Here is a 57671-nt window from a genome sequence, read left to right on the forward strand (position 1 = left end):
TTAATTGCTAATAATCATAAGATGAGCATTAATGAATTGAAACAGTTAAATAATTTAACATCAAATTTTATTTATCCAGGTCAAGTTCTTAAAATTGTGGAAACACAGGCGAAACCAATTCCAAAACCACAACCTAAACCAACGCCTAAACCAGCGCGTCCAAGTCGTCCGACAACTGGTGGATATACAGTTAAATCAGGTGATAGTATTTGGAAAATTGCAAATGATCATCATATGAGTATGTCAGAATTGAAGTCATTGAATAATTTAACTTCAAACTTTATCTATCCAGGCCAAGTCTTAAAAGTTAAAGGATCAACAACTAAACCAGTACGTCCAAGTCGTCCGACAACGGGAGGGTATACAGTTAAATCAGGTGATAGTATTTGGAAGATTGCGCATGATCATCATATGAGTATGTCAGAATTGAAGTCATTAAATAATTTGAGTTCTGATTTTATCTATCCAGGCCAAATCTTGAAAGTGAAGGGTTCAACTAGTTCGCATTCGGTGACACCAGCACGTCCAAGTCGTCCTAGCCGTCCAAGTCAACCAAGTCGTTCAACGGGTGGATATACAGTTAAATCAGGTGATAGTATTTGGAAGATTGCGCATGATCATCATATGAGTATGTCAGAATTGAAGTCATTAAATAATTTGAGTTCTGATTTTATCTATCCAGGCCAAGTCTTGAAAGTGAAAGGTTCAACTGCTTCTCGTTCAACTAGTCATACAAATACTAGTTCTAGTCGATCGACATCACGTTCAACTAGTGCAACTTATCAAGTTAAAGCTGGCGATAGTTTATGGTTAATTGCAAATAAATACGGGATTACTATCTCAAGTTTGAAGAGCTATAATAACTTACCAAACAATTTTATTTATCCAGGCCAAACGTTGAAGATTCCTGGGAAATATGTTTCTGTTAATAAACGTTCAGCTCGCTCAACTAGCTATGCTAAACGGACATATAATGTTGTGTCAGGTGATAGTTTGTGGAAAATCGCCCAAGCTAATGGTATGACAGTTAATCAATTGAAGACATTGAATCATTTAACATCTGATTCAATTTATGTTGGTCAAAAACTCCGCTTGAATTAAAGCTAGTCTTGTATTTTAAAAGTTGATTTGCTAAAATTAAAGAAATAAAATAAATAACAACATTAATAAGGAATAGTAGGAATTGATTTATTTCAGCGAGTATGTGGTTGGTGCGAACATACAATAAAGAAATTTTGAACTCGCCTTAGTGTTTTCCTATTGAACTCATAGTAGGTAGGAACGGTATTTCCCGTTATGAAAAGAGTGTTAATAGATTAAATTCTATTAAAATATAGGTGGTACCGCGATAATTACGTTAACTATTCGTCCTATATAAAGTCTGTAGTGGGCTTTATATAGGACTTTTTTTATTTAAGAAAGGAAGTTATATATGGGATACAATCATCAAGAAATAGAACAAAAATGGCAAAAATATTGGGATGTTAACGAAACATTCAAAACAACAGAAGATCCAAATAAAGATAACTTTTATGCATTAGATATGTTCCCTTATCCATCTGGTCAAGGTCTTCACGTGGGACACCCAGAAGGTTATACAGCAACAGATATCTTATCCCGGATGAAACGTGCTCAAGGTTATAACGTGCTTCACCCAATGGGTTGGGATGCATTTGGTTTACCTGCTGAACAATATGCTTTAAACACAGGTAATACACCACATGAGTTTACTAAGAAAAATATTGATAATTTCCGTCGTCAAATCAAGGCTTTAGGTCTTTCATATGATTGGAAACGTGAAATTAATACAACAGATCCTGATTATTACAAATGGACACAATGGATTTTTGAACAACTTTATAAAAAAGGTTTAGCTTATGAAGCTGAAATTCCGGTTAACTGGTGTCAAGAATTAGGAACAGTTGTGGCTAACGAAGAAGTAATCGATGGTAAAACAGAACGTGGTGGTTTCCCAGTTGTGAGAAAACCAATGCGTCAATGGGTTTTAAAAATTACAGCTTATGCTGATCGTTTAATCGATGATTTAGATGATTTAGACTGGCCAGAAGCTATTAAAGAACAACAAAGAAATTGGATTGGTCGTTCTGTTGGTGCGAAAGTTAACTTTACTGTTGCTAACGAAGATCAAGATCAAATCGAAGTCTTTACAACACGTCCAGATACAATTTTTGGGGCATCATGTATTGTTTTAGCGCCAGAACATGAATTAGTTGCTAAATTAACAACAGCTGATCACAAAGACGTTGTGGAAAAATATGTGGATGAAGTTTCTCATAAATCTGATTTAGAAAGAACAGATTTAGCTAAGAATAAAACAGGTGTCTTCACTGGTAGTTATGTTATCAATCCTGTTAATGGTGAAGAAGTAGCTATTTGGGTAGCTGATTATGTACTTGCAAGTTATGGAACAGGTGCTATTATGGTTGTTCCAGCACATGATGAACGTGATTATGAATTCGCTAAGAAATTTGCTTTACCAATCGTCCCAGTTATTGCAGGTGGCGATATTGAAAAAGAAGCATACACAGGTGATGGCGAACATATTAACTCTGATTTCTTAAATGGTTTAGGTAAAGAAGAAGCAATTGAAAAAATGATCACTTGGTTACAAGAAAATCATGTTGGTGATAAGAAAGTTAATTATCGTTTACGTGATTGGTTGTTCTCTCGTCAACGTTATTGGGGTGAACCAATTCCTGTTATTCATTGGGAAGATGGTGAAACAACACTCGTTCCTGAAGAAGAATTACCATTACGCTTACCAGTTACAAATAATATTGCACCATCCGGAACAGGTGAAAGCCCATTAGCTAACTTAACTGATTGGGTAAATGTTGTGGATGAAAATGGCCGTAAAGGTAAACGTGAAACAAATACAATGCCACAATGGGCAGGTAGTTCATGGTACTTTATCCGTTATATTGATCCAGAAAATTCAGCAATGTTTGCTGATCCAGAAAAATTAAAACAATGGTTACCAGTTGATATCTATGTTGGTGGGGCTGAACATGCGGTCTTGCACTTGTTGTATGCTCGTTTCTGGCATAAATTCTTATACGATTTAGGCGTAGTTCCAACTAAAGAACCTTTCCAAAAATTAGTTAACCAAGGTATGATTCTTGGGGATAATCATGAAAAAATGTCTAAATCTAAAGGTAATGTTGTTAACCCAGATGATATTGTTGAAAAATTTGGTGCTGATACATTAAGAATGTATGAAATGTTTATGGGTCCATTGGATGCTTCAATCGCTTGGAGTGAAGATGGCTTGAATGGTGCTAATAAATTTATCCATCGGATTTGGAACTTAATGATTGATGATGAAGGTAAATTACGTGATCGAGTAACAACAATTAATGACGGTAAATTAGATAAGGTTTACCATCAAACAGTTAAAAAAGTTACTGAAGATTATGAAAAATTACACTTCAATACAGGTATTTCTCAATTAATGGTCTTTGTGAACGCTGCACATAAAGCAGATGCTTTACCAGTAGAATATATGGCAGGCTTCGTTCAATTAATTGCCCCAATTATGCCACACATGGCAGAAGAATTATGGCAAAAACTTGGTCATACAGAAAGCATTGCTTATGCAAAATGGCCAACATTTGATGAAAGTAAGTTAGTTGAAGATAACGTAGAAATCGTTGTCCAAGTTAACGGTAAGATTCGTCAACGTTTAACAGTTGCAAAAGATATCACAAAAGAAGATTTAGAAAAAGCAGCTTTAGCAGACACTAAAATTCAAGAAGAAATTGCTGGTAAAACAATCCGTAAAGTGATTGCAATTCCAGGAAAAATTGTTAATATCGTTGCAAACTAAAATAGATGTGAAAGATATGGCCTTTTTGGCCATATCTTTTTCTTTTTGTTGCTTTCAGAAGGAAAAATTATTACAATAAAAACTATTAAAAACTTGCGTAACAACAAAGGAAAAAGGTAGGTAGTGAGTTCAAATGCAAAAAGGGTTATCAAGAGAGTTAACGAATCGTCATGTGCAAATGATTGCTATTGGTGGTGCGATTGGAACAGGGCTCTTTTTAGGATCAGGGATGGCTATCCAAAAATCTGGTCCAGCAATTATTTTAGCTTATTTATTAGCAGGGATTTTTTGTTTTTTTATGATGCGTGCTATCGGAGAGTTAATTTTATCTGATTTAAATAAAAGTTCATTTATCGAATTTGTTAGTGAATATTTAGGTGAAAAATGGGAATTTCTCGTAGGGTGGACGTATTGGCTATGCTGGGAAAGTTTAGCGATGGCTGATTTAACAGCGAGTGGGATTTATATTAAGTATTGGTTTCCACAAATTCCCCAATGGTTAACGGCTTTAGTGATTATTATTGTCTTATTATTATTTAATTTATTAAGTGTTGGAGCCTTTGGTGAATTGGAAACATGGTTTTCTAGTATCAAAATTTTAGCAATTGTAGCTTTAATTGTTACGGGGATTATTTTGTTATTAACTTCCGCTAAAATTGGTGGTGAAGTTGTTAGCTTGCATAACTTGGTGAAAAACGGTGGCTTTTTCCCTAAAGGGATGAAAGGTTTTGTTTTAGCGATGCCTATGGTTTTATTTGCTTTTACCGGTATTGAAATGGTGGGATTAACATCAGGTGAAACAGCTAATCCGAAAAAGGATTTACCCAAAGCGATTAATACTTTACCGTTACGAATCGGTTTATTTTATATTGGATCAATGTTTGTTTTGATGTGTATTCATCCTTGGAATGAAATAGCTGTGTCGACTAGTCCGTTTGTACAAGTCTTTAGTTCTTTAGGAATTAAAATTGCTGCTGGTGTAATCAATTTTGTAGTATTAACAGCTGCTTTATCAGCTTGCAACAGCGCTATTTTCAGTACAAGTCGGACTTTGTTTGTTTTATCACGGAACAAACATGCAGCAAAACGCTTTGGTGAAGTTAATAATCGTAGTATTCCAGTTGCGTCATTAGTTTTTTCATCATTAATTTTATTTGTGATTGTTATTTTAAATTATGTTTTACCACATCAAATTTTTGAAATTATTTCCGGAGTATCCACAGTTAGCTTTATTTTAGTGTGGATTATTCTGGTAGTTTGTCATTTGAAATATAAACAAGCTCATCCGAAAGTAAATGTTGGATTTCCGATGCCTTTTTATCCAGTGGCTAATATATTAACGATTATTTTCTTTAGTGGAGTCTTGTTATTATTATTACTTGATTTTAGTACTAGTTTAGCGTTGCTTTTTACAGCTTTGTGGTTAGGCGTGTTATTATTGATATATCATGGACTTGCGAAAAAACAAGGTGAGGTGTAGGATGCGACTCGATAAATATTTAGCTGATTTAAAAATTGGAACTCGTTCGGAAATCAAAAAAATGATTAAACAAAAAAGAATTACTGTTAATCAAGAAATTGTGAAGAATGGTAAACTGCAAATCGATGAAACAACTGCACAAGTTGTTGTTGATGGTGAAATGATGCAATATCAAACAATGTATTATTATATTTTAAACAAACCACAAGGTGTTTTATCAGCGACAAATGATGCGGTGCAAAAGACAGTTCTTGATTTGTTCAGTCCGGCTGATTATCGTGATGATTTATTTCCTGTTGGTCGCTTAGATAAGGATACAACGGGCTTGTTATTAATTTCCAATGATGGAGAGTTAGCTCATCAGTTGTTATCACCGAAAAAGCATGTTGCTAAAACATATCGTGCTGAAATTGCTGGTTTTGTAACTGAAGCTGAAGTTGATAAATTTGCGGCAGGAATGACTTTAAAAGATGGATCCGAATTAAAACCTGCCCAGTTAGTTATTTTAAAGCATGATCAAGCTGGCAATAAATCCCAAATTGAAGTTACTATTCATGAGGGAAAATATCATCAAATTAAAAGAATGTTTGGTGCAGTGGGGATGAAAGTTGAAACTTTACAGCGGCTTACAATGGGAAGTTTACGTTTGCCAAAAGATTTAGCTTTAGGAAAATATCGTCCATTAACTAGTGCAGAATTACAAGAGTTACAAAAAAATTAATAAAATCCGGCCGTCTCTTACTGAGATGACCGGATTTTTAATTATGAACTAAATTTTTGCATTATATTTGGTAAATGGTTGCTAATCTCACTTGGTAAAACAACATAATTATGTTGTGAGAGTTGTTGAGGAATATAACTATGCAAGAAAACGGCAGCGGCTAAGACTTCTTTAGGGTTCGGTTCTTTGAATTGAGCTAAGAACGCTGCGATAATTCCTGTTAAAGTATCTCCAGTACCACCAGTAGCCATATATGGACCACCAATATTGATCGTGGCAGTATGTCCATCTAAATAGTAAATTGTCGTTGTGGCACCTTTTAAAACCACGGTAGCTGAGAGCTTTTGTTGTGCTTTTTGATTATTTATAATGGATTGTTGATTTAAAGATAAATTAGTTATTCTTTCCCATTCTTTGAGATGGGGTGTTAGGATGATTTTTTGAGTGGCGCATGTTTGTAAACAAGATGGTGCTTGCGCTACAAATGTTAAAGCTGAACCATCAATCACTAAAGTAGCTTGGGAGTTGATTTGTTGACACGTTATTTTGAAAATATTGAATGCTTCAGCTGATAACCCAAGACCAGGACCAATTACTACGACATCAGCTTGTGAGAGTTGTTGTTTTAAAGCTGAAAAATCTAAATAGTTAATAAACATGGCTTCTGGGAGGGTAGTGTTTAGTGCTGTGCGATTGATTAAATCAGTGGCACAAGTGACTAATCCAGCTCCCGCCCGAACTGCAGCCTTAGTAGCTAAGAGGATGGCACCTCCATATTGTAAAGATCCACCAATTAATAAGACGCGTCCGAAAGTTCCTTTATGTGAATTAGTAGGTCGCTTTTTAATTACATTTGTTAAACATTGGGTTGTTAAAATCATCAAAATCACCTTTTTCTTATGATTCTTCGTAAGTAAGTGGGTCTTGGCTTTGACTTTGTGGTGTGTTTGTTTGGAAATTCCAAGGATCTTTGTTCAATTTGCGATCCGCATAGGGAATAAAAATGGCTAAAACACCAAAAATTGCTAATAAATAAATGTACCAAGTATATGGTAACACATGAAAGGGAGAGACTTGACCTTTAGCGAATCCAGTTAAAATTAACATTTGAGCACCATAAGGAATTAACCCTTGAAAGATACAAGAAAAAATATCGAGTAAGGCAGCACTTTTACGCGGATCAACGTGATATTCTTGGCAAATTTCTTTAGACACTTCACCGTCAATAATAATAGCAACTGTGTTATTGGCGACTGCAATATCTGTTAATGAAGCGAGTAAACCAATACCTAGTTGGGCTGATTTTTTCCCACGAATAATTTTTTGAATTTGATTTAATAAGAAATTAATCCCGCCAGCATGTTTAACCATTTCGGCTAAACCACCAGTTAATAAGGATAATAAGAAAATATCGGTCATGCCTTTAAAACCGTCATAAGATGCTGTCATCATTGACATAAATGTTAAATCACCATAAAAAATTCCAATCAAACCAGCTAAGACTGTTCCACCTAAAAGGACAGCGAAAACATTTAAGCCTGCAATGGCTGTAATTAAAACAAATAAATAAGGTAAGACTTTGATGATTTGGAAATTATGGGTTTGAAGAGGGATAACGGATTCTGGTTTTCCAAAAAACAATAATAAAATAATAGTTAACAGAGCTGGAATAAGTGTAATCCAAAAGTTAATCCGAAATTTATCTTTCATAGCGACACCTTGTGTTCTAGTTGCGGCAATTGTTGTATCGGAAATAATAGAAAGGTTGTCACCAAACATAGCCCCACATAAAACGCACCCCATCACTAAAGCGAGATTACTGCCAGACATTTGTGCAGCTGGGATAGCGATGGGACCGACCGCTACAATACTCCCAACAGAACTACCAGTCGCTAAGGAAATAAAAGCTGTAATGATAAAAATTCCGACTGCAATATATTTAGCTGGAATAAAGGTAAGGCCAAGATTAACAGTAGCATCAATTCCTCCCATTGCTTTGGAAACAGAAGAAAAGCCGCCAGCCATTAAATAAATAATACACATCATAATAATATTAGAATCACCACACCCTTTAATAAAGGTTGCGATTTTTTCGTTAAAAGAACCACGTAAAATAATAAATGCAGTTACAATTCCGATAACGGATGCTAAAGGTGCTGGAAATTGATAAAAGGCCATTTTGACACCTTTTAAATCTAAAATAATTCCACTTCCTAAATAAACGCCAATAAAAACTAAAAAAGGAATTAAGGCTACAGCACTAGCTTGTTTATTTGTGTGTGGGGGGTGAGTTGTTTTGTTCATGGACAGACCTCCTTAAAATTAAAAATAAATTATAAACTGATTAAATGAATTATAACAAAAAAGTTTTCCGGGTTAAAATAATTCCCGAAAAAAATTTAAGTTTTTATAAAATTAGTTTGATTTAAGTCGCTAACTATCGTGATGTTTACAATTGTGGTAAAATACATTATGTATTTTAATATGTAAATATCTGAGGAGGTATTTTTATTATGTCAATCGATTGGAAATTAGAAGTCGAAAAACGCAAGGAAGATTTACTTGCCGACTTATTCACAATGTTAAAAATTGAAAGTGTTCGTGATGAAAGCATCGCAACAGCAGAAGCACCTTTAGGACCAGGTCCAAAGATTGCTTTAGATAAATTCTTAGAAATCGCAGAACGTGATGGTTTTGAAACTTTAGAATTAGATGGTCTTGCAGGACATATCGAATTCGGTGAAGGTGATGAAACATTAGGTGTGTTAGCTCACGTTGACGTTATGCCAGCTGGTAAAGGTTGGGATACAGATCCATTTGAACCAGTGATTATTAACGATCGTATTTATGCTCGTGGATCATCTGATGATAAAGGTCCTGGGATTGCAGCTTACTATGGTTTGAAAATTATCAAAGAATTAGGCTTACCAGTATCTAAAAAAGTTCGTTTCATCATCGGTACAGATGAAGAAAGTAGCTGGCGTGGTATGACTCACTATATGGAAAAAATGCCTAAACCAGATTTCGCATTTTCTCCAGATGCATTTTTCCCAATTATTAATGGTGAAAAAGGGATTGCAAGTATTGAATTGAAATATGCTGGTACAAACGGTGATGCAGCTAAATTAATTAGCTTTGAATCTGGTTTACGTACAAACATGGTACCTCGTGATGCTGAAGCAGTTGTTGAAGGTCTTGCATTAGCAGATGTTGAACCAGCTTTTGCAGAATTTGTAGCTGCTAACCCAATTACAGGTGAAATCGTTGAACGTGATGGTCAATTATTCTTAAGTGTGATTGGTAAAGCTGCCCATGCTCAAGAACCACGTCTTGGTGAAAATGCCGGAACATATTTAGCAACATTCTTAAACCAATTTAACTTTGGTGGAGCAGCAGCTAACTTTATTAAAGTTGCTTCTGAAAACTTACACGGTGATTCTCGTGCTAAAGGTTTAGGTTTAGAATTTACAGATGAAATCATGGGTGACTTAACAGTGAACCCTGGTATCTTCAAATTTGTTGCTGGTGAAGAAGGTTCTATTACATTGAACTTCCGTTATCCAAAAGGAATCGATGTACAAGAAATCTTAGCAGGTCTTGAAAAATTAGTTGCTCCAATGGATGTAACTCTTACACTTGATGGACATGCTCAAGAACCACACTATGTATCTCCAGAAGATCCAATTGTAAAAACATTATTAGGTGTTTATAACAAACAAACTGGTTCAAATGAAACTGGTAAAGTTGTTGGTGGGGGAACATACGGTCGTTTATTAGAACGTGGTGTTGCTTTTGGTGCTTTATTCCCAGAAACAGAAAACACAATGCACCAAGCTAATGAATATATGCCATTATCTGATTTATTCCGTTCAGCAGCCATCTATGCTGAATCAATTTACGAATTGATCAAATAATTTAGGCTTTGCTTGAATTGAAAAATTAATTAAAACACGTTACTCTTTTTTGAGTAACGTGTTTTGTGTTTTTACTTTAAGAATATCGTTAAGTAATTGCACCAAAATGAAATTAATTGTAAAATTAGAAGTGAATTAAGAATAGAAAAGATGTGGTTGGATGTTTTTAACAACAGGAGAAATTAATGGAACATATGCCATTCAAGGCATTGTTAATGCAACAGTCAAACGAGCTCTTTTGCCAGAAGAAGTCGATCAAGTTGATCAATATGATGACTTATATACAGCTGTGAAAACAAAATTAATTGAACGAGCAGTTGCGAAAGATGGCGATGGTTTGATTATGGTGCGCTTTGTACCATCTATTGTCCAAACAGGACCAGCACCACGTTATATGGTTTTGCATGGCTATGGAACAGTTGTTAGTTTGAAACCACGCCGGAAGCATTAATTAGGCGCGCGAACTAAGACAATTTTTAGAATAAATGATATAATTGATAGAAATTAAGGGGCTAATAAGGAGAGGGTTTATATGCAACAACAGTACAAAAATATTTTAGTACCAGTTGACGGATCTGATGGAGCTGAAAAAGCTTTAGTTAAAGGTGTCGAAATTGCTAAAAGAAATAAAGCACACTTAGATGTTGTCACAGTTATTGATTTAAAACAATTTTCTGTAAGTTTTGCCGGCATGATGGATGCCAATGGTGAAGTTGTTTACCAAGCTTATGAAGATGTTGATAACTATTTAGACTCATTATTAGAAAAAATCCACGAAATGGGCTTAGAAGATGTAAAAATGCATGCTCGTTTTGGATCACCACGGACAATTATTGCACATGATTTAACAAAAGAATATGGAACAGATTTAATTGTTATGGGACCAACAGGCTTGAATGCTGTTGAACGGATGTTCGTCGGTTCAGTAACTGATTATGTCATTCGTGCTGCTCCTTGTGACGTTATTATCGGCCGCTAAAAAGAGGAGGCTTTTAAAGTGTCAATCACAAGTGTGGTTATGATTGTAGTTTTAGCCGTATTAGTAATATATAATTTAAGATTAAGTTTTACGATTGCGCGTCTAAAATCAAAAGTACAATTTAAACAACCACAAGATTTAACTGAAGTTGAAACAGAAAAATTACAAAAAATTGCTAAAGCACGGCGAAAATGGGTAGTTTTAAGCCAGTTATTCTTCTGGTTTTCTATTTATCTTGCTGTGATGGGATCAACAGGGCAATTATTATTCTTTATGATTTTATACGTTGTGGTATTAATTGTTTTGAATAAATATGCGATGTTATCAACGCAAGCAATTATCGAAAATTAAAAAACAACGCTCAAATTTTTTGAGCGTTGTTTTTTTGTTAAGAATTCTTGTAATTGTTTTTTAATTATATTATAATTATGCCCTAAATTGATTCGGAGTTAGAGGGAGAATTTATATGAACAAAATCTGGAAAAGATTTTCTTACAAAGAGGATCCGCAAGTTTATTTGAAAAAAGATGCTCATTTACATCAAGTCTTAACGGTGAAAGACTTTTTAGCTTTAGGCGTCGGAACCATTGTTTCAACATCTATATTTACCTTACCAGGTGTGGTAGCCGCTAATCATGCTGGACCGGCTGTGGCTTTATCATTTTTAATTGCAGCGATTGTAGCGGCGTTAGTAGCGTTTGCTTATGCTGAAATGTCATCGTCTATGCCTTTTGCTGGATCGGCTTATTCTTGGATTAGTGTTATTTATGGTGAAGGATTTGGTTGGATTGCTGGCTGGGCTTTGTTGGCGGAATATTTTATCGCCGTAGCTTTTGTGGCTTCAGGGTTATCAGCTAATTTTCGGGGAATGTTAGAACCTTTAGGTGTACATGTTCCAGCACAATTAGCGAATGCCTTTGGTGTGTCAGGTGGAATTATTGATATTATTTCGGTAATTGTGATTGCTTTAGTAGCTTACCTATTATCACGAGGAGCTTCTGGTGTTGCGAAAGTTGAGAATTTATTAGTTATTTTAAAAGTTTGTGCAATTTTAGTTTTTATTTTAGTGGGATTAAAAGCAATTCATATTGAAAATTATTTCCCATTTATTCCAGAATATACAGTGCATAGTGATGGTACGAGTTTTGGCGGATGGCACGGAGTTTATGCAGGTGTGTCAGCAATCTTCTTATCATATATTGGTTTTGATTCGATTGCGGCGAATTCGGCTGAAGCGAAAGATCCTGCTAAAACCATGCCACGCGGAATTTTAGGTTCGTTATTAATTGCAGTGATTTTGTTTATTGCAGTTTCTTTAGTTTTAGTGGGAATGTTCAAATATACTAGTTATGCTAATAATGCAGAACCAGTAGGCTGGGCTTTACGCCAAGCAGGACATCCTATTATTGCAGTTGTAGTTCAAGGAATTGCTGTCATCGGAATGTTTACAGCTTTAATTGGGATGATGATGGCTGGTTCACGATTATTATATTCTTTTGGCCGTGATCAAATGTTACCCAAATGGTTAGGTGTATTAAACAAAAATAATTTACCAGGGAATGCGTTAATTGCTTTAACTGTAATTAGTATTATTTTAGGTTCGGTCTTTCCGTTTGAGTTTTTATCACAATTAATTTCTGCAGGGACCTTGATTGCTTTTATGTTTGTCACCATCGGTATTTATTCTTTACGTAAAAGAGAAGGTCATGATATTGCAGAACCAGAATTTAAAATGCCATTGTATCCTGTGTTGCCTTTAGTTGCCTTTTTAGGGACATTAGCTGTCTTTTGGGGTCTAGACTATCATGCGAAGTTATATGCGGGGATATGGTTCTTAATCGGTCTTGTCGTTTATTTTATGTATGGAATGCGCAAAGAAAAAATTAAATCATAAAAAAGAGGAAACCAACTAAATTAAGTTGGTTTCCTTTTTATTTTTCGATGGTTAAGTTTGGCCAGAATTTATGCCAATTTTTACGTTGCATTCTTTTTTGATAAGTTGGATATTGTGCTGTATCTGGTGCAAAGTAAGGTGTTGGTTGAACTTTCATTTCAAAAATATCATTTAAGCCATAAGGTGCAACTAGATTGAAATTACCTAAAGTATCTGGTGTAACCCCAATGGCACTACATTGTTCTGGAAAATGCGCAATTGTTTCAGTGATTGTTTTACCAAAATATTGTTGGTTTGTATGGCGTTTAGGTAGGGCGATATTATTTAAGTTCCATAAATATTTAGGATATTTTTGTTGTAATAAAGCTTGCCGGGTTAAATATTTTTCGAATGATTCACTGGTGTTTTTATAATAAACATCAATATTATTTCGGATTAAAGAAGAAGGTTGCTTTGTTTGGTTATCCCAAACTAAATTGCGCACAGCACCTGCACAAATTGTGGCTTCTGGTAAATGAAGACTAGCTACAATTTGACAAATTTCTAAAAACTCGGGTTGTTTTTGAATAATGTCGCGTAATTCTTGTTCATATTGCATGGATCAAAACCTCCTTGAGTAGTAACTTAATTATTTTAAACGTTCTGTTTCGGAATTGCTAGTCAGATACATGATGTTTATATAAAATTAAAGAAGATTTTAACATCCAAAAAAATTTATAAAAAACGATTACACTGATTGTTTGAGGGGAAAATTAAATGAAAAAAGCGGTGAAATCTGTTATAGTAGAGCAGTAAGCGTTAAGGCGCTGTAAGTTTTGGAGGGTTGATTTATGGAAAAAATTATTGCTATTAACTCAGGTAGTTCGAGTTTGAAATTTAAATTATTTTTAATGCCAGAAGAAAAAGTTCTCGCATCTGGTTTAATCGAAAGAATAGGAATTAAAGATCCCCGTGTTGAAATTAAATATGGTGATGGTCAAGTTTTTGAAAAAGTTGGCGATATTCCTGATCATAAAACAGCAGTTAGTTTGTTAATGGATCTTTTATTAGAATTAAAAATTATCGATGATTATTCTGAAATTACAGGTGTTGGTCATCGTGTTGTGGCTGGTGGAGAATATTTCAAACATTCTGAAATTGTTACACCAACAGTTATTGAACACATTCGTGAAATTTTCGAATATGCACCATTACACAATCCAGCCAACTTAGTCGGAATTGAAGCTTTCAAAAAAATCTTACCTGATGCATGTTCAGTAGTTGTTTTTGATACAGCATTCCACCAAACAATTCCAGAAGAAAATTATTTATATAGTGTACCTTTTGAATGGTACGAAGATTATAAAGTTCGTCGCTATGGTGCACATGGTACAAGTCACCGTTATGTATCTGATTTAGCTGCGAAAATGATGGGTAAACCATTAGAAGATTTGAAATTAATTAGTTGTCACTTAGGTGCAGGTGCTTCTATCTGTGCGGTTAAAGGTGGCGAATCATTTGATACATCAATGGGCTTTACACCATTAACAGGTGTGACAATGGCAACTCGTTCAGGTGATGTTGACGTTGCTTTAGTTGCTTTCATGATGAAAAAACTTAACTTAGATATGGATGAAATGATGAAAGTCTTGAATGGCGCATCTGGTTTACAAGGTATTTCTGGAATTTCGTCTGATATGCGTGATATTGATGCAGCACGTAAAACTGATAAACGTGCTGAACTAGCAATGGATATCTTTGTGAAAAACGTTGTTAAATATATTGGCGAATACACATTTGAAATGGGTGGCGTTGATGGTATTATCTTTACAGCCGGCATCGGTGAAAATGCTATTACAGCTCGGACAAAGATTATGGAACGTTTAGCTTTCATGGGCATTGAAATTGATCATGAAAATAACCAAAAACGTGGGGCACAAAACTTTATCTCAACAAAAGATTCTAAAGTTCAAGTGATGTGTATCCCAACTGATGAAGAATTAATGATTGCACGTGATGTTCAAACATTAGCTCAAGAAGATCAAGCTTAAAACAAATTAATAAAGGTTCACACTAAGTTTTATTAACTAGTGTGAACCTTTATTTTTTATTTACGTTTATTTTGTAACTCGATGAATTCGGCTTGTGAAATTTTACCTAATTCAAATAATTTTTCTTCAATTAAATCTAAAACAAAATTTTGATCATCTTTGTTTTCGACAAAATCATATTTATCACCATCAATAATTAAAAGTGGTGATTTATCATATGTTTTCGCCCAGTTATCATAATATTTTAAAAGTGTTTGATAATAGTTAATTAAAGAAGGATCATTTTCAATTTGTTCATAATCACGACCACGTTTTTTAATACGATTTAACATCGTATCATAGGAAACTTGGATCATTACCATTAAGTCAGGATTTTTATTTTGTGCAACTTGTGGTAATTCTTCTAACATATTATCTAAAAGTTCTTTGTATGTTTCATGCTCGATTAGGGAAGCATTTCCTAAATCAGTATTCATTTGCATGAACATGGCATCTTCATAAATTGAACGATCTAAAATGTTATTTTCATGTTGCATAGCTGATTTAATCATTTTAAAACGACGATTTAAAAAGAATGTTTGTAATAAATAAGTGTAAGGATTCGTTGCATCAAGTTCACCAGCAGCACGTTTTTGCGCAGCAATTTCGAGCCCTTGATAAAAAAGGGGTAGGACCGGGTTATCTGCGACCGGTTCGTAAAAAGCTGTTGTTCCTAATTCTTGCGCTAAAATGGCTGAAAGACTTGATTTACCGGATCCGATAATTCCAGCTAAGGTAATCAAATATGACACGCTCCTTTTTTTGTACATCAGAAATAATTGTAGCGATTTTAGTGACAAACTGCAATGAAAAGATTCTAAATTAGTAAGGCTTGTTTTTGGAGTTGGATGAAACAGAATTTACAGTTGTTTGCTGATACGAGGGAGTTAGGTGTAATTTAGGAAAGGTGTTATTATCATAGGTTTTCTATTTAAAACGTCTAAAACGTATTAAAAACATAACTATAAAACGGATATTAAGATTATTTCGTGTTAAAAAACGAACTATTTTACAAAAATACATAATTTTGTTTTGACATTCAAGAAGGGGTTTGCTAAGCTAAAAATGATGCAAGATGCTAGGTCATAGTCATTTGAAATGGTAATTTAAACTTGAAATTTAAAGGAGTTATTACAAAATGTTAGCACGTTATACACGCCCTGAAATGGCAGCTTTGTGGACTGATGAAAAGAAATTTGAATGTTGGTTAGCTGTAGAGATTGCAGCTGATGAAGCATGGGCAAAATTAGGTCAAATTCCGCAAGAAGATGTTGATAAATTGAAAGCTAATGCAAAATTTGATATTGAACGCATTCGTGAAATTGAAGCAGTAACTCGGCATGATGTGATTGCTTTTACGCGTTGTGTATCTGAATCATTAGGTGATGAGAAAAAATGGGTTCATTATGGATTAACAAGTACTGATGTTGTTGATACAGCATATGGTTATCAACTCAAACAAGTTAATGATTTATTACGCGCTGATTTAAATATGTTTTTAGAAATTATCAAAAATAAAGCTTTAGAACATAAAGATACGGTTATGATGGGGAGAACACATGGTGTGCATGCAGAACCAACAACATTTGGATTAAAATTAGCTCGTTGGTATTCTGAAATGAAACGAAATATTGAACGATTTGAACATGCTGCTGATGGTGTACAAGCCGGTAAAATTAGTGGAGCTGTAGGAACATTTGCTAATATTGATCCGTTTGTAGAAGAGTATGTTTGTGATCAACTGGGCATTCGTGCGCAAGAAATTTCCAGTCAAGTTTTACCACGTGATTTACACGCTGAATATTTAGCTAGTTTGGCTTTAATTGCAACTAGTTTAGAAAAATTTGCTACAGAAATACGCGGGTTACAAAAATCAGAAACAAGAGAAGTTGAAGAGTATTTTGCTAAAGGTCAAAAAGGATCTTCAGCAATGCCACACAAACGTAATCCAATTGGTTCAGAAAATATTTCAGGGTTAGCCAGAGTAGTCCGCGGGCATATGGTCACAGCTTATGAAAATGTTGCCTTATGGCATGAACGTGATATTTCTCATTCTTCTGCTGAACGGATTATTTTACCAGATACGACCATCTTATTAGATTATATGTTGAATCGCTTTGGCAGAATCTTGAAGAATTTAACAGTTTATCCAGAAAATATGCAAGCTAATATGCAAAAAACATTTGGTTTGATTTATAGTGGACGTGTGTTGTTGAAATTGATTGATAAAGGATTGAGTCGGGAAGCAGCTTACGATTTGATTCAACCTAAAACAGCTGAATCTTGGGATATGCAAATTGATTTTAGAACATTGTTAGAAAATGATGCGACGATTATGTCTTATTTAACAAAAGAAGATTTAGATGATGCATTGGATTATCATTGGCATTTACAAAAAGTTGATTATTTGTTTAAACGTGTGGGATTAGAATAACGGATTTTTAGATTAGAATTTAATGATTGTTTCTATCGGAAAGATATTGGTTTTAAAGCAACTGGGATTAAATATTAATAAAACGATTAGTATCGCTTGCAACATCTGAAAAAGTTTGTTATTATCCATAAATAATTCTCTAAAGGAGTTCAGAAATTAATGGAAAAGACTTTTGAAATTGGCGATGCCGTTAAATGCGAAAAATTCGCGTCTTTAAAACACGATTTTGTGGGTGTAATTGAAAAAACTTATGAAAATTCAGCAATGGTTATGATTACTGAATTTGATGCTGAAGATGAAAATATTGTTAGTGATTTTCACGAACATGCAATTGTAAGTTTTCAAAAAATGAAGAAGTTACAACTTAATAAATAATGCTTTTTTTAAAGGAGTGTGCTATACTATATTCGCTTTACGCGGGTGTAGTTTAGTGGTAAAACTCTAGCTTCCCAAGCTAGTATCGCGAGTTCGATTCTCGTCATCCGCTTCATTAAAAAATAAAGCAAAGTATAACATTCGATGATAGAAACTAGTAAATTAGGTAAATTTTTAAGCGAGTCTAGGGTGGTGGAAGCTAGATAATTGAACTGATTGAATCGCACTTCTTAGAATAAATTGAATAATAAAGTGGATCTTTTATCAATTAGAGTGGTACCGCGGGAAATCTCGTCTCTTACATAATTTATTTATGTAGGAGATTTTTTAATGTATAGAAAAATACTGATATATAAACAGGAGGCTCATCATGGATTATAAACAAAAAGTAGCACAAGCCATCGTAAAAGCTGTTGATGGACAATTAACAGAAGAAGAAGTTTTAGTGAAAATTGAAGTTCCTAAAACAATGAACTTAGGGGACTATGCTTTTCCAGCATTCGTTTTAGCGAAAGTTTTACGTAAAGCCCCACAAATGATTGCAACAGAATTAGTTGAAAAAATCGATCCAACAGGTTTTGAAAAAGTTGAAGCTGTTGGTCCATATGTTAACTTCTTTTTAGATAAAGCAATGTTCAGTCAAGATGTTTTACATGAAGTTTTAACAGAACAAGCAACTTATGGTAACCAAGATTTAGGTCATGGCGGTAATGTACCAATTGATATGTCATCACCTAACATTGCTAAACCAATGTCAATGGGACACTTACGTTCAACAGTAATTGGTAACTCAATTGCTAACTTATTGAAAAAAGCTAACTATAACCCAATTAAAATTAACTATTTAGGCGATTGGGGTACACAATTTGGTAAGTTAATTATGGCTTATAAATTATGGGGTAGTGAAGAAGAAGTTAAAGCTGATCCAATTAATAACTTATTAAAATACTATGTACGTTTCCACAAAGAAGACGTAGAACATCCTGAATTAGATGATCAAGCACGTGAATGGTTCAAGAAATTAGAAGATGGCGATGAAGAAGCAATTTTCTTATGGACATGGTTTAGAAATGAATCATTACAATTCTTTATGAAGATTTATGATAAATTAGGTGTTGAATTTGACTCCTTTAATGGTGAAGCTTTCTATAACGATAAAATGGATGAAATCGTAGAATTATTAGAAGATCGTGATTTATTACAAGAAAGCCAAGGTGCTTCAATTGTTGATCTAGAAAGTTATAACTTGAACCCAGCTTTAATTAAAAAATCCGATGGTGCTACATTATATATCACACGTGATTTAGCAGCAGCTTTATATCGTCACCGCACATATGATTTTGCTCAATCACTATATGTTGTTGGTAACGAACAAACAAATCACTTTAAACAAGTAAAAGCTGTCTTAAAAGAAATGGGTTATGACTGGTCTGATGATATCCATCATGTACCATTTGGTTTGATTACATCTGGTGGTAAAAAATTATCCACACGTTCTGGTCGTGTAATCTTATTAGAAGATGTTTTAAATGATGCGGTTGATTTAGCTGAAAAACAAATTGAAGAAAAGAATCCAACATTACCAAATAAAGAACAAGTTGCTGAAGAAGTTGGTGTTGGTGCTGTTATTTTCCACGATTTGAAAAATGAACGTTTAAATAACTTTGATTTTGATTTAGAAGAAGTTGTTCGTTTTGAAGGTGAAACAGGTCCTTACGTTCAATATGCACATGCTCGTGCAATGAGTATTTTACGTAAAGCTGGCGTGACAGAAATTGATCCAAATGCAGCTTATGAATTAACAGATCCAAATGCTTGGGAAGCAATTAGCTTATTAGGTAATTTCCCACAAGTAATTAAACGTGCTGTTCGTGAATACGAACCATCTGTTGTAGCTAAATATGCTATTCAATTAGCTAAAGCTTTCAACAAATATTATGCACATTCTAAGATTTTAGCTGATGATGATCAAAAAGCAGCTCGTCTTGCTTTAGTTGCTAGTGTTGCGATTGTCTTAAAAGAATCATTACGTCTTTTAGGTGTAGCAGCTCCAAATGAAATGTAAAAAGAAATTTTAAAAAATTAAAAACTAGCTTAATCTAAGTGATTAGGCTAGTTTTTTTGCGTATTTATGTATGAAACGGTCATTTGCGTGGGAAAATATCCCGCGTTATAGTGGAAGTGTAGAACTAATTTAACTAGGGGGATTTAGTTTGACATGCAAGGAGAAATTAAGATTCAAGGTCTAACTATTAAAGAAAATGAATTAATAGCAGCTGGTGGGACACGGTGCTATTATGAAAAATCAGAAGAGATTTATCTTTCTGAAAGTAAAGCTTTATATTATATTGAGGATGGTATTTTAGGCGTGAAAGTTTTACAAAAAGATTATGATTATATGTATTCTTTTTTAGACAAAACTAAATTTTGGCCATTAGATCGATTACAAGGATTTAGTATGCCGGATAATTTATGTTTTAAAGCTCTAACAAGTACTTCAATTATTAAGATTCCTTATTTAACGTATCAAATTTTATTATTAGAACATGGAACTTTAGCTAAGTTGTTGTTACAAAGTGCGTTGGATGAAAGAAGAATTCATGATAATTTTAAATATGCATGCTCATGTAAAAGTGCTCAAGATCGTGTGCTATTAGTGATATTTTTAATGGCTTATCATTATGGACAGAAAAATCAAAAGGAAGATTATTTATTACCAGAATTTTTGACACAACAAATATTGGCTAATTTAGCACAAACGACACCGATTACAGTTTCTAAAGTTGTTCAAAATTTACAAAATGACGCCAAGATTACGTTTAATCGCAAAGTTAAAATTGTGAAAAAATCATTTATGAGTAATCCGCAAATTCAAGAGTGTCTATTGTATGCATAAATATACGCTTTTCTGTGATATAATGGGATAAAAATTAGCAGAAAGGATAATATCGCTGTTTTTAACCGATATTAATAACTGGCAATGAAAAAAGAAGAGCGTCAAAATAAGATTGAACAATTAATTAATAAAGAGATAATTGCAACACAAGAAGAATTGCTTTTAGCACTTCAAAAAGATGGGATTAAAACAACGCAAGCTACTTTATCACGTGATATTCGTGAGATGCAAATTGTTAAAGAAGCAGATGGTAATGGTAATATTCGTTATACTTTATTTCAAAAGAATGACAATACCCAAGAAGAATATTTACAACAAAATGTTTATGATACATTAATGAAAATTACGCAAGTTGAATTTATGAATATTATACAAACAACACCACGGAATGCGAATGCTTTAGCAGCTATTATTGATGAAATGTCCTTAGATGGAATTGTAGGGACTTTAGCTGGATATGATACTGTGGTAGTTATTAGTGATTCGAAAGAGTCGGCCAAAAATATTAATCAGTTATTTTTAAGTTATGCTGATCGTGATTTGTTAGTCCGTAAATAGTTAAGTTAATTTAAAAATTTTAAAGAAGAAAGTCGCTTTTGAAGGGTTATGCTAAAATTAAATTAAAACTTTTAAAAGAGGATAGATTATGAAAAATAATACTTTTTTCGAACGTGTTTTAGAAAAGATAAAACATTTTTGGCAAAAGTTTTGGAATTGGTTAAAAATTAAATGGCGTCGTTATCAAATTAATCGCTGGATTATAGTTCTATTATTGAGTGCTTTTTTAGTGATTAGTATTTATTTAGTCGCATTAGCCAAAACAACGGACGTAAAAGGGTTACGTTCACAATTAAAACAAGCCACGATTATTTATGATCAAAAAGATCAAAAAGCAGGCTATTTATATTCCCAAAAAGGAACTTGGGTTAATCTGGATCAGATTTCACCGAATGTTGAAAATGCTGTTTTATCAGTTGAAGATCGTAATTTTTATCATGAACATGGTTTTTCTGTGAAAGGTATTACACGGGCGGGCTTGAGTTATGTGAAAAATAAATTGTTACGTCGTAATCAAATTAGTGGTGGGGGGAGTACTTTAACGCAACAATTAGTTAAAAATGCCTTTCTGTCTCAGGAACAAACTTTTACCCGTAAAGCGAAAGAAATTTTTATATCAGTTCAAGTCGAGAATGTTTATTCTAAAAAAGATATTTTAGCGATGTATTTGAATAATGCTTATTTCGGGAATGGTGTTTGGGGTGTAGAAGATGCCTCTGAAAAATATTTTGGTAAACACGCTTCACAATTAACCGTTCCAGAAGCTGCTACTTTAGCCGGGATGCTAAAAGGACCAAATGTTTATAATCCGATCGATCATCCTAAAGCAGCTCTTGCGCGACGAAATGTTGTCTTAAAGACTATGGTCGCTAATGATAAAATAACTGAAAAACAAAAAGAACAATATCAAAAGGCAACTATGAACTTGAAAGATGATTATAAATATCATTCAGGTTATCGTTATCCATATTATTTTGATGCAGTTATTGCTGAAGCGATGCATAAGTATGATTTAACAGAAACACAAATCATGAACCAAGGGTATAAAATTTATACAAGTTTAAATCAAAGTTATCAAGAAAGTATGCAACAAACATTTGATAATAATAGTTTATTCCCAGCTACAGAGGCAGGTAAAAAACCGTTACAAGCAGCTTCGATTGCCATCAATCCGAAAAATGGTGGTGTGCAAGCTCTAGTCGGTGGTCGTGAAGATACACATGTATTCCGTGGCTATAATCGGGCGACTCAGTTGATTCGATCACCTGGATCAACTATTAAACCGTTAGCTGTATATATGCCGGCCTTACAATCGGGATATCATTATGATTCAATGTTAGAAGATGAATATCAAGCTTATGGAACTAATAAATATCAACCACATAATTGGAATGATGTTTATGTTGGTAAGTTACCGATGTATCAAGCTTTAGCTCAAAGTAAAAATACATCTGCTGTTTGGCTTTTGAATAAAATTGGTGTTAAAAAAGGTTATGATTCAGTTGAAAAATTTGGGATTAATTTGGATAAATCAGATAATAATTTAAGTTTAGCTTTAGGTGGTTTGAAAAAGGGTGTGTCACCATATCAAATGGCCGCAGCATACACAGCATTTGCGAATGAAGGTGTGCAATATCAGCCTCATTTAATTACGAAAATTGTGGATGCGACTGGCAAAGTAATTGTTGATAATACTGATCCAAAAAGTAAAAAGATTATGACTAAAAAAGTTGCTGATGAAATGACTAGCATGATGTTAGACGTCTATCGACCTCATGGAACTGGTTATGGTGCTCGTCCTTATGGTTACACAATTGCTGGTAAAACAGGGACAACACAATTAATTATTAATAAACAACGGATGGATAAAGAACATTGGTATATTGCTTATACACCAGATGTTGTTGTTGCTAGTTGGGTTGGATATGATTCGAATTCGCGGGCTGTTAATAATTTAAGCGTTGGTTCTAATTTATTTAGAACGGAAATGGAAGGGATACTCTCTAAAACACCACTAACTAAATTTACAGTAAAACCAGCGGATGTCATTTTACAAGAAAAACAAGCCGATCAAGCTGATTTTTGGGATAGTTTGAAAAAATCAAGTGAGCAAGTTGGTTCTGAAGTTTATGATAAAGTGAAAGATTTTTGGGATAAAAGCAAAAAAACAGTTCAAGATTTCATTTTGAAAAATCGTTAAGAGAAAAATCTTGTGGAAATGAGTGTTAACATTTATTTTCACGAGATTTTTTAATATTTTACTAAAGAATGTGAAATTTGATTAAAGCGCTGGTTGAATAGCGAAAAAATGGTATAATTAGTTTATATTAAAATTAATGGAGGTTTTACTCATGGTAAACATTTTCGATACAGCTAACCAATTAGCTAAAGAAATCAAAGAAACACCAGAATTTAAAGATTTACAAACAGCTTACGCAGAATTAAAAGCTGATGAAAAAGCATTTGAAAGCTTCAACAAATTACGTGAAATCCAAGCATATTTACAAAAATGCCAAATGGAAGGTAACTTAGAAGCAATCAAAGAAGAAGAAGTTGCTGAAATGCAAAAATTAAGTCAAGAAGTACAACAATTTGAAGCAGTCCTTAACTTAATGGCAAAAGAAAGAACTTTAAGCGTGTTAATGGATGATGTTGCTAAAACAATCTTCACACCAGTAACAGATTTATACGAATCTTAAGATTAAACAGTTAAGGAGGTCATCGTACCTCCTTATTTTTTATCAATCAATTAGAGTAGGAGAATAAATTTGGAAGTAAAAAAACTTTTTGATTATAGTGTTGGTGATAATCTTGAAATTTATGTATTGATTAAATCAGCTGAAGCGAGAATGGCTAAAAATGGTAAACAATTTATCGCTTTTAATTTTGCCGATCGTTCTGGTGAAATTAGTGCCAAATTCTGGGATGCATCAGCTGAAGATATTGCAGCTTTTCAAACAGGAAAAGTTGTCTTTTTACGTGGTAAAAGAGAAACTTATCAAGATAATCCTCAAATTAAAATTTTTAATTTACGTTTAGCTCAAGATAATGAGCCGAATAATCCAACTGATTATTTACAAACAGCGCCGGAAACAAGAACTGAAATGGAAGCTGAATTTAAAAAATTTATTTTGAAAATTACAGAACCAAATTGGAATCGGATTGTTCGTCATATGTTAAATCAACATCATGAAGACTTTTTTGAATTTCCAGCTGCGAAGAAAAACCACCATGCCTATGCTGGGGGATTAGCTTATCATACGTTATCAATTTTACGTTTGGCACAAACAATTGTAGAACAATACCCTGAAGTTAATGCTTCCTTGTTATATGCTGGTGCTATTTTGCATGATTTAGGTAAAACACAAGAACTCAGTGGTGCTTTAGGTACAACATATACATTGGCCGGGAATTTAATTGGGCATATTGTATTAATCGATGAAGAAATTTTTGAAACATGTAAAGAATTACAGATTGATCCAGAAAGTGAATCAGTTTTATTGTTACGGCATGTGATTTTAGCTCATCATGGATTATTAGAATATGGATCACCAGTCAGACCAAGAATTATGGAAGCAGAAATTTTACATCAGTTAGATAATATTGATGCTTCGATTCAAATGATGAAAACTACTTTGGAACATACTGAACCAGGTGAATTTTCAGAACGAATTTTTGGATTAGATAATCGTCAATTTTATCGACCACAACAATAATAAAAAACCGCTACAGCTGATTCAGCCGTAGCGGTTTTTTTGATGATTTTATTTTTCTTTGTTAGCTGGTAAGTAGTTAGCTAAAACATCTTTAAGATCGGAATCTTTGATGGAAACATCACCTTTTTTAAGAACTTTAGCAATAATTTCTTGTAAAGTTGCTGGATCTGTCATTTTAGCATCAATAATTTGATCTTTTAATTCTTGTTTATGTTCTTTCATTGTACCTTTACCAGCATTTTTCACACTGTAAATAATGTGGTAACCATAGTTAGTTTTAACAGGTTCTTTAGAGAATTCACCTTGTTTTAACTTGAAGGCTGCAGCTTTGAAAGTAGGATCTAATTGTGTATCAGTGTTATCAAATGGTGGTAATTCGCCACCTTTGCCTTTTGTTGATGCATCAATTGATTTTTCTTTTGCTAATTTTTTGAAGTTCTTGAAGCTGTGATCTTTATCTAAAGCAGCGATAATATTTTTAGCTTCATCTTCATTTTTAACTAAGATATGAGCCACAGTAATTTTTGGTTCATATTTTTTCCATTGGTTTTCAAGCATTTTGTTAGTAATTTTTGTGTTAGCAATTACTGCTTGACGTAATAATAAGTTAGAACGAATTTGTTGTTTGAATGCTGATTTTGTTAAGTTGTTTTGTTTTAAAACAGATTCAAAAGCATCGCCATATTGTTTCTTGTAGTTGTCGAAATCTTTATCAACTTTCTTATCGGAAACTTTATCGCCGTATTCTTTTTCTAAACATTTGTTTAAAATCATTTGTTGTAAAACTTGTTTACCGGCACTTGTATTTTTCATACTATCGTAAAATTCAGTTTCAGTAATTTTACCACCAGAAGTTGTTGCGACTGTTTTAGAACAAGCTGCTAAACTCATTGTTAATAAAACACTAGCGCAAGCCACTAAGACTTTTTTATTCATATAATAAAAGCACATCCATTTCTATATATTTTTAACATGTTGCATTTTTTGCAAATTACAAAGACTACTATAACATAATTTCCAAGAACTCGGTGTAAACGAAAGTTAATTTATGGAAAATTAGTTATTTTTTAAGAATTTAAATCAGCTTCTAAGTGATTTACAGTTTCTTCTAATTGAGCAACTTTTTCTAAAAATTCTGGTTCAGTTTCATTTAATTCAGTCATCGTTTGATCTAAAGCTTGAACAAAATCATTAGCTTTTAAAGCTACGTTTAACACCGCATTGCTGCAAAGAGCGATATCTTGTTTTATTTTTTGGATTTTAGCTTTTTCAGCATCAATTTTTGCGGTTATTTTTTTCCGATTTTGATAAATTAAAAGACCAGTTGTAGCGATTGTTGCAGTTTTTAATAATAAAATTTGTGTCGTTTTTTTCATAATTATTCACCTAAATTTTTGGCGATGCGATCAGCTAAAGCTTGTAAATCAGCTGGTGTGTATTTGTCACCATTATTAATGAAATTCATACTAAAGTCATCTTCATCTGTATATCTTGGAATTAAGTGAATATGGGAGTGGAAGACTGTTTGGTAAGCAACTTCACCATTATTATTTAAAATATTTAAACCTTTAATTTCAGGATCAGCATCTTTAATTGCTTTAGCAATTTTGGGAATGCGACTAAATACAGCTTGCGCTAAATCTTCGTCATATTCAAAAATATTAGCGACATGTTTTTTTGGAATAACTAAGGTATGTCCCGGTGTGACTTGGGAGATATCAAGAAAAGCTAAAACAACATCATCTTCATAAACTTTAATACTTGGAATATCACCGTTGATAATTTTACAGAAAATACAATTATCCATTTTAAATACCTTCTTTCTCAAAATAAAAATTCTCTCTTTAGTATATACTAAAATTCCACTTTCGTGAAAGTAGAGAGATAAATTAATATGCTATAATAAAAGATATTTATAAAATTGAAAGGATTTTGAAGATGGTATTGAATGTTTCACATTTAACAGGAGGATATTCACTCATTCCTGTACTTAAAGATTTATCATTTGAAGTCCAAGCGGGCGAGTTAGTTGGTTTAATCGGTTTAAATGGTGCTGGTAAATCAACAACAATTAACCATATTATTGGTTTATTAACACCACAAGCTGGTGAAATTAAAGTTGATAATTTATTATTAGCTGAAAATATGCAAGGTTATCGTAAAGCAATTGCTTATATTCCAGAAACACCAGTTTTATATCCTGAATTAACCTTAAAAGAACATATCGAAATGACAATCTTAGCATATGAACTTGATGAAAAAACAGCTTGGGAAAAAGCACATGAATTATTACAACTCTTTCGTTTAGAAGAAAGATTAGATTGGTTTCCGGCTAATTTTTCCAAAGGTATGAAACAAAAAGTGATGATTGTTTGTGCATTTATGTTAGATGCCAAACTTTACATTATTGATGAACCATTTGTTGGTTTGGATCCTTTAGCAATTCGTGATTTATTACAATTAATTGAACAGAAAAAAACACAAGGGGCAGCTATTTTAATGTCAACACACGTTTTAAGTACAGCTGAACAAACTTGTGATCGCTTCGTGATGATTGATCAAGGTCAATTGAAAGCTAGCGGAACTTTAGCTGAACTCCAAAATGAATATCAAACTTATGGCGATAATTTAGCTGATATTTATTTAGGATTGACGCAAGGAGCGTGATCAGATGCAAGAATTATGGAAACAACGTCTGCATGCTTATCAAAAACAAGTTTTTAAATATTTAAAATACGTTTTAAATGATCATTTTGTTTTGGCTATGTTATTTGTCTTAGGCGGAATAGCTTTAACGTATGCTAATTTTTTGAAAACCGTGACTGTTACAGACGATTATACTTGGACGAAACCAATTGTGATTTTATTATTATTAATTGTTTTGCAATTGGGTCGGGGGGCAACTTTATTGCAACCAGCTGATGAATTGTTTTTAGTTCCCCAAGAATATCAACTACCAATTTATTTGAAAAAGGCTTTTCACCATGCTTTGAAAAAGAATTTAGGATTACAAATAGTGTTGTATGCTGTTTTAGTACCTTATTTAAAAATTGTGTTACATACTAAGACGAGTTTTGTAATAGGACTGTTGGTTATTCAGTTGTTATTTAAATCACTAGTTTTAGCGAAAAATTATCAAGCAGGATATTGGGCTTATTTACAAAAGAAAGCTAGCTTAGTTATTAGTTTATTAATACCGTTAGTAGTTTATAGTATTGCATTTTATATTTGTGTTTGGTTTGCTTTAACAGTTACCTTATGTGTGGTTGGATATTTCATGTATCGATTCAAAAAAGAACGCTCCAAAAATGTTTTTGCTTGGCGTTATATGATTCAACAAGAAAATGCTCGTTTATCACGAGTTTATCGCGTTTTCGCATTGTTTACTGATGTGCCGAATTTACAAGGGAAAACAAAACGGCGACGTTATTTAGATTGGATGTTACCAACTATGCAACAAAACAATCCTTACCTATATTTAGAAGCGCGTTGCTTAGTTCGTAATCAAGAATATAGCGGATTGTATTTACGTTTATTAATTTTAGCTAGTGCGTTATTAATTTTTGTACATGATTTTTGGATAACTTTAGGTGTAACAATTTTATTTAACTATTTAATTGTTTTCCAATTGATTCCATTACAAGATTATTATCAAGAAAATGTCTTTACGCATTTGTATCCCGTTTTACCAAGTGTGAAATTACAAGGCTTCAAAAAATTATTAAGTCGGATTGTTTTATTAACAGCCGTTTGCTTTGGGATTGCAGCTTTAATTGGGACACAGCATATTCTGGTAGGTGTTTTATGTGGCGGAATTGTGTTAGTTGAGAGTAAGTTGATTAGTAGTTATTATTTAAAAGCAAGAATAAAAAAATCTTGACACTAATAACTGAACTTTGTAGACTGGAAATAGTTATCTATTTGTGTAGAGGAGAGTAGCCAAAATGGATTTCAAATTAGATGAAGGTTGGCGAGTTCTTCCAATTGGTGGCGAAACCGGAATGGCATATATGGGGATTAATAAAAATGAGAAAGTATTTTTAAAAAGAAATACTTCACCGTTTTTAGCAGCCTTGTCATTAGAGGAAATCACACCAAAGCTTATATGGACAAAGAGGATGACATCTGGTGATACATTAACAGCCCAAGAATGGATGAATGGGCGGAGCTTGAAACGTTCAGAAATGACATCCCAAAAAGTACGGAATACATTGTATCGAGTACATCATTCTGAATTGTTGAAAAAAATGTTAAAAAAAGTCGGTGGTCAATTTGTAACACCGAATGATTTATTAACAGAGTATTTAACTGATTTAAGTTGCGATTTACAAGCTCATCCTGTATTAGCTGCTGTTGTCAGTGATTTACAAGCACAACAACCGCAATTACCTTTAACTGAATATGAAGTATGTCATGGTGATTTAAATCATAAAAATTGGCTCTTATCAGATCAAGGGCAATTATATTTAGTTGATTGGGATAGTGCGAAATTAGCTGATCCAGCATTAGATTTAAGTATGTTAATGTGTCAATATGTCCCACGTAAGACTTGGAAGCAGTGGCTAGAAGAATATGGGCAAGAAGCAACAGCCTCATTCAATGCCAGAATTAACTGGTATATGTTGATGAATTTACTTTTAGCTATCAAAAAATATCATTCACGTGGTCGTTTTCATGAAATGAACCAAGACATATATAAACTTGCGGAAATATATGAGTTAGACTAAGAATGTTAGTAGATTTTTAATAAGGGATAAAAGACGAAGCAAGTCTTTTGTCCCTTATTTCGTAAAAAGAAAGGACGAATTTAATAGTGCGTTTAAGAAATAAACCATGGGCAAAACCATTAATGGCTGAAAATCCACAGTGGGTTGTCACAGAACCAGAACAATTTAGAGGAAAATGGCAAACAAGATTTGCGAAAGAAGCTCCAATTTACATTGAGGTTGGAATGGGTAAAGGTCGTTTTATTGTTGAAATGGCTGAAAAATATCCAGAACGTAACTTTATTGGATTAGAAATTCAAACAGCTGCGACAGGGATGGCTTTGAAAAAACAAATTGAAAAACAATTACCAAACTTACAATTTATTTGTGCTAATGGTAGTGGTTTAGAAACGTTTTTCGCTAAGAACGAAGTAGCTGGTGTCTATTTGAACTTTTCTGATCCATGGCCTAAAAAACGACAAGCAAAACGTCGCTTAACATATAAATCATTCTTGAAACAATATGAATATGTAATGGAACCAAAAGGCTATTTAGAATTTAAGACAGATAATATGGGCTTATTTGAATATTCATTAACAAGTTTAAATAACTATGGGATGAAATTTGAGCAAGTTTGGTTAGATTTACACAGTGATGAAGAAGCTGTTGTGGATAATGTTATGACTGAATACGAACAAAAATTCAGCGAAAAAGGTCAACCAATTTATAAATTAAAAGCACAATTCTAAAAAAGTCTTAATTTAGCTGATTTTAAAAATAAGTCAGATAAGTTATAATTTAAAGAAAAGAATAGCATCGTCAAAATAATAGGAGGACTTACCAATGAAAGTCTTAGAAAAAATGAACAAAGTTGAATTAGAAGAAAAATTAGCTCAAGGGAATTATGTTTTATTTTTCACAGCTGCCTGGTGTCCTGATTGTACATTTATCAAACCAGCTATGCCAGAATTAGAAGCAGAATATGCTGACTATGAATTTTTCTTAGTTGATCGTGATGACAATATTGAACTTTGCCAAGATTTAATGATTATGGGGATTCCAAGTTTTGTTGTATATCGTGATGGTAAAGAAGCTGGTCGTTTTGTGAATAAACAACGTAAAACAAAACAACAAATTCAAGAATTTTTAAATGATATTAAATAAAGGAGTTTAAAGGTCAATGTTGATTGCTAGTTATAATCCACAATATATCGGTGATGTCTTACTTACAATGATTAATCCTGATGTGTTAGAACAAGAAACAGAAAAGAAAGGTCAAGCTGTTCGTATTTTTGCGAAAAAAGATGGCCATACTTTAGGTTACAATTTCTTAGCAGTTAGTGAAATTTTAACTGACTTAGAAGGTAATGGACCACTTGTTTTGAATGCAGAACAAGTTGCTAAATTAAATGCTTATTTAACAGAAGTTGGTTTTACAGCTGAGTTAGAAGTTGATGAAACTCCGAAATTCGTTGTTGGTTATGTGGAAGAAATGACAGAACATCCAGATTCTGATCATTTACACATTACAAAAACACGAGTTGATAATGATCAAGTTTTACAAATCGTTTGTGGTGCACCTAATGTAGCAGCTGGACAAAAAGTTGTTGTTGCTAAGGTTGGTGCGATGATGCCAACTGGTGCGATGATTTGGCCTGGTAAATTACGTGGTGTAGAAAGTCCCGGAATGATTTGTTCAGCACGTGAAATCGAATTACCTAATGCACCGCAAGTTCGTGGGATTTTAGTTTTACCAGAAGATGATTCACGATTTGAAGTGGGAACAGGTTTTGATTTTGCAGCTGGAGCAACGTTGTTTTAATGCAAACTAACTAAAAAATATGCTAAAATAGACTAGGATTAATTATTATAATTAGTCCTAGTCTTAATTTTTTTGTGATAGGATGAAGAATATGCAACATTATGATGGACCGGCTTTTTATCGAAAAAAACAACATCAAGAAGTTGTTAAGCCGAGTTTCAAAGAAAAAAAGAAAAGAGCACCACAAAAACGAGCTCGTAAACTTTTAAGTGAAGAAAAAAGAAACGAAAATCAAGAAATATTAAAACAACAATATACAACGAGAACTTTTCATCCTAAATATGTACCACCATCAATTATTGATTTTTCAAAACGTGAAACAAAACGTAAATATCAAGCTTTAGTCAAACGCATATTAGCAGCTAAAGATGAATTATTATTGTTTGTAAAAGATGAACAAGCAACTGATTTAGAGTTAATTGATTTAACTCAATCTAACTGGCAAGAACAAGCCGCTGATTTAGAGCAAGGGGCTTTAACAGCTGAGAAGGAAGTTAGTCAGCAAGCTGAAACTGAAATTTTAAACGAAGAAGTGGTGGAAACACCGGGAGTCGCTGCAACAGAAGATATTGAAGCAGCTCGATTAATGGATGAACCAACAGAACATGAATTTGAATCAACACTAGTAATCGATGATCATGAACAATTAATCAACAAAGATTCAGAATTTATTGATGAGATTACAAGTCATGATGAATTTGAAGAACAAGAACAAAACAATGAAGAACTAATTATTTCCCGGGAACAAGCAGTTGAATCAGTAACTGATTTAGAAACAGAAGATTTATGGGAAAAACCTGCTCCAGTGGTATCGTCTGAAAAAACTGAACTACCAAATACAGCAGTTATAACTAACAAAACTGAAATGGTTGCAAATGAAGAGCATGAGAATCCACAACCGCAAGAACAAGCGGCCGATGATAATCATGAAAAAGTAGAAGCAACTGGTTTGAATCGGACATTAACAGATATTATTGATTTAGAAAATAATGAACAGCGTAAATTAGCTTTATTTGCTGATGCAGAACAAGCGGCAACGCCAAATAAAGAAGATTTAATGTATAAATTTCCACCATTAGATTTATTACCAGCGCCAGTGATTGAAGCTGATGATTCAATGGATGAGTGGGTTTTAAATCAAATTGATGTTTTAAATGAGACATTAGCAGCCTTTCATGTTGATGCTGTTGTGAAAGATTGGACGATTGGGCCAGCTGTCACTCAATTTGAAATCACTTTAGGTCGGGGTGTTAAAGTTAATAAAATTACTAATTTAGCTGATGATTTAAAATTAGCTTTAGCAGCTAAAGATATTCGGATTGAAGCTCCAATTCCGGGTAAAAGTAGCGTTGGGGTTGAAATACCAAACTACAAATCACGACCAGTTATGTTATCAGAAGTATTAGAATCAAAAGCTTTTAAAGAAGCACAATCACCATTAACAGTGGCTTTGGGTGTGGATTTATTTGGTCGACCACAAGTTACTAATTTACAAAAAATGCCTCATGGTTTAATTGCAGGGGCCACAGGATCTGGTAAATCAGTTTTTATTAACAGTTTGTTAGTTTCTATTTTATATAAAGCTGAACCAAGTGATGTTAAGTTATTATTAATTGATCCAAAAGCGGTAGAAATGGCACCTTATCAAAAGATTGCTCATTTAATTGCGCCGGTGATTTCTGAACCTAAAGCTGCCGCCGCAGCCTTGCGTTGGGTAGTTGAAGAAATGGAAAATCGCTATCAAAAATTAGCTGCTGCCGGTGTGCGCAATATTGCTAGTTATAATGAAAAAGCTCTTGCTAGTGGTAAATACGAATATAAACTACCTTATATCGTAGTTGTGATTGATGAATTAGCAGATTTAATGATGGTCGCAGCTAGTGAAGTTCAAGATTATATTGCACGTATCACCCAAAAAGCACGTGCAGCCGGGATTCATTTAATTGTGGCTACACAAAGACCAAGTGTTGATGTTATTACTGGAACTATTAAAAATAATATCCCAACGCGAATCGCCTTTATGGTTTCAAGTCAGATTGATTCACGGACTATTTTAGATGTAGCTGGGGCTGAACGTTTGTTAGGTCGTGGTGACATGTTGTTTATGGGAAATGGATCAGGTCAACCAGTTCGTTTACAAGGAACTTATGTTGAAGAAGAAGTCGATGCTATTACCGATTTTATTCGCCAACAAGGGAAACCACAATATGCTTTTGATCCAGAAAGTTTAAGAAAAAAAGATCAACAAAATGAAGCACAAGATGATTTGATGCCGGAAGTGTTAGAATATATTGCTCAAGAAGACAATATTTCGACTTCAAAATTGCAACGAGTCTTTTCAATCGGTTATAATCGAGCTGCTAATATTGTTGATGATTTAGAAGCACAAGGTTTGATTTCGCCAGCACGCGGATCAAAACCACGTGATGTTTATTTAGATCCAGAAATGTTAAATGCAATGAATGAAACGAAATAAATAGAAAAGAGGATATTATAATGAAAATGGATACCACATATTATTTTGTGGGGATTAAAGGAACAGGTATGAGTGCCTTGGCTTTAATCTTACATGATAAAGGATGTCAGGTTTTAGGATCTGATATTGATAAATATACTTTTACTCAACGTGGCTTAGAAGATGCAGGAATTGAAGTTTTATCATTTTCTGAAGATAATATTAAACCCGGAATGACAATTATTGCGGGAAATGCTTTTTCAAAAGATCACGAAGAATTACAAAAAGCACAAGAATTAGGTTTAGAAATTTTAAGCTATCCTGATACTGTAGAAATGATTATTCAAGAAACAACAAGTATCGCTGTTGCCGGTGCACATGGTAAAACAAGTACAACTGGTTTATTGGCACACGTTTTAAGTGGTGTAGCTCCAACTAGTTTCTTAGTAGGCGATGGTTCGGGAAAAGGTATTCCTGATGCGCGTTTCTTCGTCTTTGAAGCTGATGAATATCGTCGTCATTTCGTTGCATATCATCCTGATTATACAATTATGACTAATATCGATTTTGATCACCCAGATTACTTTACAAGTTTAGAAGATGTTTGTGATGCATTTGAAACATTAGCAATGCAAACTAAAAAAGGTATCTTTATGTGGGGTGAAGATGACAACTTACGTAAATTAACAGCTGATGTTCCGATTTATTATTATGGAACAGAAGAATCAGATGACTTTAGAGCAGTTAATATTAAACGTTCTACTAAAGGTTCTAACTTTGATGTTTATCATCATGATGAATTCTTAGGTAACTATGATATTCCAATGTTTGGGAAACATAATGTTTTAAATAGTTTAGCTGTCATTGCTGTTTCTTATTTAGATAAAGTTGATCAAGCTGAAGTTAAAGCTGAATTAGTGACATTTAAAGGTGTTAAACGTCGATTTACAGAAAAGAAAGTAGCTGATATGGTAATTATTGATGATTATGCTCATCACCCAGCTGAAATTACAGCCACTTTAGATGCTGCACGTCAACAATATCCTAATAAAGAAATTATTGCTGTGTTCCAACCACATACATTTAGCCGGACGATTGCTTTGCAAGATGAATTTGCAACAAGTTTAGATAATGCCGATCAAGTCTTCTTGATTGATATTTTTGGTTCAGCGCGTGAAAAAGCTGGAAAAATTACTTCAGCTGATTTAGGTAAGAAAATCAAAAAAGGTGGTACTGTCCTAACTGAAGATAATATGTCACCATTATTAGATTATAAAGATGCCGTTGTAGTCTTTATGGGTGCTGGAGATATTCAAAAGTATGAATATGAATATGAAAAATTATTATCTAATTTAAGTTTACGTAATAACTAAAAATAAATTTAAAAGGCTTCTATACAAATTGTATAGAGGTCTTTTTTGATAAAAGCACGAATTAAAGGGATTTATATTGAGAAAAATTAACATAAAGGAATTGTTAAGAAAGAAGTGAAGTTTCACGTATTAAATTTGGATATGCTATAATTATTAGCAAACCCTCAAAATAAGAGGGAGAAAATTGTTTTAAGGAGAGAATTATATGAATAATGAACCACGTCGCGTTGTTAGCAGTGCTACTGATAGCGGTCTAAATCAATACTTAGCTAAAATGTATGGATTTATGGCAGCAGCAGTTGGTGTTTCTGCATTAACTGCGTATTTAATTACTACAATGTTTTATATTCAAACTATGACATTTTTATCACAACATCGTTCAGCTGTATGGATTATGTTTGGTTTGCAATTAGTTATTGCTTTTATGTTTAAAGCAAATCGTTCACCAGTTGTGAATGCAGTCGGACTTTTTGGCTTTGCGATTTTAGAAGGTGTTGTCTTCAGTACATTAGTAGCTGTTTATACTATGGGAGATATCACGATGGCCTTTGTTTCAGCAGCAACGTTATTTGTTGTTTTAGCTGTGATGGGAACTGTTACGAAACGTGATCTGAGTGGAGTTGGCCGCCATGCTATGGCAGCGTTGATTGCTTTGATTATTGTTTCAATTATTAACTTCTTTTTACAAAGCCCAATGATTAATTATATCTTTTCTTATGTGGGTATTATTATCTTTGCTGCTTTAGTAGCTTTTGATTCACAAAGATTTAAACAATCATATTATCAATTACAAGGTCAAGTGAATATGACGAGTTTAGCTTTAATGGGAGCTTTCCAATTATATCTAGATTTTGTTAACTTGTTCTTACAACTATTAAATATTTTTGGTGGCGGAAGTCGCGATTAAATCAATAATTAGTATTTAACAAAAGTCGAAGAAAGGTTTCTTCGGCTTTTGTTTTGCTTTCTGGGAAATTTTGTTAAAATACAAAAGAAGAATAGAGATTTAAAAGGAGAACGGCATGACAAAAACAAAAGAAAAATTATTATTAATCGATGGGAATAGTATTGCATTTCGCGCTTTTTATGCGTTATACAATTCTTTAGAACGTTTTGTAAACCAAGATGGCTTACACACTAATGCTATTTATGGTTTTAAAACAATGTTGGATTTTATTTTAGAAAAAGAAAAACCAACACATGTTTTAGTGGCTTTTGATGCCGGCAAAAAGACTTTTAGAACTGAAAAATATGAAGAGTATAAAGGCGGCCGTTCTAAAACACCAACTGAATTAAGTGAACAGTTTCCTTATTTAAGAGAATTATTAACTGCATATGGGATTAAAAGTTATGAATTAGCTAATTATGAAGCTGATGATATTATTGGGACTTTAGCTTCTCAAGCTAGTGAACAAGGTATGGCAGTAACGGTTGTATCTGGAGATCGAGATTTAACGCAATTAGCGTCAGATCAGGTAACAGTTGCTATCACAAAAAAAGGTGTATCAGAAGTTGAAGAGTTTACACCAGCTTATATTGCTGAAAAATATGAAATTACACCAGAACAAATTATTGATATGAAAGGATTAGTCGGTGATAGTTCCGATAATTATCCAGGTGTAACTAAAATCGGTGAGAAAACAGCGATTAAACTTTTAAAACAATATGGCACAATTGAAGGTATTTATGAAAATATTACTGATATGAAAAAATCTAAAATGAAAGAAAATCTAATTGCTGAAAAAGAGATTGCTTTCATGTGTAAAGATTTAGCAACTATTTTAAAAGATGCGCCAATTACAATGACAGTTGCAGATACAACTTGGTCAGGAACTGATTATGAAGCTTTAGTGAAATTTTATCAACAAATGAATTTCAAACGTTTTCTAGGACAATTAGCGACTGAACAGCCAGAAACTACAGATCAACAAACAGCTTTGAATGTTGTTTCTGTTAACGCGGAAAATGTAGCTGATTTAAAAATCGAATCAACCAATAATGTTAGTTTTTATTTAGAAATTGATGGAGCTAACTATCATTATGCGCCGTTAGTAGGCTTTAGTTTTCAAATTGGTGACACATATTATGTGAGTCGGGATGTAGAGTTGTTAAAAGAGGATCCGTTCCGCGCTTTATTAGAAAATGAGCAGATTAATATTGATTTGTGTGATTTAAAGAGAACTTATGTTGGGTTGCAACGTGTAGGGATTACCTTACAATCTGCTGATTTTGATTTATTATTAGTGTCATATTTATTGAATAATCGGGATAATAGTGATGATTTAGGTGTTTTAGCGCAACAAAATGATTATTATGATTTAGCTACTGATGAAAAAGTTTATGGTAAAGGTGCAAAACGCGCTATTCCAACTGATGATCAAGTTTTATATCAACATTTAGCTGCTAAAACGAAAGCTATTACATCTTTAAAAGAAAAATTAATGACAGAATTGCAAGAAAATCAACAAGAAGAGCTTTATTTCACCATTGAACGACCATTGTCATTAGTTTTAGCTGAAATGGAAATTAATGGGATGGCGATTGATCCTGCGACATTGGAAACGATGAAAAGTCGTTTTACAGAACGTTTAAGTGAAATTGAACAAGCTATTTATCAAGAAGCCGGTGAAGAATTTAATATTAATTCACCAAAACAATTAGGTGTGGTGTTATTTGAAAAACTTTCTTTACCAGTAATTAAGAAAACTAAAACAGGCTACTCTACAGCTGTTAGTGTTTTAGAAAAATTACGTGGTATGTCACTAATCATTGATAATATTTTAGAATATCGCCAACTATCTAAATTACAATCTACGTATATTGAAGGATTGTTGAAAGTTATATCCCCAGTGGACGGGAAAATCCATACGCGTTATACACAGACGTTAACTGCGACGGGACGTTTATCATCAGTGGAACCTAACTTACAAAATATTCCAGTACGTTTGAAAGAAGGCCGTCAAATTCGCCAAGCTTTTGTGGCGGAACAACCAAATCATAAAATTTATACATCTGATTATTCTCAAATTGAGTTACGAGTTTTAGCTCATGTTTCGGGTGATAAAAATATGCAGCAAGCTTTTATGGATAATGATGATATTCATACTAATACAGCAATGAAAATTTTTGGCATTTCTGATCCAGAACAAATTGATAGTAATATGCGTCGTCAAGCCAAAGCTGTTAATTTCGGGATTGTGTATGGAATTAGTGATTATGGACTTTCACAAAACTTAGGCATTACGCGGAAACAAGCCAAAGCGTTTATTGAAGCTTATTTAGAAAACTTCCCTGGTGTACAACAATATATGGAAGATGTTGTAACTGAAGCTAAAGAAAAAGGTTATGTCGAAACAATCTTTAAACGACGTCGCTATTTACCAGATATCAAGAGTAAAAACTTTAATTTGCGTTCTTTTGCTGAAAGAACCGCAATGAATACACCAATTCAAGGCAGTGCTGCTGATATTATTAAAGTGGCGATGATTAATATGCAAAAAGCTTTAAAAGAACGAGGCTTGCAGAGTAAAATGATTTTACAAGTGCATGATGAACTTTTATTTGATGCACCAGCAGATGAAATTACCATTTTAGAAGAGTTAGTGCCACAAATTATGGATGAAGCAGTGCGCTTAAGTGTACCGTTAAAAGTCGATAGTTCTTATGGAGCAACATGGTATGATGCTAAATAAATAATAAAGGAAGATTAAAATGCCAGAATTACCTGAAGTAGAAACCGTTCGTCGTGGTCTTAACAAACTGGTCTTAGGTCAAGTTGTGACTGATGTTAATGTTGTTTTTGAAAATATTATTGTTGGTGATCCTCAAGAATTCGTGGCGCAATTGAAAGGCAAAACTTTAGAAAAAATTGATCGTCGCGGAAAATATTTACTCTTTCGTTTTTCTGATGGAATTACAATGGTTTCACATTTACGAATGGAAGGTAAATATTTTGTTAAAGATGGTCAGGAGCCGTTAGAAAAACATTCACATATCATTTTTAAATTAGCTAATGGAAAAGAGTTGCGTTATAACGATGTTCGTAAATTTGGGCGGATGGAATTAATTGCGACAGGACATGAAAATGAGTTTAAAAATTTGGCGAAATTAGGTGTTGAACCAACGCCGACAGCTTTTAAAGTGGATGAATTTTATCAAGCTTTACAAAAGAAAAATAAAGGAATTAAAAGTGCACTACTTGATCAAACAATTGTGGTGGGACTAGGTAATATTTATGTGGATGAAGTTTTGTGGATGAGTCAGATTCATCCTGAAACAAAAGCGAATCACTTAACTTTAGCTGAAGCGACCGTATTGCACGATAATATTATTGCTGAATTAGCTGAAGCTGTAAAAGCGGGAGGAACTACAGTCCGTTCTTATGCTGATGCTTTTCAAAATAGTGGTTCTTTTCAGTTTGCTTTACAAGTTTATGGAAAACAAGGGGAACCTTGTCCACGCTGCCGAACACCAATTGAAAAGATTCGGGTAGCACAACGAGGAACGCATTTTTGTCCGCAATGTCAACAGGTGAAATAAAAATGGCATATGTTTTAGGGTTAACTGGTGGAATTGCGAGTGGAAAATCAACTGTAGCTGATATATTGAGATCACAAGGTGCTTTCATCATCGATGCTGATCAGGTGGCTCGTCAAGTTGTGGCGCCTGAGACACTAGGATTACAGCGAGTTATTTCAGTGTTTGGTCGTAGTTATTTACAGGCTGATGGGAGTTTGGATCGTAAAAAATTAGGAGCCTATGTTTTTGCAAATAAAAAGGCTTTAGAACAATTGAATATGTTGTTGCAAAGCCTGATTCAAGCTGAAATATTACAACAATTACAAGCAGCGCAAGAGCGTGATGAAAGGTTAATTGTTTTAGAAATACCACTATTATTTGAATACCATTATGAGAAATATTGCGACGCTGTTTTAGTTGTCAATGTGCCTTATGAAGTGCAATGCGAACGATTGATGCAACGTGATGATATCTCGTTAGCAGCAGCTCAAAATAAAATCGCACAACAAATGTCGGCGGAAAAAAGAGTAGCTTTAGCAGATAAAGTCATTGATAATACAAGTTCTTTAGAAAATATGAAAACTCAGGTTTTAAAATATCTCAAAAATATTATATAATAAGAAGAGAGAGTTTAATTTTTAAAGAAACGAATGTTGAGGTGGAAAACAAATGAAATGTCCGCAATGTAAAAGTAATACCTCACGCGTTGTTGATAGTCGCCCTGCTGATGAAGGTGCTGCGATTAGAAGACGACGTGAATGTAGTAAATGTGGTTATCGTTTTACTACGTTTGAAAGAATTGATGTTACACCGTTAATGGTTATTAAAAAGAATGGTACTAGAGAAGAATTTAATCGTGAAAAATTAATGCGCGGAATTGTTCGTGCAACTGAAAAACGTGCTGTCACAACCGATACAATTTCAGAAATCGTTGATCGAGTTCAAAGTAAACTTCGTTCTGTCGGAAGTGCTGAAATTTCGAGTCAATTAATCGGTGAATATGTGATGGAAATTTTAATTGATATTGATGAAGTATCATATATTCGTTTCGCGAGTGTGTATCGTCAGTTTAACGACATGGCCTCATTCCGTGATGAATTAGATAAATTAATGAAACAAAACTGCAAAGAGTAAAATAATAGGAGGGAGGTAATTTTATATGAATCAACAAAATAACGAATTATCTCCTAAAGATGGATTTATTGTTGTTGCTGATAGTAAACAAGCTTACAATGATGAGTTAATTATTAAAAAACTTTATCAGCCAATTATGGGGATTGTAGCTCGGGGTCTTTATGATGAATTAAGTTTGCGGATTCAACCGCGAATGAATTTAGCGGCACGTCGGATGAATAAAGATTTACAACTAGCTTTAAATGTGGGGGTTGGATCGCTTGTACAAGCGAGAAATCGCTTAGAAGCACTTGGTTTATTAAGAACATATACATTGACTGATGAGATAGGTGTATTAACAATTTATGAAATTAAACCACCATTGACAGCCACTGCTTTTTTTAGTGATGATATTTTAAGTTCATTATTATTGAGTTTAATTGGTGAAACACAATATCAAGAACTAAAAGATGAATTTTTATATCAAAAAGAAATTCCGGCTAATGCGCAAGAAATTACCAAAACTTTATTGGAAGTTTATTTACCTGATTTTACAATTCCGGTCGCTAAAAATAATTCTGTTAAAGCAACTCTCACAGAACCGTTAGTTCAACAAACATTAGCTGATGTTTTAGATGAAGCTTATTTTGTGAGTTTATTACAAAAGTCATTCGTTGATCAACGTGATGTTTTAGCACATAAAGCTGATTTAGTTAATTTGTGTTTATTATATCGTTTAGATGAATTGCAATTAATGACGCTTTTAGAACAAAATTGTGATGTTATTACAAATCAAGTTGATTATGCAGCAGCTAAAAAACAAGCTTATCGAGAATTTGAAATGAAGTTAAATCCACAAACTGAACAAGTAGCCACACAAGAAGAATCAACTGCAGTCCAAACAACACCGCCAACTCCACCGGCTAAAGGTTCTGGTGGAAATGCCGAGTTGTTAATTGCGGCTTGTAATGGAATGACCCCAATTGAATTTTTAACAGATATCAAACGGCAAAAAGGCAGTTTCGTTACTAAAAATGAACGGATTTTTATTGAAGATATGGTCCGAAGAAATGTGTTACCTAATTCTGTGTTAAATGCTTTGATTCATTATGCTTTAATTGTTCAAAAACATAATCTACTCAAAGTCTCATTTTTAGAAGCGATTGCTGTTGATTGGGCACAAAATAAAATAAAAACTCCAAGTGAGGCGTTTTCTTATGTGCGTAAAAGAAATCAAAAGCAAAAAGAAAAAGCTGAACAACGGAAAAAAGCTCTGCCGAAATATTATAATGGCCGTCCGGTTGTCCAAAAAGAAAAATTACCGGAGTGGGCCAAAGAAGAACAAAAAAATCCGCCACGCGATTTAGAAAAAGAAGCGATTTTAAAAATTAAAATTGCGGAACAAGAAAAAATTGCGGCAGAAAATAAACGTAAATTCAAAGAACGTAAACGCAAAGAAGCCGAAGAACGGCGGAAAGCACGGAAATGGTAGGTGAAAAGATGGAAAGTATTGGCAAACATTTAAATCAAAAAATGGGATTACAACAATGGCGGCAACAATATGAACGTTTAGTTCAAAAAGCGCTGCAAGATGAAGAAGTCCAAGAATTTATTCAAAAACACCAAGCTGAATTATCACCTGATTTTCAAAAACGTGATGCTAGCAAATTATATGAATTTGTTAGTGTTAAAGAAAAAATTGCCCGTGGTGAAGAAACGTTTACCCCAGGTTATCATCCGATTTTACAAGTTAGTGATCATCATATTGAAATTGCATATCAACCAACTGAAGAATATTTAGCTGAGAAAAAACGGCAAAAACGGCAAAATTTAATTAGTTTGGTTAATTTACCGAAAAGTTTACGCAAAGCGACGATTGATACTTATAATCAAGAAACAACTGATCGTGTCAATTTAAGATTAGATATTATGGATTTTGTGAATAGTTATTTGGAATCGCAAGATAATCAAACAACACCACCACAAGGATTTTATATTGAAGGTAGTTTTGGTGTCGGGAAAACCTATACTCTAGGTGTTATTGCGAATGAATTAGCACAATATGATATTCCAGTTACAATGGTTCATTTACCATCATTTATTGTTGCTGTTAAAAAAGCTATTGGTGATAATAAAAATGTTCATTTAGTCGATGAAATTAAAAAAACACCGATTTTGATGATTGATGATATTGGTGCTGATCAATTGAGTAGTTGGAGTCGGGATGATGTGTTAGGGGTTATTTTACAATACCGGATGCAAGAAGAATTACCAACATTCTTTAGTTCTAATATTGCAATGGAAGATTTAACAGAACAATACTTAACTTTAAACAATCGCGGAGAAGCAGAACCGTTAAAAGCACAAAGAATTATGGAGAGAATTAATTTCTTAGCACGACCTTATCAAATGACCGGTGAAAATTATCGGAATCGTAAATAGGGGTTGCAATTTTTGGGAGTTAATGCTTAAATAGTATGTAAATATGAAATCAGATGAAAGATAAACGGCTGGTTACCACAGGGAGAATGACCTAGACTGGAAGTTATTCACAACCGAGCTTACCACTTTCATGTTAAGAATTTAGTGCAAAGCTAAGTCGGATCGTTTCCGTTATCAACGCTGAAAGAAACACTACGCATTAGGCGAAGTGTTTGAATTTAGGTGGAACCACGTTTATCACGTCCTTAATATAAGTAGTTTATACTTGTGTTAGGGACTTTTTTATTTGATTGAGGAGGAAAAACAATGGCAAATATTAAAATTACATTTCCAGACGGTGCAGTGAAAGAATTCGCTGCCGGTGTAACAACAGAAGATATCGCTAAATCAATTAGTGTTAGTTTAGCTAAGAAAAGTGTTGCAGGTAAGTTAAATGGTTTATTAATTGACTTGAAACAACCAATTGAAGCTGATGGCGCAATTGAAATTGTAACAAAAGATTCTCAAGAAGGTATGGAAGTATTTTGGAATACAGCAGCTATGGTTTTAGGTAATGCTTTATCTCAAGTATATCCAGATATGCACTTTGGTGTTGATGCAGCAACAGAACATGGTTTTTATTTAGATACAAACCGTGTTGCTGGTCAAGTTAGCGAAGGTGATTTTGAAAAGATTTCTAAAAAAATGGAAGAAATCATTAAAGCTAATGAACCAATCGAACGTTTAGTTTTAAGCAAAGAAGAAGCTTTACGTTTAGTTGGTGATGATCAATATCGTCAAGAATTAATTAACGATCAAGCTGGTGAAGGTGACCAAGTTGTTGTTTACTTACAAGGTAAATTCGTTGATGTTTCTCGCAATGTTAAATTAGCAGAACCTAAAGTTATTAAATGTTTCCAATTATTATCAGTAGCTGGTGCATATTGGTTAGGTTCTGATGAAAATGATATGTTACAACGTGTTTATGGTACAGCATTCTACAAACAAAAAGATTTAGATGCAGAATTAGCTCGTCAAAAAGAAGCACATGATCGTGACCACCGTGTCTTAGGTAATGATTTAGATTTATTCTTCGTAGATCCAGAAGTGGGTAATGGTTTACCATACTGGATGCCAAATGGTTCTACAATTCGTCGTACAATTGAACGTTATATTGTTGATAAAGAAGTTGCTGATGGGTATGAACATGTTTATACACCAGTCTTAGCTAATGTTGATTTGTACAAACAATCAGGTCACTGGGATCACTACCGTGAAGATATGTTCCCACCAATGGATATGGGTGATGGTGAATTACTTGAAATCCGTCCAATGAACTGTCCTTCACATATTCAAATTTACAAACATCACAAACGTTCATATCGTGAATTACCATTACGTTTAGCAGAATTAGGTATGATGCACCGTTATGAAAAATCAGGTGCCTTAACAGGTTTATCTCGTGTTCGTGAAATGACATTAAACGATGGTCACTCATTCGTATCACCAGATCAAATCCAAGAAGAATTCAAGAAAATTATTCGTTTAATGGTAGAAGTTTATGAAGATTTCGATATTAAAGATTACCGTTTACGTTTAAGCTATCGTGATCCAGAAAACACAGAAAAATATTTCGATGATGATGAAATGTGGGAAAAATCACAAAGAATGTTAAAAGGTGCGATGGATGATTTAGGTTTAGAATACTTTGAAGCAGAAGGTGAAGCAGCCTTTTATGGTCCTAAACTTGATGTTCAAACAAAAACAGCACTTGGTGGCGAAGAAACATTATCAACAATCCAATTAGACTTCTTATTACCACAACGTTTTGATCTTAAATATATTGGTGATGATGGTGAAGAACATCGTCCAGTTATGATTCACCGTGGTATTATTTCTACAATGGAACGTTTCACAGCTTATATTACAGAAATGTATAAAGGTGCTTTCCCTACATGGTTAGCTCCACATCAAGTTAAAGTAATTCCAGTTAAAAATGAATTACACTATGACTATGCGAAAGAAATTGCTAACTCATTATCAGCACACCAAGTTCGTATTTCAGTTGATGATCGTAACGAAAAAATGGGTTACAAGATTCGCCAAGCACAAGTTAACAAGATTCCTTATACACTTGTTGTGGGTGATCAAGAAGTTGCTGACGGAACAGTTTCAGTTCGTCGCTATGGTGAAGATAACACAACAACAATGACAAAAGACGAATTCCGTAACTTGTTATTCGCTGATATCGAATCATATAGCCGTAACTCAAAAAAATAAAAAACTTACAAATATTAGTTGACAATCAAGATTAAAGGTTGTTATACTATAACAGTTGAGAAAAAAGAAAGCAGAAGCATCCCGCTTCTCGCCTAAGGAATAAGAAAGTTCCGGGGCAGAATTATAAAACTAATTCCGATAAAACGGATCATGTGCGGGGTGTTGTCATGTATTTGACAAGACCCCGCTTTTTCTGTCTGCATTTTCTCTGAATTTATTTGGAGGTGAAACGCCATAGCAGTTGATAAAATGGTTAACGAAGGAATTCGTGCTCGTGAAGTTCGTTTGATTTCAAATGATGGTTCTCAGCTTGGTGTTAAGTCTAAGCAAGAAGCATTAAGCTTAGCTGAACAAGTTAATTTAGATTTGGTACTAGTGGCACCAAAAGCAAAACCACCAGTTGCCAAAATCATGGATTATGGGAAGTATCGTTTTGAGTTGCAGAAGAAACAACGTGAAGCTCGCAAGAATCAAAAAGTAGCTAACGTTAAAGAAGTACGGTTAAGTCCAACAATCGACACGAATGACTTTAACACTAAAGTTAAAAATGCATTAAGATTTATCGCTAAAGGTGATAAAGTAAAAGTTTCGATTCGTTTCAAAGGCCGTGCGATAACTCATAAGGAAATCGGTCGAGATGTTCTCGAAAGATTTGCACAAGCAACTGACGAAGTTGCCGTAGTTGAATCAAAACCAAAAATGGATGGGCGTAGCATGTTCTTAATGCTCGCACCTAAGGTTGATAAATAAAGACCTGATATAGGAGGAAATTGATTATGCCAAAACAAAAAACACACCGCGCATCAACAAAACGCTTTAAGCGTACAGGAAAAGGTGGCTTGAAACGTTCTAACGCGTTCACATCTCACCGTTTCCACGGTAAAACTAAGAAGCAACGTCGTCATTTACGTAAAGCTTCAATGGTATCTGAATCAGATATGAAACGTATCAAACAAATGATTTCACAAATGAAATAATTTTTTCATTTTAAAATCAATTTATAATTAGACCTAATAACAAGCGTCCTATTACAAAGAGGACCATCTAAGTTGACAAAGATTAGCTTAGATATAATAAGGAGGAATTCTCATGCCACGTGTTAAAGGTGGAACAGTTACGCGTAAACGTCGTAAAAAGATTATTAAATTAGCAAAAGGATATCGCGGTTCAAAACATATCCAATTTAAAGTTGCAAAACAACAAGTAATGAAATCATACCAATATGCTTTCCAAGATCGTCGGAAAACAAAGAACAACTTCCGTAAATTATGGATCGCTCGTATTAATGCAGCAGCTCGCTTAAACGGAATGAGCTACAGCAAATTAATGCACGGTTTGAAATTAGCTGGTATCGAAGTTAACCGTAAAATGTTAGCAGAATTAGCAGTTAACGATGCAGCTGCATTTACAGCAGTTGTTGAAGAAGCTAAAAAAGCTTTAGCAAAATAATTTAATTATTAAAACAAAAAGGCTGGGACATAATTTCATGTTTCAGCCTTTGTTATTATCTAAAAAAGGATTAGCAGAATAGTTACTATTTTGATGAAAATTCATTATAATTAAACTAGGTAGTAATCTGCATTATTTTAGAAAGTAATAATGAAGAAATAAAGATGATATTAGGAGCTCAGATATGCTTGCAAAATTCAAACCAACTTGGATGATTGAATCAATTTATGATATAACACCTCAAGATTTGCAAAAGCAAGGTATTAAAGTCGTGTTAACCGATTTAGATAATACTTTAATTGCTTGGAATAATCCTGATGGTACACCCGAATTAAGAAAATGGCTCAAAGAAATGGAACAAGCAAAAATTCCAGTTGTAGTTATTTCAAATAATAATCACAAACGTGTGAAAAGAGCTGTGGAAAGTTTATCTTTACCATTTATTTCCCGTGCTTTAAAACCATTTTCCCGCGGTGTTCGTATTGCAAAACGACGCTATCATTTACAAGCTAAGGATGTCGTTTTAGTCGGTGATCAATTAATGACTGATATTGCAGCCGCTAATAGTGCTGGAATCAGAAGTGTCTTAGTTCGTCCGATTGTTCAAACGGATGCTTGGAATACGAAATTTAATCGATTTTTAGAAAAACAAGTGAAAAAACAATTAGCTAAAAAAGAAGGTTTTGAAATTAAGTGGAGGAAGTCTTTAGATGACAGAAAATAACGAAGAATTATATTGTATTGGCTGTGGTGTTAAGATTCAATCAGATGATAAAGATGAATTAGGTTATACACCAAAAGCAGCTGTTAAAAAAGGTTTAGAAAAAGAAGAACTTTATTGTCAAAGATGTTTTCGTTTAAGAAATTATAACGAGATTACAGATGTTAGTTTAACTGATGACGATTTCTTAGCACTTTTAAATGAAATTGGTAAATCTGATGCTTTAATCGTTAATGTTGTGGATATTTTTGATTTTAGTGGATCAATTATCCCAGGAATTCACCGTTTTGTTGGGGATAACCCAGTTTTATTAGTTGGTAACAAAGAAGATTTATTACCACACTCTTTAAAACGGAGTAAATTAAAAGATTGGTTACGTCAATCTGCGAACGCTCAAGGTTTACGACCTTTAGAAGTGGTTTTAACAAGTGCTAAGAAAAACCAACAAGTCCGTGAATTACTTGAATTAATCGATAAGTATCGTGAAGGTCGCGATGTTTATGTTGTTGGGGTTACAAATGTTGGTAAATCAACTTTAATTAATCAAATTATTAAAGAAAGTACAGGTTACCAAGATTTAATCACTACATCTCGCTTCCCAGGGACAACATTAGATATGATTAAAATTCCATTTGATGATGGTAGTGAATTGATTGATACACCAGGTATTATCCATAAAGATCAAATGGCTCATTATTTAACTGGGAAAGATTTACGTTTAGCTGCTCCTCAAAAAGAAATTAAACCACGTGTTTATCAATTAAATCCAGGTCAAACATTATTTTTAGGTGCTTTAGCACGTTTTGATTATGTTGCTGGTGAAAAACAAGGTGTGGTTGTTTATGCTGAAAATAATTTGATGATTCATCGGACAAAAACAGCAGGAGCAACAGAATTTTATGCTAAACATGCTGGTGAATTATTACAACCACCAGCTGATATTACAAACTTACCAGAATTAGTTCGTTTTGAATTTAAAACAAAAGAAAAAAGCGATCTTGTATTTTCTGGTTTAGGTTGGGTAAGTGTCAAAGCTGATAGCGTAGTTGCTGGTTGGGCACCAAAAGGCGTTGCTGTAAGTTTAAGAAAAGCAATGATTTAAAGGAGATATATATGTTAAAAGGAAAACAAAAACGTTATTTAAGAAGTCAAGCACATCATTTACGACCAATGTTTCAAATTGGTAAAGATGGCTTATCCGCAACTTGGTTAGAACAAGTTGAATATGCACTTGAAAAACATGAATTAATTAAAGTTAATATTTTACAAAATTCATTAGTTGAAGCTGCAGAAGTTAAAGAATATTTATCTGAAAACAGTGATATTGAAGTAGTGCAAACAATCGGAAATGTTTTAGTGTTATACCGGAGAGCGCATAAAGTTGCTCACCGTAAAATTTCTAATGAAGTAGCTGCTCTATAAAAGACAGCTGAATTGTTGTGTAGAAGGTGATTAAAATCAAAACTGAACAACAACTTAAACCAAGTAGGGTTGGAATTTTGGGTGGAACATTTGATCCAATCCATCATGGTCATTTATTTATCGCAGAACAAGTATATCAACGATTAAATTTAGATGAAGTATGGTTGTTACCTGACAATCAACCACCGCACATTGATCAAAAAAATCCAGTAGCGGTTACAGAACGGATTACAATGGTTCAAAAAGCGATTGAGAATAATCCACACCTTAAATTGGCTTTGGATGAAGTGCTTCGAGGTGGTAAAAGTTATACGATTGACACTATTTTAGCATTCCAAGAACAGTATCCTGAGACGGAATTTTATTTTATTATCGGAGCGGATATGGTGGCTTATTTACCTAAATGGTATCGCATTGATGAATTGGTCCAATTGGTTAATTTTGTCGGTGTGTATCGTTCGGGCTATCCCAAAGAAACTAAATATCCAGTTCAATGGGTTGAATTACCGTTATTAGAAATTAGTTCGAGTCAAATTCGAGAATATTGTTATCAAGAACGGTCGATTCGCTATCTTGTACCGGATCATGTAGCTGCTTATATTGCAGAAAAGAGGTTATATGCTAATGACAAAGATTAAATATAGTCAAAAATATTACCCAGGAACCCGGGAAGAATTAGTTAGTAAAATAAAAACTGCTATGAGTCCTCGGCGTTTTCAACATGTCTTAGGTGTGGAACAAGCTGCTATTCAATTAGCCAAAGATAATCAAGCTGATGTTGAAAAAGCTAGTATAGCAGCATTAGTTCATGATTATGCTAAAGAACGTTCAGATAGTGACTTTCAAGCAGTAATTCAAACTAAGCATTTAGATCCAGATTTATTACGTTGGGATAATTTTATTTGGCATGGTGTGGTTGGTGCGGAAATGATTGCAACTGAATTAGGGATTACTGATCCAGAAATTTTAGATGCAGTGCGCAAACATACAGTTGGTGCTAAAGACATGACTTTATTAGATCGGATTATTTATGTAGCTGATTATATTGAACCAGGGCGTGATTTTCCAGGGGTTCAAGAAGCTCGCTTGATTGCACAAAAAGATTTAAATGAAGCTGTTAGTTATGAAACACAACATACATTAGAACATTTATTACAAATGAAAAAAGTTATTTATCCTGCTGCTATGGAAACTTATAATTATTGGGTTGCCGGTAAGTTGGACTAACTTAAAAGGAGAAAAAATATGAACAGTAAAGAATTATTACAAGTTGTTGTTGAAGCCGGAGATCGCAAACGCGCTGAAAACATCATTGCTTTAGATGTTGAAAAAGTTAGTTTGTTAGCTGACTATTTCGTTATTATGCAAGGTGGATCTGAACGTCAAGTTAAAGCTATCTCAGAAGAAATTGCTGAACAAGTTCATAAAGCTGGTGGTACAATCAAATCTATCGAAGGTCGCGATGGTGCGAACTGGATTTTAGTAGATTTAGGCGATGTGATTGTGCATATCTTTAAAGAAGAAGCACGTGAATTTTATAAATTAGAAAAATTATGGTCTGATGCTGAAATGGTTGATATTGAGGAATGGGTAGACTAAATTGATTTATAATACATTTGCGCAACTTTACGATGAATTAATGGAGCCAACTTTATATGAAGATTGGCTTGCGATGGTTTTAGAAATTTTGCCAGATAAAAAAGGTCAATTGTTAGAATTAGCAGGTGGTTCAGGAAGATTAGCCGTGATGTTAGCGCAAAATGGTTATCAAGTAACTGATTTTGATTTATCAGCTGAAATGTTATCTTTAGCTGATATGCACGCTCAAGAAGCTAATGTTGAACTTGGTTTAATTCAAGGAGATATGACTGATTTAAGCGAATTAGCTGTCTATGATAACATTACTTGTTTTGCGGATTCATTTTGTTATTTGCCTGATGAAACAGCTTTATTAGCAACGTTTACAGAAGTGGCACAACATTTAGCTGCTGATGGTAAATTTATTTTCGATGTGATTACACCGTATCAAACAGATGAAGTTTATCCCGGTTATATGTTTAATTATAATGATGAGGAACGTGCTTTTATGTGGCAAACATTTATCGATGAGCAACCACATAGTGTTGTTCATGATTTAACATTCTTCATTTATAATGAACAAATTGATGGTTATGAACGGATTAATGAGTTACATCATGAACGAACATATTCATTAGTGACATATCAAAAATTATTAAAAGAAGCTGGTTTTACCCAAGTAGAAGTTACAGCTGATTTTGGGCGACAAAAACCAAATGAAACAACAACACGTTGGTTCTTCCAATGTCAAAAATAAAATTAATTTGAGGTGAAAAGATGAAAGCTGTTGGTATTATTGCGGAATATAATCCATTCCATAACGGACATCTTTATCAAATTAAACAAATTAAAGAGCGGTTCCCTAAACATTTAATTGTAGTTGCGATGAGTGGTAACTTTTTGCAACGCGGGGAGCCCGCTTTTTTAGATAAATGGCAAAGGGCACAGCAAGCTTTAAGTAGTGGTGTTGATTTAATTGTAGAGATACCTACTGGTTTTTGTATGCAAGCAGCTGATCGCTTCGCTTTTGCTGGTGTTCAGATTTTAGCGGCATTAGATGTGGAATATTTGGCTTTTGGGTCAGAACATAGTGAGTATGATTTTATGGAATTGGCACGTCAAGCAGCTACTGTAACTGGTGATTTTAAAAAATTTGATCAGTCATATGCAGCAGCTTATCAGAATGCACTGCAAGCTACATTAGGGATAGCTTTGAATCAACCGAATGATTTATTGGGTTTGGCATATGCTCGGGCGAATCAGCAATTAGGTGAACCATTAAAATTAGTTCCCTTGCAACGCTATCAAGCTGAGTATCATGCAACTGAACTAGTAGCCGAACAAGCAATCGCTAGTGCAACTGCAATTCGCCAACATTGGAAATCTGAGCAGCAAGCGTTGTGTCAGCAATATGTTCCGCCGGTAACTTGGGAAACGTTAAAAATGGCGCCAACAGTTGTGACATGGGATGATTTATGGCCATTATTAAAATATAAATTGTTAACTACTCCAGTTAGTGAATTGGCGCAGATTTATGGAATGTCAGAAGGATTGGAAAATCGTTTTAAAACTATTCATGAACAGTTAGCTAAGACAGCCACTTATCAAGAGTTTTTGCAACTTGTGAAAACAAAACGTTACACATATACACATTTAACACGTTTAACTACAGCAATGTTGTTAAACTTTACGCAACAAGAAGCTGCTATTTTACAGCGCCAACCATATATGCGGTTGTTAGGTTTTTCTCAAAAAGGACAAAAATATTTAGGGAAAGTCAAAAAAACAACACCGCTGCCTATTTATACAAAAGTTGGGCAAGCTGATAAAGAAGGTCTTTTAAATCTTGATTATCGATCCGGAAAAATTTATGAAATGATTACCGGAAATGCACAAGATTTGAAAAAATCACCGTTGCGATATTTGTAATAAGGTGTCAAGGAAAAAACATTGACAAACTATTGAATGACAGGTATGATTTGACCTGTTGCATTAGGAGGAATTAGCATGAAATGGTCATTAAGTGAATTGCGTTTTACTGGTGAGAAGCCGTTAAACTTTGAAGAAACATTGAATTTAGAGCAAGCTTTACAAAAGCGGAACCCTGAATTAATCGCTGTTTCACCAATTGAAGTTAGTGGTTTTTTTACAGTTGATGAAATGGGTACGATGCTTTATGCACGCGTTAAAGTTACTTTAACACTCCCATCAACGCGATCTTTTCAACCAGTTGATCTACCATTAGATTTTGATTTGACAGAGCATTATATTAGTCATTTTGACCGTCAGCGCTTAGCTGAATTTGGTGATAATGATGTTGCTTTAGTTTTAGAAGATGATTTAATTGATTTAGATCAAGTTGTCTTAGATAATATTCTGCTACAAATTCCGATGCAGGTGTTAACAAATGATGAACAGCAAGCGACAGAAGCAACATTGCCAACAGGTAATGATTGGCAAATCGTAACTGAAGATCAAGTTAAGAAAAAACAAGAAGAATCACCTAAAATTGATCCTCGATTAGCTAAATTACAAGATTTTTTTGAAAAAAATGATGAAAAATCTGATGTTTAGTTGCAAAAGCGGTCAATAACAAGTACAATTCTTTTTGTTAATAATTTTCAATGAAAAAATAAGGAGGTGTTTCAGCGATGGCAGTACCAGCACGTAAAACATCTAAAACACGTAAAAGATTACGTCGTACACACTATAAATTACAAGTTCCAGGTATGAGCGCATGCCCAAACTGTGGTGAATTAAGAAAATCTCACCATGTTTGTTCAAACTGTGGTTTCTATGGTGAAAAAGAAGTAGTAAAAGTTAAGTAATTAAAACTTAGCCGTAAAAATTAAATAGGGACCATGGCCCTCTTTAATTTTCGCGTAAATAGCATTCCGGATCTAACGGGTCACGGAATGCTATTTTTTAATTTAAACAAGAGTTCTAAAATGTGTTAGAATATGAATGATTGAAAAAACAAGGGAGTGAAAGATAGATGAAAGTACATAATGTTGACTTAACGATTAGTGCCGTTCGACCAGAACAATATCCACAGGAAGGTTATCCTGAAGTTGCGTTATCCGGTCGTTCTAATGTAGGAAAATCATCTTTGATTAATACATTAATTAATCGTAATGGTTATGCTAGAACATCTAGTCAGCCCGGAAAAACCCAAACTTTAAATTTTTATGATATTGAATCACAATTATATTTCGTGGATGTTCCCGGATATGGTTATGCGAAAGTTTCTCAAAAAGAACGTGAAAAATGGGGACGCATGATTGAAACATATTTTGCTGAAAGAAGCGAATTACGTGGTGTCATTTCTTTAGTTGATGCACGTCATGAACCAACTCAATTAGATAAACAAATGATTGATTTTCTTCATTATTATGATTTACCAATTTTAGTTGTTGGAACTAAGATTGATAAAGTACCTAAAAATAAAAGAAATCAACGTTTAAGTGTTATTCGTAAAGGATTAAACTTACGTCCGGAAGATGACGTTATCTTGTTCTCATCTGTGGATAAAACAGGTAAAGAACAAGTCTGGGAATGGATTGACCAATATTTAGTTCAAGAAGAGGAGTAATAAGATGGAATTTAATGAATATCAAGAAGCTGCTAATCGGACCTTATATGGAACAGAACAAGTTTTAACAAATTGTGCGTTAGGGTTAGCTGGTGAAAGTGGCCAGTTGATTGATTTAATTAAAGATTATACTTTTCGTGGTAAAGAACTAGATCGTGAACAAATGGTTCATGAAATGGGAGATGTTCTCTGGTATTTATCACAAATTGCTCAATGGGCAGATATTCCTTTTGATGAAGTTGCTCAAAATAATATTGATACATTGAATAAACGTTATCCAGATGGTTTTTCACCAACTAAATAAGTTGAACTAAAAAAGCTCTCAGATTTTAAGTCTGAGAGCTTTTCTATTTAAAAATTATTTTTTATCTTCTTTTTTAGGTGATTCTGTTTTTTCTTCTTTACGAACAGTTGATTTTAATTTTTGTTCTTTGTTAGGATCAACAACGAAATTTTCGAATAATTTTTCTAGATTGTTTTGTCGAGTAATTTTCAATCCCATAATAACCCTCCTAGTTGTGATGTCTTATTGAATTTACAATAACAGTTTTTAAAATAAAATTCAATTTTAACTCTCGAAAAGACACTAATATACAAAAATACAAAGAAAAATGTATAAAATGAATATTTTTTGAATAATTATTGCATAAATAATTATTAAGGAGTATAATCCTAATATACAAATAATAGAAAAGAGGATTTAGATGCAAAACATCAAAAAGATTTTATTTAGTATTATCTTAGTTATAACTATGTTTATGCTGCCGGCACATCATGTTATGGCTGATGATAATTCAAATGTAAATAATACAAATGATACATCTGTGAAAGATATCAAAGAAAAAGGTACTTTAGTTGTGGGCGTGAGTGCGGATTATCCACCGTATGAATTTACAGCTAAAGTTGGCGATAAAACAAAATATGTCGGGATGGATATTGATATTGCACGTAAGATTGCCGACGATTTAGGTGTTAAATTAGAGCTTAAAAATATGGATTTTGATTCTTTATTAGTAGCTTTAGAAACACATAAAATTGACGGTGTTATTTCTGCGATTAATCCAACACCAGAAAGACGTAAAAATGTTGATTTTACTGAATTATATTATTCTGGAAAACAAGTTATTTTAGTGAATGAAGCCGATCGTGATAAATATCAAACTAAAGCAGATTTCAATGGACAAACAATCGGTGCCCAAACAGGTTCTTTATTATATGATTTAGTTAAAGAACAAATGCCTAAAGCAAAAGTTAAAGGTTTAGCTAAATTAAATAACTTAGTCATTGCTTTACAAACAGGTAAGGTTCAAGGTGTTGCTATGGATCAACCAACAGCTGAAGCATATGCTGTTAATAATAAAGGTTTAGTTATTATGGATCCAAAATTCAAAGTGGATGCTGATCAAACAGGTTATGCGATGGCTTTCGCTAAAGGTTCTGATGCTTTAGTTGATGCTGCTAATAAGAGTATTTCTGAAATTAAAGAACAAAATTTAATTACTAACGATTATATTCCTAAAGCAAGTAAATACATGAAAACAACCACAGAAGATAATGATTTAATTGATTACTGGTCTTATTTCTTAAAAGGTATTGAATATACATTATTAATTACAGCTATCTCTGTTGTGATTGGTTTTATTTTAGGGACATTATTAGCTTTAATGCGTCTTTCAGATAACAAGATTGCGCATGCTATTTCTGTGGCATATATTGAATTTATTCGTGGGACACCATTAATGGTTCAAGTGATGTTTGTTTATTTCGGGATTGGTGCAGTTGTTCAATCATTACCAGCTTTAGTTGCCGGTATTATTGCAACATCATTGAACTCTGGTGCTTATATCGCTGAAATTATCCGTTCAGGGATTGACTCAATTGAAAAAGGTCAAACAGAAGCAGCTCGGAGTTTAGGGTTAACTAAGAATCAAACATATCGTTACGTAGTTATTCCACAAGCATTGAAGAATATTTGGCCTGCATTAGGTAATGAATTTATTACTTTAATTAAAGAAAGTTCAATTGTATCTATTATTGGGGTAACTGATTTAATGTATCAAACTCAATTAGTACAATCAGCCACATATAAAGGTGTTGCACCACTCTTTGTAACAATGATTATTTACTTTATTATGACATTCAGTCTTTCTAAAGTATTAGGCCATTTTGAAAGGAAGATGAATCATGACTAAGTTAATCGAAATCGAACATTTACAAAAACATTATGGTGAAAATGAAGTTTTAAAAGATATTAGTGAAACAGTTAATGAAGGACAAGTGATCTGTGTAGTTGGTCCATCTGGTTCGGGTAAAAGTACATTTTTACGTTGTTTGAATGTTTTAGAACAACCAACAGCTGGTAAAATTATTTTTGAAGGCCAAGAATTAACTAATGTTTCTGAAAAAGCCTTAAATGAATTACGGGAAAAAATGGGAATGGTTTTCCAAAATTTTAATTTATTCCCTAATATGAATGTTGTGGAAAATATTATGTTAGCACCTATGAAAGTTAAAGGTGTGAACCGCAGTGAAGCCAAGAAACAAGCTTTAGAATTATTAGCTAAAGTTGGTTTACAAGAACAAGCTGAACAATATCCACAAAGTTTATCAGGTGGTCAAAAGCAACGGGTCGCAATTGCGCGGGCTTTAGCGATGAATCCGGCAGTTTTATTATTTGACGAACCAACAAGTGCCTTAGATCCTGAAATGGTTGGTGAAGTTTTGAAAGTTATGCAAGATTTAGCAGAAGCCGGTATGACAATGGTAGTTGTTACACACGAAATGGGCTTTGCGAAAGAAGTAGCTGATGAAGTTTGGTTTATGGCTGATGGCTACATTAAAGAAGTAGCTGCTCCAGAAGAATTCTTTACAGCTCCTAAAACAGAAAGAGCACAAGAGTTCTTATCAAAAGTATTATAGAAACTAAAAAAACTTGTTTTAAACAATTTCAAGGTTGTTTAAGGCAAGTTTTTTATTATGGTAAATTTGTTAAAAGTCAGTATAATAAAGAAAAAAGTTGATTTTGAAAAGAGGTGATTGTCGATGAATGCTAAGTTGGAAAATAAATTAAAATTATTGCCCGATTTACCAGGGTGTTATTTGATGAAAGATATTAGTCAAAAGATTATTTATGTAGGTAAGGCGAAAAATTTAAAAAATCGGGTGCGCTCATATTTTAATGGTCAAAAAACGGGTAAAACAGCTTTGCTAGTAGCGGAAATTGTTGATTTTGAAACAATTGTTACGGAAACAGATAAAGAAGCTTTTCTCTTAGAAGTAACTTTAATTCAAAAATATAAACCATATTATAATATTAAATTAAAGGCGGGTAGTGGTTA

Annotated in this window: 60 protein-coding genes, 1 tRNA gene and 2 other annotated features (2 of these 63 running past the window's edge); of the genes, 53 read left to right on the top strand and 8 right to left on the bottom strand. The window is 33.6% G+C overall.

The window, feature by feature from the left end:
* The 4 genes from G540_RS0103445 to G540_RS0103460 form a co-directional block, all read left to right on the top strand.
* Positions 1-1101 carry the 3' portion of a LysM peptidoglycan-binding domain-containing protein gene (locus G540_RS0103445; RefSeq protein WP_027106897.1) on the top strand. Its footprint begins 1089 nt before the window's first position, so only the last 1101 of its 2190 coding nucleotides appear in the window; its start codon lies off the left edge, out of view; its stop codon occupies positions 1099-1101.
* Positions 1102-1154: 53 nt separating this feature from the next.
* Positions 1155-1376 (top strand) — a binding site (T-box leader).
* A gap of 56 nt (positions 1377-1432) precedes the next feature.
* On the top strand, positions 1433-3847 hold the full coding sequence (gene leuS / locus G540_RS0103450) for a leucine--tRNA ligase (protein ID WP_027106898.1): 2415 nt from the start codon (positions 1433-1435) through the stop codon (positions 3845-3847).
* 133 nt (positions 3848-3980) lie between these two features.
* A complete protein-coding gene (locus tag G540_RS0103455; protein ID WP_027106899.1) occupies positions 3981-5327 on the top strand; it encodes an amino acid permease in 1347 nt (448 codons plus the stop codon).
* Between the two features lies 1 nt (position 5328).
* On the top strand, positions 5329-6048 hold the full coding sequence (locus G540_RS0103460; RefSeq protein WP_035463595.1) for a pseudouridine synthase: 720 nt from the start codon (positions 5329-5331) through the stop codon (positions 6046-6048).
* A gap of 41 nt (positions 6049-6089) precedes the next feature.
* On the opposite strand, the gene G540_RS0103465 is transcribed toward G540_RS0103460, so the two are convergent.
* Positions 6090-6929 carry an NAD(P)H-hydrate dehydratase gene (locus G540_RS0103465; protein ID WP_027106901.1) on the bottom strand — a complete coding sequence of 280 codons (840 nt, stop codon included), beginning with the start codon at positions 6927-6929 and terminating at the stop codon, positions 6090-6092.
* A gap of 16 nt (positions 6930-6945) precedes the next feature.
* Positions 6946-8352, bottom strand: coding sequence for a Na+/H+ antiporter NhaC family protein (locus G540_RS07015; RefSeq protein WP_051188956.1), 1407 nt, complete (start codon positions 8350-8352; stop codon positions 6946-6948).
* A gap of 209 nt (positions 8353-8561) precedes the next feature.
* Between G540_RS07015 and pepV the strand changes: the two genes are divergently transcribed.
* The 5 genes from pepV to G540_RS0103495 all read left to right on the top strand — a co-directional run bounded on the left by pepV (position 8562) and on the right by G540_RS0103495 (position 12835).
* Positions 8562-9962 (top strand): dipeptidase PepV, encoded by a 1401-nt coding sequence (gene pepV, locus G540_RS0103475; RefSeq protein WP_027106902.1) that lies wholly within the window; start codon positions 8562-8564, stop codon positions 9960-9962.
* A 160-nt stretch (positions 9963-10122) separates the two neighbouring features.
* Positions 10123-10413 (top strand): hypothetical protein, encoded by a 291-nt coding sequence (locus G540_RS0103480; RefSeq protein ID WP_027106903.1) that lies wholly within the window; start codon positions 10123-10125, stop codon positions 10411-10413.
* Positions 10414-10494: 81 nt separating this feature from the next.
* Positions 10495-10941: a universal stress protein gene (locus tag G540_RS0103485; protein ID WP_027106904.1), complete on the top strand. Its 447-nt coding sequence runs from the start codon at positions 10495-10497 to the stop codon at positions 10939-10941.
* Between the two features lie 18 nt (positions 10942-10959).
* The gene (locus G540_RS0103490) at positions 10960-11292 is read left to right on the top strand and encodes a hypothetical protein (RefSeq protein WP_027106905.1); all 333 of its coding nucleotides are present in this window, start codon (positions 10960-10962) and stop codon (positions 11290-11292) included.
* Positions 11293-11407: 115 nt separating this feature from the next.
* Positions 11408-12835: an APC family permease gene (locus G540_RS0103495; protein WP_027106906.1), complete on the top strand. Its 1428-nt coding sequence runs from the start codon at positions 11408-11410 to the stop codon at positions 12833-12835.
* A 37-nt stretch (positions 12836-12872) separates the two neighbouring features.
* Here G540_RS0103495 and G540_RS0103500 read toward each other — a convergent pair whose 3' ends face one another.
* Positions 12873-13433 (bottom strand): nucleotidyltransferase family protein, encoded by a 561-nt coding sequence (locus tag G540_RS0103500; RefSeq protein ID WP_027106907.1) that lies wholly within the window; start codon positions 13431-13433, stop codon positions 12873-12875.
* A 232-nt stretch (positions 13434-13665) separates the two neighbouring features.
* Here G540_RS0103500 and G540_RS0103505 point away from each other — a divergent pair, with 232 nt between their 5' ends.
* Positions 13666-14865, top strand: a complete 1200-nt coding sequence (locus G540_RS0103505) for an acetate/propionate family kinase (protein ID WP_027106908.1) — start codon at positions 13666-13668, stop codon at positions 14863-14865.
* A 56-nt stretch (positions 14866-14921) separates the two neighbouring features.
* Here G540_RS0103505 and G540_RS0103510 read toward each other — a convergent pair whose 3' ends face one another.
* A complete protein-coding gene (locus G540_RS0103510) occupies positions 14922-15647 on the bottom strand; it encodes a deoxynucleoside kinase (RefSeq protein WP_027106909.1) in 726 nt (241 codons plus the stop codon).
* A 395-nt stretch (positions 15648-16042) separates the two neighbouring features.
* On the opposite strand from G540_RS0103510, the gene purB reads away from it, so the two are divergent.
* From purB to G540_RS0103555, 9 genes are all read left to right on the top strand, one after another.
* Positions 16043-17338, top strand: a complete 1296-nt coding sequence (gene purB / locus G540_RS0103515; RefSeq protein WP_027106910.1) for an adenylosuccinate lyase — start codon at positions 16043-16045, stop codon at positions 17336-17338.
* A 159-nt stretch (positions 17339-17497) separates the two neighbouring features.
* Positions 17498-17713: a hypothetical protein gene (locus tag G540_RS0103520; protein ID WP_027106911.1), complete on the top strand. Its 216-nt coding sequence runs from the start codon at positions 17498-17500 to the stop codon at positions 17711-17713.
* A 41-nt stretch (positions 17714-17754) separates the two neighbouring features.
* Positions 17755-17825: transfer RNA gene (locus G540_RS0103525), tRNA-Gly, on the top strand.
* Positions 17826-18083: 258 nt separating this feature from the next.
* Positions 18084-19778, top strand: coding sequence for an arginine--tRNA ligase (gene argS / locus G540_RS0103530; protein ID WP_027106912.1), 1695 nt, complete (start codon positions 18084-18086; stop codon positions 19776-19778).
* Positions 19779-19931: 153 nt separating this feature from the next.
* Positions 19932-20609, top strand: coding sequence for a Crp/Fnr family transcriptional regulator (locus G540_RS0103535; protein WP_027106913.1), 678 nt, complete (start codon positions 19932-19934; stop codon positions 20607-20609).
* Between the two features lie 84 nt (positions 20610-20693).
* A complete protein-coding gene (argR, locus tag G540_RS0103540) occupies positions 20694-21167 on the top strand; it encodes an arginine repressor (protein WP_027106914.1) in 474 nt (157 codons plus the stop codon).
* A gap of 88 nt (positions 21168-21255) precedes the next feature.
* Positions 21256-23367, top strand: a complete 2112-nt coding sequence (locus G540_RS0103545; protein ID WP_027106915.1) for a PBP1A family penicillin-binding protein — start codon at positions 21256-21258, stop codon at positions 23365-23367.
* 151 nt (positions 23368-23518) lie between these two features.
* On the top strand, positions 23519-23866 hold the full coding sequence (locus G540_RS0103550) for a YlbF family regulator (RefSeq protein WP_027106916.1): 348 nt from the start codon (positions 23519-23521) through the stop codon (positions 23864-23866).
* A 69-nt stretch (positions 23867-23935) separates the two neighbouring features.
* Positions 23936-24883, top strand: a complete 948-nt coding sequence (locus G540_RS0103555) for a 3'-5' exoribonuclease YhaM family protein (RefSeq protein WP_027106917.1) — start codon at positions 23936-23938, stop codon at positions 24881-24883.
* Positions 24884-24931: 48 nt separating this feature from the next.
* Here G540_RS0103555 and G540_RS0103560 read toward each other — a convergent pair whose 3' ends face one another.
* The 3 genes from G540_RS0103560 to G540_RS0103570 form a co-directional block, all read right to left on the bottom strand.
* Positions 24932-25819 carry a peptidylprolyl isomerase PrsA gene (locus tag G540_RS0103560; protein WP_027106918.1) on the bottom strand — a complete coding sequence of 296 codons (888 nt, stop codon included), beginning with the start codon at positions 25817-25819 and terminating at the stop codon, positions 24932-24934.
* 131 nt (positions 25820-25950) lie between these two features.
* Complete coding sequence (locus G540_RS0103565) at positions 25951-26259, bottom strand: hypothetical protein (protein ID WP_027106919.1); 309 nt, start codon at positions 26257-26259, stop codon at positions 25951-25953.
* A 2-nt stretch (positions 26260-26261) separates the two neighbouring features.
* Entirely contained in the window at positions 26262-26690 is a 429-nt protein-coding gene (locus G540_RS0103570; RefSeq protein WP_027106920.1) for an HIT family protein, read from the bottom strand.
* A 131-nt stretch (positions 26691-26821) separates the two neighbouring features.
* On the opposite strand from G540_RS0103570, the gene G540_RS0103575 reads away from it, so the two are divergent.
* The 31 genes from G540_RS0103575 (at position 26822) to G540_RS0103725 (ending at position 54637) form a co-directional block, all read left to right on the top strand.
* Positions 26822-27550 carry an ABC transporter ATP-binding protein gene (locus G540_RS0103575; protein ID WP_027106921.1) on the top strand — a complete coding sequence of 243 codons (729 nt, stop codon included), beginning with the start codon at positions 26822-26824 and terminating at the stop codon, positions 27548-27550.
* A gap of 4 nt (positions 27551-27554) precedes the next feature.
* A complete protein-coding gene (locus tag G540_RS0103580) occupies positions 27555-28763 on the top strand; it encodes an ABC transporter permease (RefSeq protein WP_027106922.1) in 1209 nt (402 codons plus the stop codon).
* 64 nt (positions 28764-28827) lie between these two features.
* Positions 28828-29610 carry a phosphotransferase family protein gene (locus tag G540_RS0103585; protein ID WP_027106923.1) on the top strand — a complete coding sequence of 261 codons (783 nt, stop codon included), beginning with the start codon at positions 28828-28830 and terminating at the stop codon, positions 29608-29610.
* An 86-nt stretch (positions 29611-29696) separates the two neighbouring features.
* Positions 29697-30338 (top strand): tRNA (guanosine(46)-N7)-methyltransferase TrmB, encoded by a 642-nt coding sequence (gene trmB, locus G540_RS0103590; RefSeq protein ID WP_027106924.1) that lies wholly within the window; start codon positions 29697-29699, stop codon positions 30336-30338.
* 94 nt (positions 30339-30432) lie between these two features.
* Positions 30433-30753: a thioredoxin family protein gene (locus tag G540_RS0103595; protein WP_027106925.1), complete on the top strand. Its 321-nt coding sequence runs from the start codon at positions 30433-30435 to the stop codon at positions 30751-30753.
* Positions 30754-30769: 16 nt separating this feature from the next.
* Positions 30770-31411, top strand: a complete 642-nt coding sequence (ytpR, locus tag G540_RS0103600; RefSeq protein WP_027106926.1) for a YtpR family tRNA-binding protein — start codon at positions 30770-30772, stop codon at positions 31409-31411.
* A gap of 91 nt (positions 31412-31502) precedes the next feature.
* Positions 31503-33887 carry a DNA translocase FtsK gene (locus G540_RS0103605; protein WP_027106927.1) on the top strand — a complete coding sequence of 795 codons (2385 nt, stop codon included), beginning with the start codon at positions 31503-31505 and terminating at the stop codon, positions 33885-33887.
* A gap of 20 nt (positions 33888-33907) precedes the next feature.
* Positions 33908-35239, top strand: coding sequence for a UDP-N-acetylmuramate--L-alanine ligase (gene murC / locus G540_RS0103610; protein ID WP_027106928.1), 1332 nt, complete (start codon positions 33908-33910; stop codon positions 35237-35239).
* Between the two features lie 205 nt (positions 35240-35444).
* Positions 35445-36146: a Bax inhibitor-1/YccA family protein gene (locus G540_RS0103615; RefSeq protein ID WP_027106929.1), complete on the top strand. Its 702-nt coding sequence runs from the start codon at positions 35445-35447 to the stop codon at positions 36144-36146.
* Between the two features lie 115 nt (positions 36147-36261).
* Positions 36262-38931, top strand: a complete 2670-nt coding sequence (polA, locus tag G540_RS0103620) for a DNA polymerase I (protein ID WP_027106930.1) — start codon at positions 36262-36264, stop codon at positions 38929-38931.
* Between the two features lie 19 nt (positions 38932-38950).
* Positions 38951-39778, top strand: a complete 828-nt coding sequence (gene mutM, locus G540_RS0103625) for a DNA-formamidopyrimidine glycosylase (RefSeq protein ID WP_027106931.1) — start codon at positions 38951-38953, stop codon at positions 39776-39778.
* A 2-nt stretch (positions 39779-39780) separates the two neighbouring features.
* Positions 39781-40374: a dephospho-CoA kinase gene (gene coaE / locus G540_RS0103630; RefSeq protein ID WP_027106932.1), complete on the top strand. Its 594-nt coding sequence runs from the start codon at positions 39781-39783 to the stop codon at positions 40372-40374.
* A 52-nt stretch (positions 40375-40426) separates the two neighbouring features.
* Positions 40427-40891: a transcriptional regulator NrdR gene (nrdR, locus tag G540_RS0103635; RefSeq protein ID WP_027106933.1), complete on the top strand. Its 465-nt coding sequence runs from the start codon at positions 40427-40429 to the stop codon at positions 40889-40891.
* Positions 40892-40916: 25 nt separating this feature from the next.
* The gene (locus tag G540_RS07020; RefSeq protein WP_051188957.1) at positions 40917-42362 is read left to right on the top strand and encodes a DnaD domain protein; all 1446 of its coding nucleotides are present in this window, start codon (positions 40917-40919) and stop codon (positions 42360-42362) included.
* Positions 42356-43312, top strand: a complete 957-nt coding sequence (dnaI, locus tag G540_RS0103645; protein ID WP_338048132.1) for a primosomal protein DnaI — start codon at positions 42356-42358, stop codon at positions 43310-43312. The genes G540_RS07020 and dnaI overlap by 7 nt, the downstream gene beginning before the upstream one ends.
* A gap of 306 nt (positions 43313-43618) precedes the next feature.
* Positions 43619-45571 (top strand): threonine--tRNA ligase, encoded by a 1953-nt coding sequence (gene thrS / locus G540_RS0103650; protein ID WP_027106935.1) that lies wholly within the window; start codon positions 43619-43621, stop codon positions 45569-45571.
* Between the two features lie 62 nt (positions 45572-45633).
* Positions 45634-45771 (top strand) — a sequence feature (ribosomal protein L20 leader region).
* Positions 45772-45820: 49 nt separating this feature from the next.
* Positions 45821-46321 (top strand): translation initiation factor IF-3, encoded by a 501-nt coding sequence (gene infC / locus G540_RS0103655; protein WP_027106936.1) that lies wholly within the window; start codon positions 45821-45823, stop codon positions 46319-46321.
* Between the two features lie 26 nt (positions 46322-46347).
* Entirely contained in the window at positions 46348-46548 is a 201-nt protein-coding gene (gene rpmI / locus G540_RS0103660) for a 50S ribosomal protein L35 (protein WP_027106937.1), read from the top strand.
* 112 nt (positions 46549-46660) lie between these two features.
* Complete coding sequence (rplT, locus tag G540_RS0103665; protein ID WP_027106938.1) at positions 46661-47020, top strand: 50S ribosomal protein L20; 360 nt, start codon at positions 46661-46663, stop codon at positions 47018-47020.
* Between the two features lie 184 nt (positions 47021-47204).
* A complete protein-coding gene (locus G540_RS0103670) occupies positions 47205-47744 on the top strand; it encodes a YqeG family HAD IIIA-type phosphatase (protein WP_027106939.1) in 540 nt (179 codons plus the stop codon).
* The gene (gene yqeH / locus G540_RS0103675) at positions 47731-48843 is read left to right on the top strand and encodes a ribosome biogenesis GTPase YqeH (RefSeq protein WP_027106940.1); all 1113 of its coding nucleotides are present in this window, start codon (positions 47731-47733) and stop codon (positions 48841-48843) included. The genes G540_RS0103670 and yqeH overlap by 14 nt, the downstream gene beginning before the upstream one ends.
* 11 nt (positions 48844-48854) lie before the next feature.
* Positions 48855-49163, top strand: a complete 309-nt coding sequence (gene yhbY, locus G540_RS0103680) for a ribosome assembly RNA-binding protein YhbY (protein WP_035463597.1) — start codon at positions 48855-48857, stop codon at positions 49161-49163.
* A gap of 26 nt (positions 49164-49189) precedes the next feature.
* Positions 49190-49801, top strand: a complete 612-nt coding sequence (locus G540_RS0103685; RefSeq protein WP_027106942.1) for a nicotinate-nucleotide adenylyltransferase — start codon at positions 49190-49192, stop codon at positions 49799-49801.
* A complete protein-coding gene (yqeK, locus tag G540_RS0103690) occupies positions 49797-50390 on the top strand; it encodes a bis(5'-nucleosyl)-tetraphosphatase (symmetrical) YqeK (RefSeq protein WP_027106943.1) in 594 nt (197 codons plus the stop codon). Before G540_RS0103685 ends, yqeK begins: the two co-directional genes overlap by 5 nt.
* 18 nt (positions 50391-50408) lie before the next feature.
* The gene (gene rsfS, locus G540_RS0103695; RefSeq protein WP_027106944.1) at positions 50409-50762 is read left to right on the top strand and encodes a ribosome silencing factor; all 354 of its coding nucleotides are present in this window, start codon (positions 50409-50411) and stop codon (positions 50760-50762) included.
* Position 50763: 1 nt separating this feature from the next.
* Complete coding sequence (locus tag G540_RS0103700) at positions 50764-51498, top strand: class I SAM-dependent DNA methyltransferase (RefSeq protein ID WP_027106945.1); 735 nt, start codon at positions 50764-50766, stop codon at positions 51496-51498.
* Between the two features lie 20 nt (positions 51499-51518).
* A complete protein-coding gene (locus G540_RS0103705) occupies positions 51519-52670 on the top strand; it encodes a nucleotidyltransferase (RefSeq protein WP_027106946.1) in 1152 nt (383 codons plus the stop codon).
* 78 nt (positions 52671-52748) lie between these two features.
* Positions 52749-53315, top strand: a complete 567-nt coding sequence (locus G540_RS0103710; RefSeq protein WP_027106947.1) for a YceD family protein — start codon at positions 52749-52751, stop codon at positions 53313-53315.
* Between the two features lie 77 nt (positions 53316-53392).
* Positions 53393-53569, top strand: a complete 177-nt coding sequence (gene rpmF / locus G540_RS0103715; RefSeq protein ID WP_027106948.1) for a 50S ribosomal protein L32 — start codon at positions 53393-53395, stop codon at positions 53567-53569.
* A 167-nt stretch (positions 53570-53736) separates the two neighbouring features.
* A complete protein-coding gene (gene yihA, locus G540_RS0103720; RefSeq protein ID WP_027106949.1) occupies positions 53737-54333 on the top strand; it encodes a ribosome biogenesis GTP-binding protein YihA/YsxC in 597 nt (198 codons plus the stop codon).
* Positions 54334-54337: 4 nt separating this feature from the next.
* Positions 54338-54637, top strand: coding sequence for a nucleoside triphosphate pyrophosphohydrolase family protein (locus G540_RS0103725; protein ID WP_027106950.1), 300 nt, complete (start codon positions 54338-54340; stop codon positions 54635-54637).
* Positions 54638-54691: 54 nt separating this feature from the next.
* Here the strand turns inward: G540_RS0103725 and G540_RS07485 are convergent, their stop codons facing one another.
* Positions 54692-54835, bottom strand: coding sequence for an SPJ_0845 family protein (locus G540_RS07485; RefSeq protein WP_169439097.1), 144 nt, complete (start codon positions 54833-54835; stop codon positions 54692-54694).
* Positions 54836-55037: 202 nt separating this feature from the next.
* Here G540_RS07485 and G540_RS0103735 point away from each other — a divergent pair, with 202 nt between their 5' ends.
* The 3 genes from G540_RS0103735 to uvrC form a co-directional block, all read left to right on the top strand.
* Positions 55038-56525 (top strand): ABC transporter substrate-binding protein/permease, encoded by a 1488-nt coding sequence (locus G540_RS0103735; protein ID WP_027106951.1) that lies wholly within the window; start codon positions 55038-55040, stop codon positions 56523-56525.
* A complete protein-coding gene (locus G540_RS0103740) occupies positions 56518-57252 on the top strand; it encodes an amino acid ABC transporter ATP-binding protein (RefSeq protein WP_027106952.1) in 735 nt (244 codons plus the stop codon). The genes G540_RS0103735 and G540_RS0103740 overlap by 8 nt, the downstream gene beginning before the upstream one ends.
* A 123-nt stretch (positions 57253-57375) precedes the next feature.
* Positions 57376-57671 carry the 5' end (the start) of an excinuclease ABC subunit UvrC gene (uvrC, locus tag G540_RS0103745; RefSeq protein WP_035463599.1) on the top strand. Its footprint extends 1468 nt past the window's final position, so only the first 296 of its 1764 coding nucleotides appear in the window; the start codon lies at positions 57376-57378; its stop codon lies beyond the right edge, outside the window.

It is taken from the genome of Ligilactobacillus ceti DSM 22408 (assembly GCF_000423245.1).
Taxonomy (GTDB): domain Bacteria; phylum Bacillota; class Bacilli; order Lactobacillales; family Lactobacillaceae; genus Ligilactobacillus; species Ligilactobacillus ceti.

Coding starts and splice junctions, on each gene's coding strand:
- yqeH (WP_027106940.1), top strand. CDS start 47,731: ATGACAGAAAATAACGAAGAATTATATTGTATTGGCTGTGGTGTTAAG.
- G540_RS0103740 (WP_027106952.1), top strand. CDS start 56,518: ATGACTAAGTTAATCGAAATCGAACATTTACAAAAACATTATGGTGAA.
- G540_RS0103560 (WP_027106918.1), bottom strand. CDS start 25,819: ATGAATAAAAAAGTCTTAGTGGCTTGCGCTAGTGTTTTATTAACAATG.
- G540_RS0103575 (WP_027106921.1), top strand. CDS start 26,822: ATGGTATTGAATGTTTCACATTTAACAGGAGGATATTCACTCATTCCT.
- purB (WP_027106910.1), top strand. CDS start 16,043: ATGTTAGCACGTTATACACGCCCTGAAATGGCAGCTTTGTGGACTGAT.
- rpmF (WP_027106948.1), top strand. CDS start 53,393: ATGGCAGTACCAGCACGTAAAACATCTAAAACACGTAAAAGATTACGT.
- G540_RS0103505 (WP_027106908.1), top strand. CDS start 13,666: ATGGAAAAAATTATTGCTATTAACTCAGGTAGTTCGAGTTTGAAATTT.
- G540_RS07020 (WP_051188957.1), top strand. CDS start 40,917: ATGAATCAACAAAATAACGAATTATCTCCTAAAGATGGATTTATTGTT.
- G540_RS0103615 (WP_027106929.1), top strand. CDS start 35,445: ATGAATAATGAACCACGTCGCGTTGTTAGCAGTGCTACTGATAGCGGT.
- G540_RS0103535 (WP_027106913.1), top strand. CDS start 19,932: ATGCAAGGAGAAATTAAGATTCAAGGTCTAACTATTAAAGAAAATGAA.
- G540_RS0103545 (WP_027106915.1), top strand. CDS start 21,256: ATGAAAAATAATACTTTTTTCGAACGTGTTTTAGAAAAGATAAAACAT.
- yihA (WP_027106949.1), top strand. CDS start 53,737: ATGAAAGTACATAATGTTGACTTAACGATTAGTGCCGTTCGACCAGAA.
- G540_RS0103455 (WP_027106899.1), top strand. CDS start 3,981: ATGCAAAAAGGGTTATCAAGAGAGTTAACGAATCGTCATGTGCAAATG.
- thrS (WP_027106935.1), top strand. CDS start 43,619: ATGGCAAATATTAAAATTACATTTCCAGACGGTGCAGTGAAAGAATTC.
- G540_RS0103670 (WP_027106939.1), top strand. CDS start 47,205: ATGCTTGCAAAATTCAAACCAACTTGGATGATTGAATCAATTTATGAT.
- G540_RS07015 (WP_051188956.1), bottom strand. CDS start 8,352: ATGAACAAAACAACTCACCCCCCACACACAAATAAACAAGCTAGTGCT.
- polA (WP_027106930.1), top strand. CDS start 36,262: ATGACAAAAACAAAAGAAAAATTATTATTAATCGATGGGAATAGTATT.
- G540_RS0103605 (WP_027106927.1), top strand. CDS start 31,503: ATGCAACATTATGATGGACCGGCTTTTTATCGAAAAAAACAACATCAA.
- G540_RS0103465 (WP_027106901.1), bottom strand. CDS start 6,929: ATGATTTTAACAACCCAATGTTTAACAAATGTAATTAAAAAGCGACCT.
- argS (WP_027106912.1), top strand. CDS start 18,084: ATGGATTATAAACAAAAAGTAGCACAAGCCATCGTAAAAGCTGTTGAT.
- argR (WP_027106914.1), top strand. CDS start 20,694: ATGAAAAAAGAAGAGCGTCAAAATAAGATTGAACAATTAATTAATAAA.
- coaE (WP_027106932.1), top strand. CDS start 39,781: ATGGCATATGTTTTAGGGTTAACTGGTGGAATTGCGAGTGGAAAATCA.
- G540_RS0103500 (WP_027106907.1), bottom strand. CDS start 13,433: ATGCAATATGAACAAGAATTACGCGACATTATTCAAAAACAACCCGAG.
- G540_RS0103735 (WP_027106951.1), top strand. CDS start 55,038: ATGCAAAACATCAAAAAGATTTTATTTAGTATTATCTTAGTTATAACT.
- infC (WP_027106936.1), top strand. CDS start 45,821: ATGGTTAACGAAGGAATTCGTGCTCGTGAAGTTCGTTTGATTTCAAAT.
- G540_RS07485 (WP_169439097.1), bottom strand. CDS start 54,835: ATGGGATTGAAAATTACTCGACAAAACAATCTAGAAAAATTATTCGAA.
- G540_RS0103570 (WP_027106920.1), bottom strand. CDS start 26,690: ATGGATAATTGTATTTTCTGTAAAATTATCAACGGTGATATTCCAAGT.
- G540_RS0103550 (WP_027106916.1), top strand. CDS start 23,519: ATGGTAAACATTTTCGATACAGCTAACCAATTAGCTAAAGAAATCAAA.
- G540_RS0103520 (WP_027106911.1), top strand. CDS start 17,498: ATGGAAAAGACTTTTGAAATTGGCGATGCCGTTAAATGCGAAAAATTC.
- G540_RS0103585 (WP_027106923.1), top strand. CDS start 28,828: ATGGATTTCAAATTAGATGAAGGTTGGCGAGTTCTTCCAATTGGTGGC.
- mutM (WP_027106931.1), top strand. CDS start 38,951: ATGCCAGAATTACCTGAAGTAGAAACCGTTCGTCGTGGTCTTAACAAA.
- G540_RS0103485 (WP_027106904.1), top strand. CDS start 10,495: ATGCAACAACAGTACAAAAATATTTTAGTACCAGTTGACGGATCTGAT.
- leuS (WP_027106898.1), top strand. CDS start 1,433: ATGGGATACAATCATCAAGAAATAGAACAAAAATGGCAAAAATATTGG.
- G540_RS0103565 (WP_027106919.1), bottom strand. CDS start 26,259: ATGAAAAAAACGACACAAATTTTATTATTAAAAACTGCAACAATCGCT.
- G540_RS0103705 (WP_027106946.1), top strand. CDS start 51,519: ATGAAAGCTGTTGGTATTATTGCGGAATATAATCCATTCCATAACGGA.
- G540_RS0103710 (WP_027106947.1), top strand. CDS start 52,749: ATGAAATGGTCATTAAGTGAATTGCGTTTTACTGGTGAGAAGCCGTTA.
- G540_RS0103725 (WP_027106950.1), top strand. CDS start 54,338: ATGGAATTTAATGAATATCAAGAAGCTGCTAATCGGACCTTATATGGA.
- rsfS (WP_027106944.1), top strand. CDS start 50,409: ATGAACAGTAAAGAATTATTACAAGTTGTTGTTGAAGCCGGAGATCGC.
- G540_RS0103580 (WP_027106922.1), top strand. CDS start 27,555: ATGCAAGAATTATGGAAACAACGTCTGCATGCTTATCAAAAACAAGTT.
- dnaI (WP_338048132.1), top strand. CDS start 42,356: ATGGTAGGTGAAAAGATGGAAAGTATTGGCAAACATTTAAATCAAAAA.
- G540_RS0103595 (WP_027106925.1), top strand. CDS start 30,433: ATGAAAGTCTTAGAAAAAATGAACAAAGTTGAATTAGAAGAAAAATTA.
- G540_RS0103495 (WP_027106906.1), top strand. CDS start 11,408: ATGAACAAAATCTGGAAAAGATTTTCTTACAAAGAGGATCCGCAAGTT.
- pepV (WP_027106902.1), top strand. CDS start 8,562: ATGTCAATCGATTGGAAATTAGAAGTCGAAAAACGCAAGGAAGATTTA.
- G540_RS0103480 (WP_027106903.1), top strand. CDS start 10,123: ATGTTTTTAACAACAGGAGAAATTAATGGAACATATGCCATTCAAGGC.
- ytpR (WP_027106926.1), top strand. CDS start 30,770: ATGTTGATTGCTAGTTATAATCCACAATATATCGGTGATGTCTTACTT.
- murC (WP_027106928.1), top strand. CDS start 33,908: ATGAAAATGGATACCACATATTATTTTGTGGGGATTAAAGGAACAGGT.
- rpmI (WP_027106937.1), top strand. CDS start 46,348: ATGCCAAAACAAAAAACACACCGCGCATCAACAAAACGCTTTAAGCGT.
- rplT (WP_027106938.1), top strand. CDS start 46,661: ATGCCACGTGTTAAAGGTGGAACAGTTACGCGTAAACGTCGTAAAAAG.
- nrdR (WP_027106933.1), top strand. CDS start 40,427: ATGAAATGTCCGCAATGTAAAAGTAATACCTCACGCGTTGTTGATAGT.
- G540_RS0103460 (WP_035463595.1), top strand. CDS start 5,329: ATGCGACTCGATAAATATTTAGCTGATTTAAAAATTGGAACTCGTTCG.
- yhbY (WP_035463597.1), top strand. CDS start 48,855: ATGTTAAAAGGAAAACAAAAACGTTATTTAAGAAGTCAAGCACATCAT.